Raw genomic sequence first — 54,454 nt, 5'->3', positions numbered from 1 at the left:
GGAAGTGCATTCCGGCGCCGGCGGCACCGAATCGCAGGACTGGGCCAACATGCTGCTGCGCATGTACACCCGCTGGGCGGAACGCTCGGGCTTCAAGGTCGAGCTGCTGGAAATGCACGAGGGCGAAGAGGCCGGCATCAAGTCTGCCACCATTCTCGTCAAGGGTCACAATGCCTATGGCTGGCTGAAGACCGAATCGGGCGTGCATCGCCTGGTGCGCATCTCGCCCTATGACAGCAATGCGCGCCGCCACACCTCGTTTTCGTCCATCTGGGTCTATCCGGTCGTGGATGAATCGATCCAGATCGAGATCAACGAGAGCGATTGCCGCATCGATACCTACCGCTCGTCCGGCGCCGGCGGCCAGCACGTCAACACCACCGACTCGGCCGTGCGCATCACGCATATTCCGAGCGGCATCGTGGTGGCCTGCCAGCAGGAACGCTCCCAGCACAAGAACCGCGCCAAGGCGTGGGACATGCTGCGTGCCCGCCTTTATGAAGCCGAGCTGAAGAAGCGCGAGGAAGCGGCCAATGCCGAGGCGGCCTCCAAGACCGATATCGGCTGGGGCCACCAGATCCGCTCCTATGTCCTGCAGCCCTATCAGCTGGTCAAGGACCTGCGCACCGGCGTGGAAAGCACGGCTCCGGGCGATGTGCTGGATGGCGAGCTGAACGAGTTCATGGAAGCAGCACTTGCCCACCGCATCAGCGGCAGCGGCGGCGAGGTTGCCGACATCGACTGATCGCGCCGCGATTGTCGCGTGGGTGAACCCGCGTGTGATCGGGCGGCGTGAATGAACGACAGGGGCGTGCCACCACCGGGCGGCGCGCCCTTTTTCATGTCGTGCGGCGCAGCCTGGATGTCAGTCCGAAAACTGTTCGGCGAGGATACGTTCCGACCAGGAATGATCGGGATCCGACAGGATGCGCGCGGTGCGGTGGCGCGATTGCGAGATGCGCACATGCAGCACGCTCTTCACCTCGGTATTGTCGGCCACGGCATTCACCGGCCGCTTTTCCGGTTCGAGAATGTCGATCTCGACGCTGACCCGGTTCGGCAGGAGCGCGCCGCGCCAGCGCCGCGGCCGAAAGGCGCTGACCGGCGTCATGGCCAGCAGCGGCGCATCGAGCGGCAGGATCGGCCCGTGGGCGGAGAGATTGTAGGCGGTGGAGCCGGCAGGCGTCGCGATGATCAGCCCGTCGCAGATCAGTTCTTCCAGCCGCACGTGGCCGTCCACCGTCACCCTCAGCTTGCCGGCCTGATAGGACTGGCGAAACAGGTAGACCTCGTTGATGGCGAGCGCCAGCGAGGTGGTGCCATCGACGTTGCGCGTCTTCATCTGAAGCGGGTGGAAATCGTTCTCGACCGCCTGGTCGATGCGCTCCTTTAGCCCGTCCAGCCGGTAGTCATTCATCAGGAAGCCGACGGAGCCGCAGTTCATGCCATAGATGCGCTTGCCGCTGTTGACCGTCTGGTGCAGCGTCTGCAGCATGAAACCGTCGCCACCGAGCGCGACGATGGTGTCCGCCTCCTGCTCCGAATGGTTGCCATAAAGGTCCGTCAGTTCCTGGAACGCGATCTGCGCCTCCGGCGAGGAGGATGCGAGAAAGCAAAGGCGGTGGTTCTTCAAAGACATGGGAGCCCCTATCGCTTTTGCCTTGGTACGGGAAAGCGCGAGCCCCGACAAGCCTTCCCGCCACCCGCGCCGTGTCCGCCTTCCCGCCGCGGGCGCAATCGCCCCACGGGCGGCGCAATTTTTCCTTTACACGAGGGCAGAATATGCTAACTCGCAAGCCAAGAGTGCCCTTGTAGCTCAGTTGGTAGAGCACCTGATTTGTAATCAGGGGGTCGCGGGTTCGAACCCTGCCGGGGGCACCATTTTTCTCCTTGATTTTGAAGAGTGTTTGTCTGTGACGCGTTCCTGTCGTGCTGTTGCACTCGTGATGCCGGGAACCTGAAGCGGCCGGCATGCCGGCGCGCTCCGATGTTTGCTGCATGGGTATCGGTGAAGGAGGCGGACGCCTTCAGGCAAAGACGCTCTTTACGGCAGCCTTCAATCTTTCTGCGACCGGTGCTCTTTGGACGGGTCGTCTGAAATAGTATGCAGTCTCGTTGACCTCGGGGAAGGTGGTCATTGGCGTATGCCGGCTGTCGAGGACTTCAAACTTGTTTTTGACCAGTTGATCGAGGAAGAATGCAGGCTCGCCACCGCCAGCCCGGATAAATGCGGTGTGCATTTCGACATATCCACGCTGGACAGACCAATGGGGTAGCAGCTTGGTGTCACCAAGTTCATACTCGGCTCCTTCAATATCGATTTTGAGGAACGTCGGATTGTAGCGGAGATAGTGGTCCGGGGTGCATATCTCGATATCCATCGAATAGTTCTTCCGTCCGCTGCCCGCATTGAACGTTTTTGAACCGGTGACATCGGTGGTAATGGTTCTCTGGCTGTTGCCCAGACCGACCGTGTGCGTGGTGACATTGCTGCAACCGTTGAGGATTGCCTGCGCCTTTGTCGCCGCTGTGTTCCAGGGGAACGGGTCGAAGCTGTGCACGTGGCCATTGGGGACAAGCTTGGCGAACCACGTCGTATGATATCCGCTGTTGCAGCCGAGGTCGAAAACAATGTCGTCCGGGCGGAGAAGGTCAAGCCTCTTTACGGCCGCCATGGCACCATCCGGCTTTTCGTCGCCAAACCACGCTTTGGACTCGTGGTGATATATGATGAATTTGTACGTGACGCCTGCCTGAGTGTGCTCGACGATTTCGGGCGTCATCCGCGCGTAGTTATCGATCATCTTTGTCGTGCGCTCGATCTCATCCAGATCGCGCGACAACTGGTCCAAGACCTGTCGTTCCAGTACCGTCATTTGCTGTGCCCCCCGTCTGATGCTGACAAGCTGTCGCGCATTTCGGATCAAGATAAAACCCTAAAATACGGGGGGTGGGGGACGAAAAAATCGATGTAACGCTACCTCGGTAATCATTCGCGCGCGAATCACGGCAGATCAGCAATTGCACACCATCTCTCTGAAGGCATTGACGTTGTTGCAGTCCGCATGCGGGCAGACGAGGAAAATCTTTTCTGCGCGAATTCGGGACTTGATTTCCTTCCGTTCGATTTGCCCGTATTCTCATTCCGCACCGCCCTCCGGCCCAATACAGCCGCAAGAGGCTCGGGCAATAATGCGGGCGTCAGCTGCGATGTGATGAGTTGTCGTCTCACAGGTACAAGATTCGCCGACCGCTTATGGCCAATCACCTCGCCGGAAAACACGTCTGTGTGCGGATTTCGGCGCCCGTGACGATGGGGTAACGTGATGACGACAGCTCACGTTGACTGAGGAGACTGCCTCAGGGCCAGTTGCAACACCACACAAGTGTTCAAATTTTAGAAAAGCCTGATAAAAGATGCAACTTGAAGCAAGCGATTCAGACTTGCTTAGAGACCTTGCCCTAAGTTTTTTGGCATCGGGTGATGTTGTGGCATCCACGGCGCCGATGCGGGCGGATCCGATCGATGAGCGGGCTGTGGCCGGTAAACCGCATGTCGTGGAGGCGGCGGGAGGGCGCGGCGCCGGCTCGTGTCGGCTGAGGGTCACGGCCGTTCGGCGAACGTTCCGGGTTTATGGCAATCCGGTCCCGCTTGCCCGGCCGCACCCGCTGCCGGCGGATTGCGCGGGAGGAGCGGAGTGCGCCATGAGATCGTCGAGTGTGCTTGAAATCATTGCCTTTCGTCTGGGTGCCCAGGACTTCTGCATCCGGACCACCAGTGTGCGGGAGATTCGCGGCTGGGCGCCGTCCATGCCGGTGCCGAATGCGCCTCACTACATGCTGGGTGTGATGAACCTGCGCGGCACGGTCATTCCCACCGTCGATCTTGCCCAGCGGCTCGGCATGGCGCCGGCGCAGCGCAGCGACCGAAGCGCCATCATCGTGGTGGAGGCGGGTGTGACGGTGCTGGGGCTGCTGGTGGACCATGTGACCGACATGCTCTCGGTTCCCGTGGAGGAGGTGCAGCCGGTGCCGGCGGTGTTCTCCTCCTTCGACAGCCGCTATTGCGACGGCATCATCACCCACGCCAATGGCATGATCTGTTTCATCAATGTGGAGCGTCTGTTCGAGACCGACGTCATTCCGCAGGCGGCGTGACACCACGTGCCGCCACGCCCGCCGCCTGCACCGGAGGGCCGGGCGATCCCCGAGGCCGGCGCCGCCAGGATGGCGGCAGAGATGACCCTGTTTCCCCCAAAATCCTGCCGATGAGGATCCCATGCGCATCCTGACTGTTCTTGCCCTTCTTCTGACCACGGCAACGTCCGCCTGGTCGCTCGACAAGCCGACCGGCCCGGTGGTGCTGACCGTGCGCGGTGCCCTGACCAATGCCAATGCGGGCGCCACCGCCCAGTTCGACATGGCGATGCTGGACAAGCTGGCCGGGCGCACCGGCCGCATGCAGACGCCCTGGACCGAGGGTGAAACCGAGTTCAAGGGGCCGCTGCTGCGTGCCGTGCTTGAGGCGGCCGGCGCCAAGGGCAATGTGCTTCTGGTGCGGGCGCTCAACGACTATTTCGCCACCGTGCCGATCGAGGATGCGACCGCCCACGACACGATGCTCGCCACCCGTGCCAATGGCAAGCTGCTGTCTGTGCGCGACAAGGGGCCGCTCTTCCTGATCTATCCCTTCGATCTGGAGCCGGCGCTCTATAACGAGAAGTATTTCTCGCGCTCCGTCTGGCAGATCAAGGAGATCGAGGTCCAGCCGTGAACCCAGCCACCCCCTTCAGCGGTGACGTGATTCGCAAGGCCAGCCGCATCACCGTGGTGCTGCAGGTGCTGGCCGTTGTGCTTCTGGCGATCCTGGTGTCGGTCTATATCGACATTGCCAATCGCCAGCGCGCCATGCGCGACACGGTGCGCGAAAACGCCATGTGGTCCGTCCACCAGCTGAACCGGGAGGCGCAGGACCTGCACCAGACCCTCGAACTGATGCTTGCCCGGAACGATCTGGGCGAGCAGCGTCTGCAGGATCTGTCGCTACGCTACGACATCGTCTATTCGCGCATCAACACGCTGCGCAAGGCGCAGTTCGAGGAAAGCTTCGCCGCCGATGCGGAGGTGGGACGGAGCCTGCGCACCATCCAGCAGATCACGCTGGCAAGCCAGCCGGTCTTCGATGCCATTCTCGGCGGCAATTCCGTCTCGCGCACGGACCTGGCGGCGCTCGATGGCGACCTTGCCATGCTGTCGCGCGAAAGCGGCGACCTGCTGATCTATACCAATACCTTTGTCAGCGCGGAACGGGCGCAGAGCCGCATCGAGATCGACGCGCTGCAGCGCAAGGCGATGGGGCTGATCGGCCTGCTGGTGGTGTCGGTCGCCGTGCTGATCGTCACGCTGCAGCGACAGTTGCGCAACGTGCAGGCGGCCGGCGTGAGCCTGGAGGCGATGGCCGAGCAGCTGAGCGTGTCCTACCAGGCGGCCGAGGCCGGCAACCGGGCCAAGTCACAGTTCATGGCGACCATGGGCCACGAGATCCGCACGCCGCTTAACGCCATTCTCGGCATGGTCGAACTCCTGGAGCTGACGCGGCTTTCGCCGGAGGCCGCCGCCCACGTGCGCACCATCCGCGGCTCCGGCGAGGCGCTCCTCGACATCATCAACGAGATCCTCGATTATGCCAAGATCGAACACGGCAAGCTGGAACTGGAGCGCCGGCCTGTCGACCTGCAGCAACTGGGCGAAACCAGCGTCGAGATGATGCGCGGGCGGGCCGTCGAATCGCGCAATACCATCACGCTCGACCTGCCGGAAAAATGGCGGGCGCCCTTCGTCCTCTCCGACCCCACCCGGCTGAGGCAGGTGATCCTGAACCTGATGAGCAATGCGCTGAAGTTCACCCAGGACGGCATGGTGACGCTGCGCATGCAGCAGACCCTGCGCAAGGGCGTGCTGTGGCTGCGGATCGAGGTGGAGGATACCGGCATCGGCATTGACGAAGCCGGGCGGGCCAAGCTGTTTCGTCCCTTCTCGCAGGTGGATGCCAGCATCAGCCGTCGCTATGGCGGCACCGGCCTTGGGCTTACCATCTGCAAGGAAATCATCGACCGCTTCGGCGGCGAGGTCGGCGTCGACAGTGTTCCGGGCGAGGGCAGCATCTTCTGGTTCGAGCTGCCGGTGGAAGCGACCGATGCGCCGAGTGCTGCAGCCGGCACGGGTGCCGAAACGGCGCTGGCGCAGCCGCAGCGCCTCAGAATCCTGGTCGCCGAGGACAACAAGGTGAACCAGCAGGTCATCCTTGGCTATCTGCGCCACCTGGGGCAGGATGTGGTGATGGCCGACAATGGCGCGCTGGCCGTCGAGTGCGCACGCGCCGAAGCCTTCGACCTGATACTCATGGATATGCAGATGCCGGTGATGGACGGTATCGAAGCCGCCCGGCAGATCCGTGGCAAGCCCGGCCCCTCCGCCGCCACGCCGATCGTGGCGCTGACCGCCAATGCCTCCGACGAGGATCGGCGCACCTGCCTGGAGGTCGGCATGAACGGCTTCCAGGCAAAGCCGATCAGCATTGCGGTGCTGCACCGCGTGCTCCTCGATATCGGCAGCCAGCGTCCGCAGCAGGTGGAGGCTGCGCCTTCCGCGCCCTTGTCCGTTGCGGCGCCGGCCGGTGTTGTGGTCGGCCTGCCCGGAAAGCCGGTCGCAGCGGTTGCCGTCGGCGCGCCCGCGGCTGGCGACAGCCTGCCGGAGAAGGGGGCGGCGAAGGAGCCGGCGCAGCAGCCGGCCGGTTCCCCTCTGCAATCGCTGCGGCGGCAGGAGATCATCGACGTTCTGGGTGAAGACGGTTTCCAGGAACTGCTGGACGCCTTCTTCGAGGACGCCGCCGAGATCCTGACGGGGCTTGCGGCGTGCATGCGTTCCGGCGACCGCAGCCAGCTCGATCCGCTGCTGCACGCCCTGAAGGGCTCCGCCTCCAATGTGGGGCTGATGGACATTTCCGAACTCGCGCAGGCGCTTCGCCATCGCGAGCCGGAGACCGATGAAATCGAAAGACTGACGCGGCTGGTCAAGGCCGCGCATGCTTCCCTTGCCGCCTAAGGAGTGATGACCATGAAAATTCTCGTCGTCGACGACAACAAGACGAACCTCATCCTGCTGAAGAAGCTGGCCGGCACCGTGGCCGGCTGCACCGGCATCGGGTTTTCCTCGCCGGAGGAGGTGCTGAACGCCATGCCGGAGCTGGATTTCGACATCGGCGTGATCGATTTCCAGATGCCGGTCTATAACGGCGTCGACCTGCTGGTCGAGATCCGCCGCTTCGACAAGTATCGCGACAAGCCCTTCGTCGTCGTGACCGCCGACGGCGACACGGCGACCCGAATGACCGCGCTGAATGCCGGGGCCATCGATTTTCTGACCAAGCCGGTCAATCCCGTGGAATTCCAGGCCCGTATCCGCAACCTCGTGGCGCTGATGGAGGCGCGCAACCAGCTGGCGGAAAAGGCGGAGTGGATCAGGCGCGAGGTGGCGAGGGCCGTCGAGGAATTGCGGGAACGCGAACAGGAAATCATCTATCGCCTGACACTGGCCGCCACCTACAAGGACACCGACACCGCACTGCACACGCTACGCGTCGGCGCCTATGCCGAGGCGATCGCTCGCGCTTATGGCCTGCCGGCCGAGATCTGCAGCGACATCCGGGTCGCCGCGCCGATGCATGACATCGGCAAGGTGGGCATCCCCGATGCCATGCTCCTGAAGCGCTACACCTATGTGGATGCCGAGGCGACGCAGGTGAGGAGCTATTCCTCCGTCGGGGGCCATATTCTCGGCCAGTCGCGATCCAGCCTGCTGCAGCTTGCCGCCGAGATTGCCGGCGCCCATCACGAGCGGTGGGACGGGCAGGGCTATCCGAACAGGCTGGCGGGCGAGGCGGTGCCGCTGGCCGGCCGCATCGTTGCCATTGCCGACAGCTTCGACGGCATGACGCGCGCGCGCCCCTACAAGGAGGCCTGGAGCCTGGACCGGGCCATCCAGCACATCAAGGACCGTGCCGGCAGCCAGTTCGACCCGGCCTGCGTTGCGGCCTTCGTGGCGGCGCTGCCGGACATCCGCAAGATCATGGCGGTGACACCGGCCGGCTCCGTGGGTGAAATGGCGGCGGTGGGCTGAGGTGCCCGCCGGGGAGGCGCCGGGGCGCCGGCCTGGGCGTTCGCCGGATGCCAGGAAGGGGCTTGCTCATTTTCAGCTTCAGGAACCTTTGCTGCAGGCTTGCGTTCTTGTGTTCTGCAAGGGTAGAGAGGGGCCATGCCATTCAAGATTCTGGTCGTTGAAGATCAGTTGCTCATCGCGCTGCATATCGAGGATGCCGTGATTGCGCTCGGACACGAGGTGGCGGGAATCGCCGCCAATCGTGCCGATGCCATGCGGTTTGCCGATGCCTGCGACATCGCGCTCGTGGATGTCCAGCTTCAAGATGGACCGACGGGGCCATCGATCGGCAAACATCTTGCAGCCGACGGCAAGACTGTCGTCTTCATGACCGCCAATCCGGAAGCGCTCGATGACGACATTCCGGGCGCGCTCGGCGTGATTTCCAAACCGCTGTTCGATCTGGAACTGATCGGCTCCATTCAATATGCGGCCGCCGTGCATGCCGGCAAGGATGCGCTGCCGCCGGAGCGTATGCGCCGCTTCGGCCAGCCCGGCGGCTGAGACCGGGCATTCCCTTCGCAAGAGCGGCGAGCAATCAGCCGGCCGTCTTCCCCAGATGCAGGCGCGTGGCATAGAGCGCAATGGCTGCCGCATTCGAGACGTTGAGCGACTTGATGGCGCCCGGCATGTCGAGGCGGGCAAGCGAGGTTACCGTCTCCCGCGTCTTCTGCCGAAGCCCCTTTCCCTCCGAGCCAAGGACCAGCGCGACGCGCTCGCCGGCGAAGGTGCCCTCGATCGGGGCGGGTCCTTCCGAATCGAGGCCGATCGTCTGGAAGCCGAGGCGGTGCAGTTCGCCCAGCGCTTCGGCGAGATTGGTCACCTGGATATAGGGAATGAGCTCCAGCGCACCGGAGGCGGATTTGGCCAGCACACCGGATTCGGTCGGGCTGTGGCGCTGGGTGGTGATGATGGCGCCGGCATCGAAGGCCACGGCCGAGCGCATGATCGCGCCGACATTGTGCGGGTCGGTGACCTGGTCGAGCACCAGCAGCAGGCGGCTTTCCTTCAGCGCATCCAGACGGCGCACCGGCAGCGGCCGGGTTTCCAGCATCACGCCCTGGTGGATCGCCTCCGGGCCGAGCACCCGGTCGATCTCCTGCGGCGGGACGATATCCACAGGAAAGGGCAGGGCATCGGTGTCGCCGATCTCCAGCCGGCCCAGCGCGTTCTGGGTAACGCAGAGCCGGATCAGCTTGCGTTCGGGATTGTCGATCGCAGCGCGCACTGTGTGCAGGCCATAGAGAAACACCTGTTCGGGCGCCAGTTGCGGCGGCGTCCAGTCGGCATTGCTGCGGCGCTTCTTCAGCGGCGGGGTGGGGATTTCGCCGCGCTCGCGCTTGGCGTCGCGCACCTGGCGGCGCAGCGTCGCGTAATGCGTGTCGCGGGCGGATTTGTCTTTGTTATCATTCTTGCTCATGCGCGCCTTATATAGGCTGGCGCAATTCCGGCATAGTCCCGGCCTTCTCCACAGGCTCTCCGCCGCGATTAAATTTTTCTGTCATTTTTCGTTTCGAGCCGTGTTGACAGCAGCCGAACTGGCAGTCATATACGCCGCCGTGACTGCGGCGAACGAAACTGCAGACACGGAAAGACGAGCTTGGTCTTCGGTCCAGACGGAATACTGGAGGGATGCCCGAGTGGTTAAAGGGGACGGACTGTAAATCCGTTGGCTCAGCCTACGTTGGTTCAAATCCAACTCCCTCCACCATTCCGATCTTCGACCGACAAGCCGCCCCGCGGGTATAGCTCAATGGTAGAGCAGCAGCCTTCCAAGCTGAATACGCGGGTTCGATTCCCGCTACCCGCTCCAGTTCGTCCATGGCGCTGCCGATTTTCGCGATGCCTCCCAGACTGTTTGCCGGCCGGGCTTCGTTGTCCCGGCAAGGGCCGCAATTATGTCTTGCGCATCGCACGGGAAAGCCTTAAACGGCGACACCAATCCGCACCCGCGGGTCCACCATTCTTTACGATCACAGGAAGCATCAATGGCAAAGAGCAAGTTTGAGCGTACCAAGCCGCATGTGAACATCGGCACGATTGGCCACGTTGACCATGGCAAGACGTCTCTGACGGCAGCGATCACGAAGTACTTCGGTGAATTCAAGGCGTATGACCAGATCGACGCCGCGCCGGAAGAAAAGGCCCGTGGTATCACGATCTCGACGGCTCACGTTGAGTACGAGACGGCGAACCGCCACTACGCGCACGTCGACTGCCCCGGCCACGCCGACTACGTAAAGAACATGATCACGGGTGCCGCACAGATGGACGGCGCGATCCTGGTTTGCTCGGCCGCTGACGGCCCGATGCCGCAGACGCGCGAACACATCCTGCTGGCCCGCCAGGTCGGCGTTCCGGCTCTGGTCGTGTTCCTGAACAAGGTCGACCAGGTTGACGATGCCGAGCTTCTCGAACTCGTCGAGCTGGAAGTGCGCGAACTGCTGTCGTCCTACGACTTCCCGGGCGACGATGTTCCGGTCGTCAAGGGTTCGGCTCTTGCCGCTCTTGAAGACTCCAACAAGACGATCGGCGAAGACGCTGTGCGCGAACTGATGGCCCAGGTTGACGCCTACATCCCGACGCCGGAGCGTCCGATCGACCAGCCGTTCCTGATGCCGATCGAAGACGTGTTCTCGATCTCCGGCCGTGGTACGGTCGTGACCGGCCGCGTCGAGCGCGGCATCATCAAGGTTGGCGAAGAAGTCGAGATCGTCGGTATCCGCGCCACCTCCAAGACGACCGTGACCGGCGTTGAAATGTTCCGCAAGCTGCTCGACCAGGGCCAGGCCGGCGACAACATCGGCGCGCTGATCCGCGGCGTGAACCGTGACGGCGTCGAGCGCGGCCAGATCCTGTGCAAGCCGGGCACCGTCAAGCCGCACAAGAAGTTCAAGGCCGAAGCCTACATCCTGACGAAGGAAGAAGGCGGCCGTCATACGCCGTTCTTCACGAACTACCGTCCGCAGTTCTACTTCCGCACGACGGACGTGACGGGCATCGTGACGCTGCCGGAAGGCACGGAAATGGTTATGCCGGGCGACAACGTGACCGTTGACGTCGAGCTGATCGTTCCGATCGCGATGGAAGAAAAGCTGCGCTTCGCAATCCGCGAAGGCGGCCGCACCGTCGGCGCCGGCATCGTCGCCGCCATCGTCGAGTAATTTCTCCCGCAAGGGTGGATGCGAAGGCCCTGCCGGCAACGGCGGGGCCTTTGTCGTTGCAGGTGGCTCATCGATGCCGCGGCAGGCGAGACGCGGCGCGATCAAATAACGCGGATGAAAACCGGAGACAGAATCACATTGTCGGCAATTGCTTCCTTTGTGCGCGTTACGCCGCGAATCATCATGCTGTCGTTTCTGTGGGCAGCATTCGCGCTTGTGTTGCCGCAGACGGCAGGCACTGCCCTTGCCGCCTGCCCGGAGCGACCGCCGTGCCGCGGCTGTGGCTGCAAGGGAGGTCCGGGCTATCGTGGGCCGGATGGCCGGTGTGTTGGCTACAAGGCGCTTGCCCGCGTCTGTGGCAATCCTCCCGAGGCGCGCTGCACCTTCGAGAATGCGCCGGGCGCCGGGGCCAACCGGAACTGTACGCGGGAAGGGGAAAGGGCGGGCGCATCGCGCTAAGATCTTCCACAGCCTGACGGAAATTCGTCGTCTGCTGTCGAAACCCACTTGCCAAGCCGGGATTCGCATCTTAAAGGGAGCGCCATGCTTGTGAAGGGCAACCTTCGCAGGACAGACAAAGGGGTATAGCTCAGTTGGTAGAGCGGCGGTCTCCAAAACCGCAGGTCGGGGGTTCGAGCCCCTCTGCCCCTGCCATTCCTGACTTGGTGACATGCGATTTTCATAGAACCTTGCTAGGAAGGGGGCCGGCCCTGTCACGGCAAAAATGTAGCGAATGCTGTTTTTGCTCTTGTGAAAGGCATCCACGGCGTTTATGTAGGGTTAAACAGACACGCGGTGCGTGGGGCTGAAGATGTCAGCTTTACGCGCCGTAATTGCGTGGGCAGATATGGCATCCAAAACCAATCCATTTGCGTTTCTGCAGCAGGTTCGCGCCGAGACGTCCAAGGTCACCTGGCCGTCGCGTCGCGAGACGATGATCTCCACTGCCATGGTGTTGGTAATGGTGATTTTTGCTGCGCTGTTTTTCTTCGCCGCTGACCAGCTGATCGGCTGGCTCATCAGCCTTGTGCTGAACATCAATATCTGATCCGGGTGGGGAGAGACATGGCGGCGCGCTGGTACATCGTTCACGCATATTCGAATTTCGAAAAGAAGGTCGCGGAATCGATCGAGGAGAAGGCTCGCCAGAAGGGGCTTGAGCATCTCTTCGAGAAGATCCTCGTGCCGACCGAGAAGGTGGTTGAGGTGCGTCGCGGCCGCAAGGTCGACAGCGAGCGCAAGTTCTTTCCAGGTTACGTGCTGGTGCGCGCCAACCTGACGGACGAGGCCTATCACCTGATCAAGAACACGCCGAAGGTGACTGGTTTCCTTGGGTCCGACAACAAGCCCGTTCCGATTCCGGATTACGAGGCGGAACGGATCCTGGGTCAGGTGCAGGAAGGTGTCGAGCGGCCGAAGTCCTCGATCTCCTTCGAGATCGGCGAGCAGGTTCGCGTTTCGGACGGTCCGTTCGCCTCCTTCAATGGCATCGTTCAGGATGTCGACGAGGAGCGCTCGCGCCTGAAGGTCGAGGTTTCGATCTTCGGCCGCGCAACGCCGGTCGAGCTGGAATACGGTCAGGTCGAAAAGGTCTGATCGATGAGGGGAGTGTAGATCTCCCCCGATCCGCGTGGGAGGATGTCGGCCTGAAGCCGGGCCGTTCAGACGAACCACGCAACCGCAGCCGCCGGAGAAATCCGGCATCGAGGGCCGGGCAACCGGTCTTTACAGGAAAGGCAGAGAGAAATGGCTAAGAAAGTCGCAGGCCAGCTCAAGCTGCAGGTCAAGGCAGGGTCCGCTAACCCGTCCCCGCCGATTGGCCCCGCACTTGGTCAGCGTGGCATCAACATCATGGAATTCTGCAAGGCGTTCAATGCCGCCACGCAGGAAATGGAAAAGGGTATGCCGATCCCGGTCGTCATCACCTACTACCAGGACAAGTCCTTCACCTTCGCAATGAAGCAGCCGCCGATGACCTATTGGCTGAAGAAGGAAGCGAAGATCACCTCCGGTTCCAAGACGCCGGGCAAGGGCGCCAAGGTCGGCACCATCACCAAGGCTCAGGTCCGTGCGATCGCCGAAGCCAAGATGAAGGATCTGAACGCGGCTGACGTCGAAGGCGCAATGCTGATGGTCGAGGGCTCTGCCCGCTCCATGGGCCTGGAAGTGGTGGCTTGATCATGGCAAAGCTTGCAAAGCGTATCCAGAAGACCCGCGAAGGCATCGATCCGACGAAGCTGGTTGCTCTCACCGACGCAATCTCTCTCGTCAAGGAACGCGCCACCGCGAAGTTCGACGAAACCATCGAAATCGCCATGAACCTCGGCGTTGACCCGCGTCACGCCGACCAGATGGTTCGCGGCGTTGTCAATCTGCCGAACGGCACCGGCCGTGACGTTCGCGTTGCCGTCTTCGCCCGTGGCGCCAAGGCCGACGAAGCCAAGGCTGCCGGTGCAGACATCGTCGGCGCTGAAGATCTCGTCGAGATCGTCCAGGGCGGCAAGATCGATTTCGATCGCTGCATCGCGACCCCGGACATGATGCCGCTCGTCGGTCGTCTCGGCAAGGTTCTCGGCCCGCGTGGCATGATGCCGAACCCGAAGGTCGGCACGGTTACCATGGACGTCACCGGTGCGGTGAAGGCCTCCAAGGGCGGCGCCGTCGAGTTCCGCGTCGAAAAGGCTGGTATCATCCATGCCGGTATCGGCAAGGCCTCGTTCGAAGCCAAGGCTCTGGAAGAGAACATCAAGGCATTCGCCGATGCTGTTCTCAAGGCCAAGCCGACGGGCGCCAAGGGCAACTACGTCAAGCGCGTTGCGCTGTCCTCGACCATGGGTCCGGGCGTGCGCGTCGAGCCGTCGACGGTCCTCGCTTAAGTTTTTCGCGGCAAGGCTTTCGGGCCTTGCCGCAAGCTAAGAATTTCCGGGCCTTCGGGCCCGGAAACATCCGGGGAAACCCGGATACTCCTGTCCGAGATTGCTGGTGGTTTCGACCTTAATCGTATGACCTGCATGAGACGGGTAAGACCTGGATTTTCAACAGGCGCGCGTGATGCGCCCCTGAGGGTTCCGGTTCGAACCTGATGTGCCTTGTGCCATGAGCCTTCGGGCTCAAGTGCGGGGGGACAGGATCCTCGAGCGCCGCTCGGGATCTTGATTGAGAGATCCCTTGGGGCAAAGGCAACCCGGCAGGTCCCGGTCATTCGATCGGTCCTGTCAACTGGAGACAGACAGTGGAAAGAGCGGAAAAACGCGAATTCGTCACGGAGCTGAACGAAGTCTTCAAGGCTTCCGGTTCGGTTGTCGTGGCCCACTATGCTGGTGTCACCGTCGCGCAGATGAACGACTTCCGTTCGAAGATGCGCGCTGCTGGCGGCACCGTCAAAGTCGCGAAGAACCGTCTGGCCAAGATCGCTCTTCAGGGCACGGAGTCGGAAGGGATGATCGATCTCTTCAAGGGCCAGACGCTGATCGCATACAGCGCCGACCCGATCACGGCTCCCAAGGTCGTCATGGATTTCGCCAAGACCAACGACAAGCTCGTTGTTCTGGGTGGCGCCATGGGCTCGACCACGCTTAACGCGGAAGGCGTCAAGTCGCTTGCGACCCTGCCTTCGCTGGACGAACTGCGCGCAAAGCTGCTGGGTATGATTCAGACCCCGGCAACCCGCATCGCAGGCGTCGTTCAGGCACCGGCAGCTCAGCTCGCCCGCGTTTTTGCGGCCTACGCAAAGAAGGACGAAGCCGCTTGAGGCGGTTTTTCGCTGTAACAAACCAACCAGTTCGAACCGAACATACAAGGAAATATCACAATGGCTGATCTCGCTAAGATCGTTGAAGACCTCTCCGCTCTGACCGTCCTGGAAGCTGCTGAGCTCTCCAAGATGCTCGAAGAAAAGTGGGGCGTTTCTGCAGCTGCTCCCGTAGCCGTTGCCGCTGCTGGCGGCGCTGCTGCTCCGGCTGCTGTTGAAGAAGAAAAGACCGAATTCGACGTCATCCTGACGGATGCCGGCGCCAACAAGATCAACGTCATCAAGGAAGTCCGCGCCATCACCGGTCTCGGCCTCAAGGAAGCCAAGGACCTCGTCGAAGGCGCTCCGAAGGCTGTCAAGGAAGGCGTTTCCAAGGGCGAAGCCGCTGACCTCAAGAAGAAGCTTGAGGACGCCGGCGCCAAGGTCGACGTCAAGTAATATCGGAAATACGGCGGGAGAGGGCTTTACAGCCCTCTCCCTTCGGCCATTTCCTCCGAACATGTTACCCAAGCGCCGGTGAAACGGCTCTTGGGTAATGGGTTCTTCAAGAGGATGGTTCTCCTTCGGGCAGCGCGGCAATCCGGCCGGCGGCCCGTTCGGCGGAACGAGTTTGAACCACCCATTGATCGGCGGGGTCGACTGGCCAGCGTGCCCCGTCCGTTGCAGGCCCGGATGCAATTTTTGAAGGAGCGACGATGGCTCAGACCCTTTCGTTCAACGGTCGCAGGCGCGTACGCAAGTTTTTCGGAAAGATCCCCGAAGTTACCGAGATGCCGAACCTCATCGAGGTCCAGAAGGCATCCTATGATCAGTTCCTGATGGTTGAAGAGCCGGCAGGCGGCCGCCCCGACGAGGGGCTTAACGCCGTTTTCCGTTCGGTATTCCCGATCACGGACTTTTCCGGCGCCTCCATGCTGGAATTCGTCTCCTACGAGTTCGAGCCGCCGAAGTTCGACGTGGAAGAGTGCCGTCAGCGCGACCTGACCTATGCCGCGCCGCTGAAGGTGACGCTGCGCCTCATCGTGTTCGATATTGACGAGGATACCGGTTCCAAGTCGATCAAGGACATCAAGGAGCAGTCCGTCTACATGGGCGACATGCCGCTGATGACCGACAACGGTACGTTCATCGTGAACGGCACCGAACGCGTCATCGTGTCCCAGATGCACCGCTCGCCGGGCGTCTTCTTCGACCACGACAAGGGCAAGAGCCATTCCTCGGGCAAGCTGCTGTTTGCCGCGCGCGTCATTCCCTATCGCGGTTCCTGGCTCGACATCGAGTTTGATGCCAAGGACATCGTCTATGCGCGCATCGACCGTCGCCGCAAGATTCCGGTGACCTCGCTGCTCATGGCGCTCGGCATGGATGGCGAAGAAATCCTGTCGACCTTCTACACGAAGTCCAGCTACGAGCGTGACGACAAGGGCTGGCGCGTGCCGTTCAAGCCCGACACGCTGAAGGGCGCCAAGGCTCTCTCCGACCTCATCGACGCCGATACGGGCGAAGTGGTTGTCGAGGCCGGCAAGAAGCTGACCCCGCGCCTGCTGCGCCAGCTTTCCGACAAGGGCCTGAAGGCGCTGAAGGCCACCAATGACGATCTGTTCGGCAGCTATCTGGCGGAAGACATCGTCAATATGCAGACCGGCGAGATCTATCTGGAAGCCGGCGACGAGATCGACGAAAAGTCGCTGCAGATCATTCTGGATGCGGGCTTCGACGAGATTCCGGTTCTCGGTATCGACCACATCAATGTCGGCGCCTATATCCGCAACACGCTTGCCGTCGACAAGAACCAGAACCGCCAGGACGCGCTGTTCGACATCTACCGTGTCATGCGCCCGGGTGAGCCGCCGACCATGGAATCGGCCGAAGCCATGTTCAACTCGCTGTTCTTCGATGCGGAGCGTTACGACCTCTCCGCCGTCGGCCGCGTGAAGATGAACATGCGCCTTGATCTCGACTGCCCGGATACCGTGCGCACCCTGCGCAAGGACGACATCCTGTCGGTGGTCAAGATGCTGGTTGACCTGCGCGACGGCAAGGGCGAGATCGACGACATCGACAACCTCGGCAATCGTCGTGTTCGCTCCGTCGGCGAACTGATGGAAAACCAGTACCGTCTCGGCCTGCTGCGCATGGAGCGCGCGATCAAGGAACGCATGTCCTCGATCGAGATCGACACGGTGATGCCGCAGGACCTGATCAATGCGAAGCCGGCGGCTGCCGCCGTTCGCGAATTCTTCGGGTCCTCGCAGCTGTCGCAGTTCATGGACCAGGTGAACCCGCTGTCGGAAATCACCCACAAGCGCCGTCTTTCGGCTCTTGGCCCGGGTGGTCTGACCCGCGAGCGCGCCGGCTTCGAAGTCCGCGACGTGCATCCGACCCACTACGGCCGTATCTGCCCGATTGAGACGCCGGAAGGCCCGAACATCGGTCTGATCAACTCGCTGGCCACCTTCGCCCGCGTCAACAAGTACGGCTTCATCGAAAGCCCGTACCGCAAGATTGTTGACGGCAAGGTCACCAATGACGTGATCTACCTCTCCGCCATGGAAGAGGCGAAGTATTACGTCGCCCAGGCCAATGCTGAGCTCGATGCCGAAGGCGGCTTCACCGAAGAGTTCGTCGTCTGCCGTCATGCCGGCGAAGTGATGCTCGCGCCGCGCGACACCATCAACCTGATGGACGTTTCGCCGAAGCAGCTCGTGTCGGTTGCCGCCGCGCTCATTCCGTTCCTGGAAAACGACGACGCCAACCGCGCGCTCATGGGCTCGAACATGCAGCGTCAGGCCGTGCCGCTGATCCGCGCCGAGGCGCCGTTCGTCGGTACCGGCATGGAGCCGGTCGTTGCCCGCGATTCCGGTGCGGCGATCGCTGCCCGTCGTGGCGGCGTGGTGGACCAGGTCGACGCGACGCGTATCGTTATCCGCGCCACGGAAGACCTGGATGCCGGCAAGTCCGGCGTCGATATCTACCGCCTGCAGAAGTTCCAGCGTTCGAACCAGAACACCTGCGTCAACCAGCGTCCGCTGGTCAGCGTCGGTGACATCATCTCGAAGGGTGACATCATCGCGGACGGTCCCTCGACCGACCTCGGCGATCTGGCGCTCGGCCGCAACGCGCTCGTCGCGTTCATGCCGTGGAACGGCTACAACTACGAAGACTCGATCCTGATGTCCGAGCGCATCGTCTCCGACGACGTGTTCACCTCCATCCACATCGAGGAATTCGAAGTGATGGCGCGCGACACCAAGCTCGGTCCGGAAGAAATCACGCGCGACATTCCGAACGTCTCCGAAGAGGCTCTGAAGAACCTCGACGAAGCCGGCATCGTCTATATCGGTGCGGAAGTGCAGCCGGGCGACATCCTGGTCGGCAAGATCACCCCGAAGGGCGAAAGCCCGATGACGCCGGAAGAAAAGCTGCTGCGCGCCATCTTCGGTGAAAAGGCCTCCGACGTGCGCGACACCTCGATGCGCATGCCGCCCGGCACCTTCGGCACCGTCGTCGAAGTTCGCGTCTTCAACCGCCACGGCGTGGAGAAGGACGAGCGCGCGATGGCAATCGAGCGCGAGGAAATCGAGCGTCTCGCCAAGGACCGTGACGACGAACAGGCGATCCTGGACCGCAACGTGTATGGCCGCCTGGTCGACATGCTGCGCGGCCAGATCTCGGTTGCCGGCCCGAAGGGCTTCAAGAAGGGCGTCGAACTGTCCAACGCGGTCGTTTCCGAATATCCGCGTTCGCAGTGGTGGATGTTCGCCGTCGAGGACGAAAAGGTCCAGGCGGAGATCGAAGCCCTGCGCGGCCAGTATGACGAATCCAAGTCGCGCCTTGAACAGCGCTTCATGGACAAGGTCGAGAAGGTCCAGCGCGGCGATGAAATGCCTCCGGGCGTCATGAAGATGGTCAAGGTCTTCGTCGCCGTGAAGCGCAAGATCCAGCCGGGCGACAAGATGGCCGGCCGTCACGGCAACAAGGGTGTCGTGTCGCGCATCGTGCCGGTCGAGGACATGCCGTTCCTCGAAGACGGGACCCCGGTCGACATCTGCTTGAACCCGCTCGGCGTGCCCTCACGCATGAACGTCGGTCAGATTCTCGAAACGCATCTTGCCTGGGCCTGCGCCGGCATGGGCAAGAAGATCGGCCAGATGCTTGAGGACTATCGCAAGCACCTGGACATCACCGATCTGAAGAACGAGTTGACTGAGATCTATGCGTCGGAATCGCATGACGAGGTATCGCGCTTCGATGACGAATCGCTGGTGCGTCTGGCCGAGGAAGCCAAGCGCGGCGTTTCCATCGCAACGCCGGTCTTCGACGGTGCGCATGAGAGCGACGTGTCGGCCATGCTGACGCGCGCCGGTCTCGATCCGTCGGGTCAGTCGGTTCTGTACGATGGCCGTACCGGTGAGCCCTTCGACCGCAGGGTGACCGTCGGCTACATGTACATGATCAAGCTGAACCACCTTGTCGACGACAAGATCCATGCCCGTTCGATCGGTCCTTACTCGCTCGTGACCCAGCAGCCGCTGGGTGGCAAGGCGCAGTTCGGCGGCCAGCGCTTCGGGGAAATGGAAGTCTGGGCACTGGAAGCCTACGGCGCCGCCTACACCCTGCAGGAAATGCTGACGGTGAAGTCGGACGACGTGGCCGGCCGTACCAAGGTCTACGAGGCGATCGTGCGTGGCGACGATACGTTCGAAGCCGGTATTCCGGAAAGCTTCAACGTTCTCGTCAAGGAAATGCGCTCGCTGGGCCTTTCGGTCGAGCTGGAGAATTCCAAGCTCGATCCGGCCGATGGTTCCGGCCAGCTGCCCGACGCAGCCGAGTAAACAGAAAACGTGGGCGCGCGACCCGGATCGGGACGCGCGCCATCCCCTGCGGCGAAAGCCTTCGCCGGACAGGGGAATTTCGCCGCATTTTGCGGCTACGACCGTTTTTGGCGACGACCGTCCACCCGGGTCCCTTTGAGGATGGTTCGTTCGCAAGCCGAGGGCTGACAGCCCCATAAGGAGACAGGCATGAACCAAGAGGTCATGAATCTTTTCAATCCGCAGGTGCCTGCGCAGCATTTCGACTCGATCCGCATCTCGATCGCGTCGCCTGAGAAGATTCTCTCCTGGTCCTACGGCGAAATCAAAAAGCCGGAGACCATCAACTACCGTACGTTCAAGCCGGAACGTGACGGCCTCTTCTGCGCGCGCATCTTCGGGCCGATCAAGGACTACGAGTGCCTTTGCGGCAAGTACAAGCGCATGAAGTACAAGGGCATCATCTGCGAAAAGTGCGGCGTGGAAGTGACGCTGTCGCGCGTTCGCCGCGAGCGCATGGGCCATATCGAGCTCGCTGCCCCGGTCGCCCACATCTGGTTCCTGAAGTCGCTTCCGTCGCGCATCGCAACGCTGCTCGACATGACGCTGAAGGATGTCGAGCGCGTCCTCTACTTCGAACACTACATCGTCACCGAGCCGGGCCTGACCGCGCTCAAGGAACACCAGCTGCTCACCGAAGAAGAGTACATGCTGGCGGTTGACGAGTATGGCGAAGACCAGTTCACCGCGATGATCGGTGCGGAAGCCATCTACGAGATGCTGGCGTCGATGAACCTCGACAAGCTGGCCGGCGACCTGCGTTCGGAACTGGCCGACACCACGTCGGATCTGAAGCAGAAGAAGCTGATGAAGCGGCTGAAGATCGTCGAAAACTTCATCGAGTCCGGCAACCGTCCGGAATGGATGATCATGAAGGTCGTGCCGGTCATCCCACCGGACCTGCGTCCGCTGGTTCCGCTGGATGGCGGCCGTTTTGCGACGTCGGACCTCAACGATCTCTACCGCCGCGTGATCAACCGTAACAACCGTCTGAAGCGCCTGATCGAATTGCGCGCGCCGGGCATCATCATCCGCAACGAAAAGCGCATGCTGCAGGAATCTGTGGACGCGCTGTTCGACAACGGCCGTCGTGGCCGCGTCATCACCGGTGCCAACAAGCGTCCGCTGAAGTCGCTGTCCGACATGCTGAAGGGCAAGCAGGGCCGCTTCCGCCAGAACCTGCTCGGCAAGCGCGTCGACTACTCCGGCCGTTCGGTCATCGTGACCGGTCCGGAACTGAAGCTGCACCAGTGCGGTCTGCCGAAGAAGATGGCGCTCGAACTGTTCAAGCCGTTCATCTACGCCCGCCTCGACGCCAAGGGTTACTCCTCGACCGTCAAGCAGGCCAAAAAGCTGGTTGAAAAGGAAAAGCCGGAAGTCTGGGATATCCTCGACGAGGTCATCCGCGAGCATCCGGTTCTGCTCAACCGCGCACCGACGCTGCACCGCCTGGGCATCCAGGCCTTCGAACCGATCCTGGTCGAAGGCAAGGCCATCCAGCTGCATCCGCTCGTCTGCACGGCCTTCAACGCCGACTTCGACGGCGACCAGATGGCCGTTCACGTGCCGCTGTCGCTGGAAGCCCAGCTGGAAGCCCGCGTGCTGATGATGTCGACGAACAACATCCTGCATCCGGCAAACGGCGCGCCTATCATCGTTCCGTCGCAGGACATGGTTCTCGGCCTCTACTATCTGTCGATCATGAACCAGAACGAGCCGGGTGAAGGCATGGCCTTCTCCGACATGGGCGAACTGCACCATGCGCTCGAAAACAAGGTCGTGACGCTGCATGCCAAGATCCGTGGTCGCTTCAAGTCGGTCGACGAAGAGGGCAAGCCCTATTCGAAGATCTATGAGACGACGCCCGGCCGCATGATCATCGGCGAACTCCTGCCGAAGAACGGCAAGGTGCCGTTCGACATCTGCAACCAGGAAATGACCAAGAAGAACATCTCCAAGATGATCGACACGGTCTACCGCCATTGCGGCCAGAAGGACACGGTGATCTTCTGCGACCGCATCATGCAGCTCGGCTTCACCCATGCCTGCCGCGCCGGCATCTCGTTCGGCAAGGACGACATGATCATTCCGGAAACCAAGGCCAAGATCGTCGGTGACACCGAAAGCCTGGTGAAGGAATACGAGCAGCAGTACAATGACGGCCTGATCACCCAGGGCGAAAAGTACAACAAGGTCGTTGACGCCTGGGGCAAGGCCACTGAAAAGGTCGCCGAAGACATGATGGCCCGCATCAAGGCTGTCGAGTTCGACAAGGAGACCGGTCGTCAGAAGCCGATGAACGCCATCTACATGATGTCGCACTCGGGTGCTCGTGGTTCACCGAACCAGATGCGCCAGCTGGGCGGCATGCGTGGCCTCATGGCCAAGCCGTCGGGCGAAATCATCGAGACGCCGATCATCTCGAACTTCAAGGAAGGCCTGACCGTTAACGAGTACTTCAACTCGACCCACGGTGCCCGTAAGGGTCTCGCAGACACCGCCTTGAAGACCGCGAACTCGGGTTACCTGACCCGTCGTCTCGTCGACGTGGCGCAGGACTGCATCGTCAACATGGTCGATTGCGGCACCGACAAGGGCCTGACCATGACGGCGATCGTCGATGCCGGTCAGGTGGTTGCTTCGCTCGGCGCCCGTATCCTCGGCCGCACTGCGCTCGACGACATCGACAACCCGGTCACCGGCGAAAACCTCGTCAAGGCCGGCCAGATGATCCTGGAGCCGCATGTCATCGAGATCGAAAAGGCCGGCATCCAGTCCGTCCGCATTCGCTCGGCGCTGACCTGCGAAGTCCAGACGGGTGTGTGCTCGGTCTGCTATGGCCGTGACCTGGCCCGTGGTACGCCCGTCAACATGGGCGAGGCCGTCGGTGTCATCGCCGCACAGTCGATCGGCGAGCCGGGCACGCAGCTGACCATGCGTACGTTCCACCTGGGTGGCACGGCAAACGTGGTCGACCAGTCGTTCCTGGAAGCCTCCTACGAGGGCACGATCCAGATCAAGAACCGCAACGCGCTTCGCAACTCGGAAGGCAACCTGGTTGCCATGGGCCGCAACATGGCGGTCACGATTCTGGACGAGCGCGGCGTGGAACGCTCCTCGCAGCGCGTTGCCTACGGTTCGAAGCTGTTCGTGGACGATGGTGACAAGGTCAAGCGTGGTCAGCGTCTGGCGGAGTGGGACCCCTATACACGTCCGATGCTCACCGAAGTCTCGGGTATCGTGCAGTTCGAAGACGTCGTCGACTCGATCTCGGTTCTGGAATCGACCGACGAATCCACCGGCATCACCAAGCGCCAGGTCATTGACTGGCGTTCGACGCCGCGCGGTACGGATCTGAAGCCGGCCATCGTCATCAAGGACGAGACGGGCGCGATCGTGAAGCTCGGCCGTGGTGGCGACGCCCGGTTCATGCTGTCGGTGGACGCCATTCTCTCCGTCGAGCCCGGCCAGAAGGTCAGCCAGGGTGACGTCCTTGCGCGTGTTCCGATGGAAAGCGCCAAGACCAAGGACATCACCGGCGGTCTGCCGCGCGTTGCCGAACTGTTCGAAGCGCGTCGTCCGAAGGATCACGCCATCATCGCAGAGATCGATGGTACGATCCGCCTCGGCCGCGACTACAAGAACAAGCGTCGCGTGATGATCGAGCCGGCGGAAGACGGTATCGAGCCGGTCGAGTACCTGATCCCGAAGGGCAAGCCCTTCCACCTTCAGGATGGCGACTACATCGAAAAGGGTGACTACATCCTCGACGGCAACCCGGCTCCGCACGACATTCTGGCGATCAAGGGCGTGGAGGCTCTGGCTTCCTACCTCGTGAACGAAATCCAGGAAGTCTACCGACTGCAGGGCGTGGTGATCAACGACAAGCACATCGAAGTGATCGTTCGCCAGATGCTGCAGAAGGTCGAGATCACCGACAGTGGCGACAGCCAGTACATTGTGGGCGACAATGTCGACCGCATCGAACTGGACGATGCCAACGAGCGTCTCATCGAGGAAGGCAAGAAGCCGGCCTTCGGCGAGCCGGTTCTGCTCGGCATCACCAAGGCCTCGCTGCAGACGCCGTCCTTCATCTCGGCTGCCTCCTTCCAGGAAACCACCAAGGTTCTCACGGAAGCGGCAATCGCCGGCAAGATGGATACGCTGCAGGGTCTGAAGGAAAACGTCATCGTCGGCCGTCTCATCCCGGCCGGTACCGGCGGTACCATGACGCAGATCCGCCGCATCGCCACCTCGCGCGACGAGATGATCCTCGAGGAGCGTCGCAAGGGCACGGGTGCCTCGACGGCAACCCCGATGCTGCAGGACATGGCCGGTCAGGTTCCGGCTGGCGAATAAGCGCCAGCCACCACCGTTCGACAGTGAAAAAGCCGCCCGGAGCGATCCGGGCGGCTTTTTCGATGGGGCTTGTGAAAAAGGGAATAGGGAGGGAGGTGTCCGATGCGTCTCGCCCGTCGGGCTGCGTAAAGGGCAGGGCTCGGGGCATCGGCGAGCCTCAGCCGGGATTGCCTGCCGGCTTCCCGGCGGGGCCGCCTCAGTTGAAACGTATGATGGAGACTTCGCCTTCGAGCGCGCCCTGATAGGCGGAGGCATGCGGCTCTTCGACCGGTTCCTCGGTCAGGACGCCGATCTGGTCGAGATCGGCTTCGATGAAGCCTTCTTCCGACAGCGCGTTCAACGCCTCGCGGACGGCGGTGTCGTCGTCGGGGGCAGCGAGCAGGATATGCAGTTCCACGCCCTCGGCGTCCTTGGTCTCGTAGCCCTTGCCGATGATGATGAAGATCATCGGCTGCTCGCGGCTGTTGTCGTTGTCCGGCTGGCTGATCATCTGAATTGCGCTCCTTTGACGTGCGGGGAGGGACCGACTCAGGGCAGGCCGGCGAACTCCGGCCATACTTAGCGGCTTGCCCGGCAAAACACAGTGGTTAATGATTGGTAGCCCGGGTTTTCCCCTCCGTTCGCCGGTCAGAGCCTGCCAAAAGCCCTGTGATACAGGCTGTTGCGGGAGGAAAACGGAATTCGGCCTTGACGTGGCGAGGCTAAAACAGTAAACGCCCCGCATCGGAAGCGATGTGAGGCTTGCCCGTCGGGATCGACTCGTTCCTGACTTGGCCTTAAACAAGGTTCCAAAACGCACGTTGAAGACACGTATGCCGCACGCACGACGCATGGACATGCGTCCTCTGCTTTATGTGGTCCGTCCGGAATTTCGGATCGGGCCACGTTTTGCGCATGTTGATATGTGTGCCGAGGCCGGAGACGGCGCAACACTGGCCCGATGAGGGCCTTGAGAGTAGATTTTGCAAGGGATGGGTATATGCCTACCGTAAACCAGCTGATCCGCAAGCCCCGCCAGGCACAGGTCAAGCGCAACAAGGTGCCTGCTCTGCAGGAAAACCCGCAGAAGCGCGGCGTCTGCACCCGCGTTTACACCACGACCCCGAAGAAGCCGAACTCGGCTCTGCGTAAGGTCGCAAAGATCCGCCTGACCAATGGCTTCGAAGTTATCGGTTACATTCCGGGTGAAGGTCACAACCTTCAGGAGCACTCCGTCGTCATGATCCGTGGCGGCCGCGTCAAGGACCTTCCGGGTGTCCGTTACCACATCATCCGCGGTGTTCTCGATACCCAGGGTGTCAAGAATCGCAAGCAGCGCCGCTCCAAGTACGGCGCAAAGCGTCCGAAGTAATTCACCAGTTCCGGCGCCGCGCGAGGTCCTCCGCGTGATAAGGCGCCCATACTCATTTTGAAGAGACAGAACGCATGTCCAGACGTCACAGCGCAGAAAAGCGTGAAATCAACCCGGATCCGAAGTTCGGCGACCTGGTTGTCACGAAGTTCATGAATGCCATCATGCTGCATGGCAAGAAGTCCGTCGCCGAAAGCATCGTCTACGGCGCCTTCGATGCCGTTCAGGGCAAGACCAAGCAGGAGCCGCTGCAGGTCTTCCATCAGGCACTCGACAACGTCGCTCCGCACGTCGAAGTGCGTTCGCGCCGCGTTGGTGGTGCGACCTACCAGGTTCCGGTTGATGTTCGTCCGGAGCGCCGTCAGGCTCTCGCCATTCGCTGGCTGATTGCTGCCGCTCGCAAGCGCAACGAAACCACCATGGTCGACCGCCTGTCCGGCGAGTTGATGGATGCCGCCAACAACCGCGGCAGCGCCGTCAAGAAGCGCGAAGACACCCACAAGATGGCCGACGCGAACCGCGCGTTCTCGCATTACCGTTGGTAATCTTCACCCGATCGAAGTTCGAAAGGCAGTCCTATGGCTCGCGAGTATAAAATCGAAGACTACCGTAATTTCGGTATCATGGCGCATATCGACGCCGGCAAGACGACGACCACCGAGCGTATCCTCTACTACACCGGCAAGTCGCACAAGATCGGCGAAGTCCATGACGGCGCCGCGACCATGGACTGGATGGAGCAGGAGCAGGAGCGCGGCATCACCATCACGTCCGCTGCGACCACGACCTTCTGGAAGGGTCGCGACGGCAAGATGCGCCGCTTCAACATCATCGACACTCCCGGCCACGTCGACTTCACCATCGAAGTCGAGCGTTCGCTGCGCGTTCTCGACGGTGCTGTTGCTCTCCTCGACGCCAATGCCGGCGTGGAGCCGCAGACGGAAACCGTCTGGCGTCAGGCGGACAAGTACAACGTTCCGCGCATGATCTTCTGCAACAAGATGGACAAGACCGGCGCGGACTTCTACCGCTCCGTCGAGATGGTCAAGTCCCGTCTCGGCGCGACCCCGGTCGTGTGCCAGCTGCCGATCGGCGCCGAGACCGAGTTCAAGGGCGTTGTCGACCTGATCGAGATGAACGCGCTCGTCTGGCGCGACGAGTCCCTCGGCGCTGCCTGGGACGTTGTCGAAATCCCGGCTGACCTGAAGGAAAAGGCCGAGGAATATCGCGAGAAGATGATCGAGACGATTGTCGAGATCGAGGAAGAGGCGATGGAAGCCTACCTCGAAGGCAACATGCCCGACAACGACAAGATCCGCGCCCTCATCCGCCGCGGCACGATCGACGTGAAGTTCTTCCCGATGTTCTGCGGCTCGGCCTTCAAGAACAAGGGCGTTCAGCCGCTGCTCGACGCCGTTGTCGAATTCCTGCCGTCGCCGATCGACATCCCGGCGATCAAGGGCATCGATGCCAAGACCGAAGCCGACATCGAGCGTCATGCCGATGACAACGAGCCGCTGTCGATGCTGGCGTTCAAGATCATGAACGACCCCTTCGTCGGTTCGCTGACCTTCTGCCGCATTTATTCCGGCAAGCTCGAAAAGGGCTCGTCGGTCATGAACACGGTCAAGGAAAAGCGCGAGCGCGTCGGCCGCATGCTGCAGATGCACTCCAACTCGCGTGAAGACATCGAAGAAGCCTTCGCAGGCGACATCGTTGCTCTCGCCGGCCTCAAGGAAACCACGACGGGTGACACGCTCTGCGATCCCCTGAAGCCGGTTATCCTCGAGCGCATGGAATTCCCCGAGCCGGTCATCCAGATCGCGATCGAGCCGAAGTCCAAGGGCGACCAGGAAAAGATGGGCCTCGCGCTCAACCGTCTGGCAGCCGAAGACCCGTCCTTCCGCGTCAAGACCGACCAGGAATCCGGCCAGACCATCATTGCCGGCATGGGCGAACTTCACCTCGACATCATCGTCGACCGCATGCGTCGCGAGTTCAAGGTTGAAGCCAACGTCGGTGCTCCGCAGGTTGCCTACCGCGAAACCATCACCAAGGCTTGCGAAGAAGATTACACGCACAAGAAGCAGACCGGCGGTACCGGTCAGTTCGCGCGCGTCAAGATCGTCTTCGAACCGAATCCGGATGGCGAAGATTTCGTGTTCGAATCCAAGATCGTCGGCGGCTCGGTTCCGAAGGAATACATCCCTGGCGTCCAGAAGGGTATCGAAAGCGTTCTGTCTTCGGGTCCGCTGGCTGGCTTCCCGATGCTCGGCGTCAAGGCAACCCTGATCGACGGTGCGTTCCACGACGTCGACTCGTCGGTTCTCGCCTTCGAAATCGCCTCGCGTGCCTGCTTCCGCGAAGCCTCCAAGAAGGCCGGCGCCCAGCTGCTCGAGCCGATGATGAAGGTCGAAGTTGTGACGCCGGAAGACTATGTCGGCGACGTCATCGGCGACCTGAACTCCCGCCGTGGCCAGATCCAGGGCCAGGAACAGCGTGGCATTGCGATCGTGATCAACGCTCACGTCCCGCTCGCCAACATGTTCAAGTACGTCGACAACCTGCGCTCGATGTCGCAGGGCCGCGCCCAGTATTCGATGGTCTTCGATCACTACGCGCCGGTTCCCAACAACGTCGCTCAGGAAATTCAGGCGAAGTACTCCGGTCAGAAGTGACCGGGGTAACCCTTGAGACAGAAGAACGAAGAATTGCTCCGCTTCGCGCGGGGAAACAGATGGAGAGCCTGAAATGGCAAAGAGCAAGTTTGAGCGTACCAAGCCGCATGTGAACATCGGCACGATTGGCCACGTTGACCATGGCAAGACGTCTCTGACGGCAGCGATCACGAAGTACTTCGGTGAATTCAAGGCGTATGACCAGATCGACGCCGCGCCGGAAGAAAAGGCCCGTGGTATCACGATCTCGACGGCTCACGTTGAGTACGAGACGGCGAACCGCCACTACGCGCACGTCGACTGCCCCGGCCACGCCGACTACGTAAAGAACATGATCACGGGTGCCGCACAGATGGACGGCGCGATCCTGGTTTGCTCGGCCGCTGACGGCCCGATGCCGCAGACGCGCGAACACATCCTGCTGGCCCGCCAGGTCGGCGTTCCGGCTCTGGTCGTGTTCCTGAACAAGGTCGACCAGGTTGACGATGCCGAGCTTCTCGAACTCGTCGAGCTGGAAGTGCGCGAACTGCTGTCGTCCTACGACTTCCCGGGCGACGATGTTCCGGTCGTCAAGGGTTCGGCTCTTGCCGCTCTTGAAGACTCCAACAAGACGATCGGCGAAGACGCTGTGCGCGAACTGATGGCCCAGGTTGACGCCTACATCCCGACGCCGGAGCGTCCGATCGACCAGCCGTTCCTGATGCCGATCGAAGACGTGTTCTCGATCTCCGGCCGTGGTACGGTCGTGACCGGCCGCGTCGAGCGCGGCATCATCAAGGTTGGCGAAGAAGTCGAGATCGTCGGTATCCGCGCCACCTCCAAGACGACCGTGACCGGCGTTGAAATGTTCCGCAAGCTGCTCGACCAGGGCCAGGCCGGCGACAACATCGGCGCGCTGATCCGCGGCGTGAACCGTGACGGCGTCGAGCGCGGCCAGATCCTGTGCAAGCCGGGCACCGTCAAGCCGCACAAGAAGTTCAAGGCCGAAGCCTACATCCTGACGAAGGAAGAAGGCGGCCGTCATACGCCGTTCTTCACGAACTACCGTCCGCAGTTCTACTTCCGCACGACGGACGTGACGGGCATCGTGACGCTGCCGGAAGGCACGGAAATGGTTATGCCGGGCGACAACGTGACCGTTGACGTCGAGCTGATCGTTCCGATCGCGATGGAAGAAAAGCTGCGCTTCGCAATCCGCGAAGGCGGCCGCACCGTCGGCGCCGGCATCGTCGCCGCCATCGTCGAGTAATTCGGGCGAAGGGGCGGGGGGCAACCTCCGTCCCTTGGCTTCATTGCAGACCAAAAAAGTTCACTGCTTCAGCCTTCGGGCTCTTGCTTGTGACACAAAAATGTAGCAAATGGCGCGCGAGCGCGATTTGCCGCCTGCTTCGCGTTTGAGGCAGGCAGACCAATCCAAAAGGTGGGCTTCAGGCCCGAAGAGTGGATGGGGATAGCGACCAGCGGAGCTGGCCGTGCTGTCCCCCTCGATCTTTGAAACCGGTGGTCCGCCTTTAGAGAGAAAACGCCCCGTGCCGTGCTGTTGGCATCGGGGAAAAACAGAACAAGGATAACGTCGAATGAACGGCCAAAATATCCGCATTCGCCTGAAGGCGTTCGATCATCGGATCCTCGATGCTTCCACGCGCGAGATCGTGTCGACGGCGAAGCGCACCGGTGCTAGCGTCCGGGGCCCCGTTCCGCTTCCGACCCGCATCGAGAAGTTTACGGTAAACCGGTCCCCTCACATCGATAAGAAGAGCCGCGAGCAGTTCGAAATGCGCACGCACAAGCGTCTGCTCGACATCGTGGATCCCACCCCGCAGACGGTTGACGCGCTGATGAAGCTCGATCTCGCCGCCGGCGTTGATGTGGAAATCAAGCTCTGAGGCGCCTGCTTCGGGCTGAGTGAGAAGGATTGAACCGATGCGTTCAGGTGTAATTGCACAGAAGGTCGGCATGACCCGCGTCTACAACGACGCTGGCGAGCATGTGCCGGTAACGGTTCTGCGCGTTGACAACTGCCAGGTTGTTGCGCAGCGCACCGTCGAAAAGAACGGCTACACCGCCGTTCAGCTTGGCGCAGGCCAGGCAAAGGTCAAGAATACGAGCAAGGCACTGCGAGGCCACTTCGCCGTTGCCCAGGTCGAGCCGAAGCAGAAGCTCGTCGAGTTTCGCGTCGATGCCGACAACCTCATGGATGTCGGCTCCGCGCTGACGCCGAGCCACTTCACGGCTGGCCAGCTGGTCGACGTGACCGGCACCACGATCGGTAAGGGCTTTGCCGGTGCCATGAAGCGCCACAACTTCGGTGGTCTTCGTGCGACGCACGGTGTGTCCGTTTCGCACCGCTCGCATGGTTCGACCGGTAACAACCAGGATCCGGGTAAGGTCTGGAAGGGCAAGCGCATGGCTGGTCACATGGGCCAGACGCGCGTCACCACCCAGAACCTGGAAGTGGTTTCCACCGATGAAGACCGCGGTCTGATCCTCGTCAAGGGTGCCGTTCCCGGTTCGAAGGGCTCCTGGATCATCGTCCGCGACGCCGTCAAGTCGGCCGCGAAGTAAGGGAGCCTTAGGAACATGGAATTCAACGTCACGACCCTCGAGGGCAAAGACGCCGGTAAGGTCTCCCTGTCTGACGAGATCTTCGGCCTCGATCCCCGCCAGGATATCCTGGCTCGCATGGTACGCTGGCAGCTTGCCAAGAAGCAGCAGGGTACCCACAAGTCCAAGGGCCGCTCCGAGGTCGCTCGCACCGGCTCCAAGATGTACAAGCAGAAGGGTACGGGCCGCGCTCGTCACCATTCGGCTCGTGCTCCGCAGTTCCGCGGTGGTGGTAAGGCTCATGGCCCGGTTGTCCGCAGCCACGAGCATGACCTGCCGAAGAAGGTACGCGCTCTTGCGCTCCGTCACGCCCTGTCTGCCAAGCTGAAGGCTGAAGAGCTGATCATCGTCGATCAGGTTGCTGCTGCCGAAGCCAAGACCAAGGCTGTTGCCGGCACGCTCGCAACGCTCGGCCTGACCAACGCACTCTTCGTTGGCGGTTCGGAACTCGACAACAATTTCAAGCTCGCTGCCGCAAACATCCCGAACATCGATGTTCTGCCGGTTCAGGGCATCAATGTGTACGACATCCTGCGTCGCGGCAAGCTCGTGCTTTCCAAGGCAGCGGTTGAGGCTCTGGAGGAGCGGTTCAAATGACGGATCTTCGCCACTATGATGTGATCGTCTCGCCGGCGATCACCGAAAAGTCGACGCTGGTCTCGGAATACAACCAGGTCGTCTTCAACGTCGCCAAGGGTGCCAGCAAGCCGGAAATCAAGGCGGCTGTCGAAGCTCTGTTCGGCGTCAAGGTCACGGCCGTCAACACGCTCGTCCGCAAGGGCAAGACCAAGCGTTTCCGCGGCTTCATCGGCAAGCAGAAGGACGTCAAGAAGGCTGTCGTGACGCTCGCCGAAGGTCAGTCCATCGACGTGTCGACGGGCGTCTGAGGTAGGGAAGAAGAACAATGGCATTGAAAAGCTTTAACCCGACGACTCCGAGCCAGCGCCAGCTGGTCATTGTCGACCGTTCCGGTCTGTACAAGGGCAAGCCGGTCAAGTCGCTGACCGAGGGTCTGACCTCGAAGGGCGGCCGCAACAACCTGGGTCGCATCACCGTGCGCTTCCGGGGCGGCGGTCACAAGCGTACCTACCGCCTGATCGACTTCAAGCGTCGCAAGTTCGACATCGAAGGCACGGTCGAGCGTCTGGAATACGACCCGAACCGCACCGCCTTCATCGCTCTCGTCAGCTATGCCGACGGCGAACAGGCCTATATCCTGGCTCCGCAGCGCCTTGCTGTCGGCGACAAGGTCATCGCGTCCGACAAGGCCGTTGACGTGAAGCCCGGCAATGCGATGCCGCTTCAGTACATCCCGGTAGGCTCCATCATCCACAACGTGGAAATGAAGCCGGGCAAGGGTGGCCAGATCGCCCGTTCGGCTGGCGCCTATGCTCAGCTGGTCGGTCGTGACCAGGGCATGGCGATCCTGCGCCTGAACTCGGGCGAGCAGCGCCTGGTGCATGGCACGTGCCTCGCCTCGATTGGTGCCGTTTCCAACCCGGAACACACCAACATCAACGATGGCAAGGCCGGTCGTTCGCGCTGGCGCGGCAAGCGTCCGCATGTTCGCGGCGTCGTCATGAACCCGGTTGACCACCCGCACGGCGGTGGTGAAGGCCGCACCTCCGGTGGCCGCCACCCGGTTACCCCCTGGGGCAAGCCGACGAAGGGCAAGCGTACCCGTTCGAACAAGTCGACCGACAAGTTCATCATGCGCTCGCGCCATCAGCTGAAGAAGTAAGAGAAGGAAGTCAGATATGGCTCGTTCAGTTTGGAAAGGCCCGTTCGTCGACGGCTATCTTCTCAAGAAGGCTGAGAAGGTGCGCGAAGGCGGCCGCAATGAAGTCATCAAGATCTGGAGCCGCCGCTCCACGATCCTGCCGCAGTTCGTCGGCCTCACCTTCGGGGTCTACAACGGCAGCAAGCACGTTCCGGTCAGCGTCAACGAAGACATGGTCGGCCACAAGTTCGGTGAATTCTCTCCGACCCGGACCTATTACGGTCACGGTGCGGACAAGAAGGCAAAGAGGAAGTAATCATGGCGAAGGCAAAGACCGAACGCCGGCTGAAGGACAACGAGGCACAGGCAGTTGCCCGTACGCTTCGCGTCAGCCCGCAGAAGCTGAACCTGGTTGCCGCCATGATCCGCGGCAAGAAGGTTGAACGCGCTCTCGCTGAGCTCGAATTCTCCCGCAAGCGCATTGCCGGCCAGGTGAAGAAGACCCTCGAGTCGGCTATCGCCAACGCCGAGAACAACCACGACCTCGACGTCGACGCCCTGATCGTGTCGGAAGCCTATGTCGGCAAGTCGATCACGATGAAGCGTTTCCACGCTCGTGGCCGTGGTCGCGCTTCCCGCATTGAAAAGCCCTTCGCGCACCTGACCATCGTGGTTCGTGAAGTCGAGGAAAAAGGGGAGGCCGCATAATGGGCCAGAAAATCAATCCGATCGGTTTCCGCCTCGGCATCAACCGCACCTGGGATAGCCGCTGGTTTGCAGACAATGCCGAATACGGCCAGCTTCTGCACGAAGACCTGAAGATGCGCGCCTTCCTGATGTCGGAACTGAAGCAGGCCGGCATCGCCAAGGTGGTCATCGAGCGTCCGCACAAGAAGTGCCGCGTCACGATCCATTCGGCTCGTCCGGGCCTGATCATCGGCAAGAAGGGCGCCGACATCGAGAAGCTTCGCAAGAAGCTTTCCGAGATGACCTCTTCTGAAACGCACCTCAACATTGTTGAAGTGCGCAAGCCGGAAGTCGACGCAACGCTCGTTGCCCAGTCGATCGCCCAGCAGCTGGAACGCCGCGTGGCCTTCCGTCGCGCCATGAAGCGCGCCGTGCAGTCCGCGATGCGTCTTGGCGCCGAAGGCATCAAGATCACCTGCGCCGGCCGTCTCGGCGGCGCGGAAATCGCTCGTACGGAATGGTACCGCGAAGGTCGCGTTCCGCTTCACACGCTGCGCGCGGACATCGATTACGGTACGGCGGAAGCCGAAACCGCATTCGGCATCTGCGGCATCAAGGTCTGGATCTTCAAGGGCGAAATCCTTGAGCACGATCCGATGGCTTCCGAACGTCGCGCTCTCGAAGGCGATGCTCAGGGTCCGGCAAGCCGTGACCGTGATCGTCGTCGCGAAAACGCTTGATAGGCGCTGGCGAAAGATAAGCTCGGAGAAGTAAGAAAATGTTGCAGCCAAAGCGTACCAAGTACCGCAAGCAGTTCAAGGGCCGCATCAAGGGTGTGGCCAAGGGTGGCTTCGACCTGGCATTCGGTGAATTCGGCCTCAAGGCTCTCGAACCGAACCGTGTCAACGCTCGTGAGATCGAAGCAGCTCGTCGTGCGATCACCCGCTACATGAAGCGCGCCGGTCGCGTTTGGATCCGCGTCTTCCCGGACGTTCCGGTCACGGCAAAGCCGACCGAAGTTCGTATGGGTAAGGGCAAGGGTTCGGTGGAATACTGGGCATGCAAGGTCAAGCCCGGTCGCATGATGTTCGAGATTGACGGTGTTTCGGAAGAAATCGCCCGCGAGGCGCTTCGTCTGGGCTCCGCCAAGCTCTCGGTCAAGACGCGCTTCGTTCAGCGCATCGCAGAGTAAGGGGTCAGGCACATGAAAGCCGAAGAAGTACGCGGCCTCACGGCCGACCAGCTCAAGGACAAGCTTGCGGAGCTCAAGAAGGAGCAGTTCAACCTGCGCTTCCAGAAGGCCACCGGTCAGCTTGAGAAGTCCTCGCGCATCACTGAGGTTCGCAAGGACATCGCTCGCGTGAAAACCATTGCCCGCCAGAAGGCGGCAGAAGCAAAGGCCTAAGGGAAGAACAATATGCCGAAGCGCATTCTGCAGGGCGTCGTGGTCAGCGACAAGAACGACAAGACGGTAGTTGTCCGGGTCGAGCGTCGATTCGCTCACCCGCTGCTCCAGAAGACCGTCCGTCGTTCCAAGAAGTACAAGGCACACGACGAAAACAACCAGTTCAAGATCGGTGATGTCGTCTCCATCCAGGAGTGCGCACCGATTTCCAAGGATAAGTGCTGGACGGTCATCTCCGCCCACGCTTAATTTGCAGAGATCCGTGCCTGGGCCTTGTGTTCGGCGCGGAAATCTGTATTAAGCAGCGCATTGGCGCAGAACGCCCGGTCACGGGCGTTCTTTTGCTTTGCAGCGCAGGGAAGGTCCCGTCGTGGAAACCACCTTGGCAAGACCCAATCCCGCGCAACAAAATAAATATGTCCATGAGCCGGAAAAGGGGGCTTCGGCCCAACCGTTCCGGTCATTACAAGAAGGCGACCTGACATGATTCAGATGCAAACAAACCTCGACGTTGCCGATAATTCCGGCGCGCGTCGTGTCATGTGCATCAAGGTGCTGGGCGGCTCCAAGCGCAAGTACGCTTCGATCGGCGACATCATCGTCGTTTCGATCAAGGAAGCGATCCCGCGCGGCCGCGTCAAGAAGGGCGACGTGATGAAGGCTGTCGTCGTTCGCACCGCCAAGGACATCCGCCGCCCCGACGGCAGCGTCATCCGCTTCGATAACAACGCAGCGGTCCTCATCGACAACAAGAAAGAGCCGATCGGCACCCGTATCTTCGGACCGGTTCCGCGCGAACTTCGCGCCAAGAACCATATGAAGATCATCTCGCTGGCTCCGGAAGTACTCTAAGGGAGCGGATAGCCATGCAGAAGATTCGCAAGGGCGACAACGTCGTCGTACTCACCGGCAAGGACAAGGGCCGCACCGGTGAAGTCATTCAAGTGATGCCGAAGGAAGATCATGCCATCGTTCGTGGCGTGAACATGGTCAAGCGCCACCAGCGCCAGACCCAGACCCAGGAAGCGGGCATCATCAACAAGGAAGCTCCGATCCATCTGTCGAACATCGCGATCGTCGCGAAGGACGGCAAGCCGACCCGCGTTGGCTTCTCCGTCGTGGATGGCAAGAAGGTCCGTGTAGCCAAGCGTACGGGAGATGTGATCGATGGCTGAGGCAAAGTACGAACCGCGTCTCAAGACGGAATACGTATCCCGCATTCGCGCTGCGATGCAGGAGAAGTTTTCCTACGCCAACGAGATGCAGATCCCGAAGCTGGAAAAGATCGTCATCAACATGGGCGTCGGCGAAGCGACCGCTGACTCGAAGAAGCCCACCGTTGCTGCTGCCGATCTTGCAGCCATCGCCGGCCAGAAGCCGGTGATCACCCGCGCCCGCAACTCCATCGCCGGCTTCAAGGTCCGCGAAGGCATGCCGATCGGTGCCAAGGTGACGCTTCGCGGCGCGCGCATGTATGAATTCCTGGACCGCCTGGTCAACATCGCGCTGCCGCGCGTTCGCGACTTCCGCGGCCTGAATCCGAAGAGCTTTGACGGCCGTGGCAACTTCGCCATGGGCATCAAGGAGCACATCGTGTTCCCGGAGATCAACTACGACAAGGTTGATCAGATGTGGGGCATGGACATCATCGTTTGCACGACGGCAAGCACGGACGACGAAGCGCGGGCTCTTCTGAAAGAGTTCAACTTCCCGTTCCGTACGTAACCGTAACGACGAGCGTAGAAAAGGAACTCGATATGGCGAAGACAAGCGCAATCGAAAAGAACAAGCGCCGCCGCAAGACGGTTGCCGACCATGCTGCCAAGCGTGCAGCACTGAAGGCAATCATCATGAACCAGGACCTGCCGATCGAAGATCGCTTCAAGGCCACCTTGAAGCTGGCTTCGCTGCCGCGCAACGGTTCCAAGACCCGCATCCGCAACCGTTGCGAAGTGACTGGCCGCCCGCGCGCCTTCTATCGCAAGCTCAAGATGTCCCGTATCGCGCTGCGCGAGCTGGGCAACCTGGGCAAGGTTCCCGGTATCGTGAAGTCCAGCTGGTAAGGAGACGGTTCACATGACCATGACTGATCCTCTGGGCGATATGCTCACCCGCATCCGCAACGGTGCAGCCCGCCGCAAGACCTCCGTGACGACGCCGGCTTCCAAGCTGCGCGCCCGCGTTCTGGACGTTCTGCAGGCCGAAGGTTACATCCGCGGCTATTCCCAGGTCGATTACGGCAACGGCAAGTCCGAGTTCGAAATCGAACTGAAGTACTACGAAGGCGCTTCGGTCATCCGCGAGATCGGCCGCGTGTCCAAGCCGGGCCGCCGGGTCTATGTCTCGGTGAAGTCCATTCCGCAGGTCGCGAACGGCCTTGGCATCACCATCCTTTCGACTCCGAAGGGCGTGATGGCCGATCATCAGGCGCGCGAACAGAACGTTGGTGGTGAGGTTCTCTGCTCGGTCTTCTAAGACCGGTCAGGACCTCCGTAACGAACAGACAGGATTGAAACATGTCTCGTATCGGTAAAAAGCCCGTTCAGGTTCCGGCAGGTGTCACGGCCGCTGTCGAAGGACAGAAGGTGACTGCCAAGGGCCCGAAGGGCGAACTCGTCTTCGTCGCCAATGACGAAGTGAAGGTTTCCTTCGACAACAACGCGGTTTCGGTGGTTCCGGCCAACGATTCCAAGGATGCTCGCGCAAAGTGGGGCATGTCCCGCACGATGATCGAGAACCTGTTCAAGGGCGTCAAGGACGGCTTCGAGCGCAAGCTCGAAATCAACGGCGTTGGTTATCGCGCCGCCATGCAGGGCAAGAACCTGCAGCTGTCCCTCGGCTTCAGCCATGACGTCGTGTATGAGCCTCCGCAGGGCATCACCATTGCCGTGCCGAAGCCGACGGAAATCGTCGTCACCGGCATTAACAAGCAGCAGGTCGGTCAGGTAGCCGCGGAAATCCGCGAATACCGCGGTCCGGAGCCCTACAAGGGCAAGGGCGTCAAGTACGCCGAAGAACGGATCGTCCGCAAGGAAGGCAAGAAGAAGTAAGGTTGACGCGATATGGCTAGCAGGAAAGAAGCACTTGCAAAGCGCGCGAGCCGTGTACGCCGCCAGATCAAGGCGGTTGCCAATGGCCGCCCGCGTCTGTCGGTTCATCGCTCGTCGAAGAACATCTATGCCCAGATCATCGATGATGTGGCCGGCCGTACGCTGGCTGCAGCATCGACCCTCGACGCAGGTCTGCGTTCCACCCTGAAGACGGGTGCGGACAAGGACGCTGCGGCTGCCGTCGGCAAGCTCGTTGCAGAGCGCGCCACCGCAGCAGGCGTTTCCGAAGTGGTCTTTGACCGCGGCGCCTTCGTCTATCACGGCCGCATCAAGGCGCTTGCCGATGCTGCCCGCGAAGGCGGTCTGAGCTTCTAAAAAATTGAGGTCCGGTCTTTCGGGACCGGACCTTTTGGCGTATTACGCCACCACGCCGGCCGGTCGGCCTTCTTTTCCTGCGGGAGGGGAGGGCGCCGGCTTTTCGAAGTCCGCCGTTTGCACCCGGAAAAGAAAAAGGAACAGGACAATGGCACAGGAAAAGAGAGGCTCGCGCGAGGATCGCTCGAGCCGTGAAGAGCGCGACAGCGAATTCGTCGACAAGCTTGTCGCGATCAACCGCGTCGCCAAGGTCGTCAAGGGCGGCCGTCGCTTCGGTTTTGCAGCTCTCGTCGTCGTCGGCGACCAGAAGGGCCGCGTCGGCTTCGGCCATGGCAAGGCACGCGAAGTGCCGGAAGCCATCCGCAAGGCAACGGAAGCTGCCAAGCGTGACCTGATCTTCGTCCCGCTGCGCGATGGCCGCACGCTGCATCACGATGTCAACGGCCGTCACGGCGCCGGCAAGGTTCTGCTGCGCTCCGCCAAGGCCGGTACCGGTATCATCGCCGGCGGTCCGATGCGCGCCGTTTTCGAAACGCTCGGCGTTCATGACGTCGTTGCGAAGTCGACCGGTTCGTCGAACCCCTACAACATGGTTCGCGCCACGTTCGACGCCCTGAAGCACCAGGTGCATCCGAAGGACATCGCAGCACAGCGCGGCCTGAAATACGCCACGCTGCAGGCTCGCCGTGCCGCTTCCGGCAATGCAGCGGAAGAATAAGGAGCTCTCTGATGGCCACTGAAACCAAGAAGACGGTCACGGTCGAACAGATCGGTAGCCCCATTCGCCGGCCTGCTGTTCAGCGTCAGACGCTGATCGGTCTCGGCCTCAACAAGATGCACCGGGTTCGCACGCTGGAAGATACCCCTTCCGTTCGTGGCATGATCCGGGCTGTCCAGCATCTCGTTCGCGTCGTCGACGAGAAGTGAGACGGGAGTAGAGATCATGAAACTCAACGAAATCAGAGATAACGAAGGCGCCACCAAGGACCGCATCCGCGTTGGTCGCGGTATCGGCTCCGGCAAGGGCAAGACCGGCGGACGCGGCGTGAAGGGCCAGAAGGCTCGTTCCGGCGTTGCGATCAACGGCTTCGAAGGCGGCCAGATGCCGATCTATCGTCGCCTGCCGAAGCGCGGCTTCAACAACATCTTCAAGTCGGACTTCGTCACGGTGTCGCTCGGCCGCATCCAGGCTGCCATCGACGCCAACAAGCTCGACGCTTCGGCCACGATCGATGCGGCAGCGCTCAAGGCTGCCGGCGTGATCCGTCGCCCGAAGGATGGCGTTCGCGTTCTCGCCGACGGCGAGCTGACGGCAAAGGTTTCGATCGAAGTCGCCGGCGCTTCCAAGGCTGCCGTCGAGAAGATCGAAAAGGCCGGCGGTTCGATCAAGCTGCCGGAAGTGGCAGCAGCCGAATAATCTGGTAAGGAATCGCCCGGAGTGCTTCACTTCGGGCGATTTTGCTCCCATATGTGAGCCTCACGAGCCTGGGCCGCATCGGCGGGGACCCCGGGCGATCGCGGAAAATGGGGTGGGGCATCGGGTTGCGTCGCAGCCTCCGTCTCCCGGTTTTCTGAACCTGAATGTGGACTGCTTTCCGGGCCAGGCCGTATGCACAGTGCCGCCGGAATTGGTCAGGCGGAGAAATGCATGGCTTCTGCAGCTGAACAACTGGCCTCCAATCTTAACTTTTCGACTTTTTCCAAGGCAACCGACCTGAAGAAGCGCCTGTGGTTCACGCTGGCAGCACTTCTCGTCTACCGTCTCGGCACGCATATTCCGCTTCCGGGCCTCAACCCCGAAGCCTATGCGCAGGCCTTCCGCGGCCAGGCCGGCGGTATCCTCGGCCTTTTCAACATGTTTGCCGGCGGCGCCGTGCAGCGCATGGCGATCTTCGCGCTCGGCATCATGCCCTATATCTCCGCGTCGATCATCGTGCAGCTGATGACCTCGGTCATTCCCTCGCTCGAAAACCTGAAGAAGGAAGGCGAGGCGGGCCGCAAGATCATCAACCAGTACACCCGCTACGGCACGGTGCTGCTCGGCACCTTCCAGGCCTATGCGATTGCCGTCGGCCTCGAGAGCGGCAACGGCATCGTGCTTGATCCGGGCTGGTTCTTCCGCATTTCCACCGTCGTCACGCTGCTCGGCGGCACGATGTTCCTGATGTGGCTCGGCGAGCAGATCACCTCGCGCGGTATCGGCAACGGCATCTCGCTGATCATCTTCGCCGGCATCGCCGCCGGCCTGCCGACGGCACTTGCCGGTACGCTGGAACTCGGCCGCACCGGCGCTCTGTCCACGGCACTGATTCTGACGGTCGTCGTCATCGCGATCCTGGTGATCGCTCTGATCGTGTTTGTCGAGCGCGCCCAGCGTCGTCTTCTGATCCAGTATCCGAAGCGTCAGGTCGGCAACCGGATGTTCCAGGGCGATACGTCGCACCTGCCTCTGAAGCTGAACACGGCTGGCGTCATTCCGGCGATCTTTGCCTCGTCGCTGCTGCTGCTGCCGGCAACGGCCGCCGGTTTTGCCGGCAACCAGAACCTGCCGACGTGGGCAACGACGATCATTGCCTCGCTGCAGCACGGCCAGCCGCTGTTCATGGTGTTCTACGGCGCGCTGATTGCCTTCTTTGCCTTCTTCTACACGGCCATCGTCTTCAATCCGAAGGACACTGCCGACAACCTGAAGAAGCATGGCGGCTTCATTCCGGGCATCCGCCCGGGCGAGCGCACCGCTGAATACATCGATTACGTGCTGACCCGAATCACGGTGATCGGCGCCATCTATCTCGTCTTCGTCTGCATTCTTCCGGAAACGCTCATTGCGCGCACTGGTATCCCATTAGCCCTTGGTGGTACTTCGCTTTTGATCGTTGTCAGTGTTACCCTCGATACGGTAGCACAGATCCAGGGGCATCTCATCGCTCAGCAGTATGAGGGCCTGATCAAGAAGTCCAAGCTGCGTGGAGGAAAGAGGGGACGATGAGACTGATTTTTTTGGGGCCGCCGGGCGCGGGTAAGGGGACCCAGGCGAAGCGCTTGACGGAAAAGTTCGAGATCCCGCAGCTCTCCACCGGCGACATGCTGCGGGCGGCCGTGAGTGCGGGAACGGAAATCGGCAAGCGCGCCAAGGCCGTGATGGATGCGGGTGGGCTGGTGTCTGACGACATCGTCAACCAGATCGTTTCCGAGCGTATCGCCTCGGCCGACTGTGCCAAGGGTTTCATTCTCGACGGCTATCCGCGCACTGTGCCGCAGGCAAAGGCACTGGCGGAGAACATGGCGGCGATGAATCTTCAGCTTGATGCGGTCATCGAACTGAAGGTCGACGAGGAGGCGCTCATCCGTCGAATCGAATCGCGCGTTGCCGAAACGCTGGCAGCCGGCGGGACCGTGCGGTCGGACGACAATCCGGAGTCCTTCCGCAAGCGGCTTGCCGAATATCGCGAGAAGACGGCGCCGCTGTCGGCTTACTACAGCGAGCAGGGCCAGCTGGTCGTGCTGGATGGCATGGCCGATGTCGATGCGGTGACCCGCTCGATAGAGGCGACGCTGGAGAAGGCCTCCGCCTGAGGGCGAAGCCTTGGCGTTCAAAGAATCTTGGCGGGGCCGGTTGCTTTTCGGGGCCGATTCCGCTAAACACCGCGCCAACTCGCGACATTGACCAGCGATCGGCGCGGCTCATCCGCAAGGATGTCCGGTTCCGGTCGCTTTTGACTTGTCTCGGACCATATTGAACTGGCGGCCGCATGAGGCTGCTCTCATGGAAGAAGTACCACTTGCCGGATGGCAACTGGAACGCAAGGAGAATAGGCGTGGCACGTATTGCTGGCGTCAACATCCCGACTGCGAAGCGCGTTGTTATTGCGCTGACCTACATTCACGGGATCGGCCCCAAATTCGCTCAGGAAATCATCGAGAAGGTCGGTATCCCGGCTGATCGTCGCGTTCATCAGCTGACCGACGCGGAAATCCTCTCGATTCGCGAAACCATCGACCGCGACTATCAGGTCGAGGGCGATCTGCGTCGTGAAACCGCGATGAACATCAAGCGTCTGATGGACCTCGGCTGCTATCGCGGCCTGCGTCATCGTCGCGGTCTGCCGGTTCGCGGCCAGCGCACGCACACCAACGCACGCACCCGCAAGGGTCCGGCGAAGGCGATTGCAGGCAAGAAGAAGTAATTTTCGGGCATTAGCCAACAGGCGGTAGGCGGTAGCAAAGAGTGCTGCTGGCTGCTGCCTGGTTCTATTGCCTGAAAAGGTGGAGCCGCTGGTGTTACGGCGGTGACGATATCAACGAAAGGAAGACCATGGCCAAGGAAGCCACACGCGTCCGCCGTCGCGAACGCAAGAACATCACGTCGGGCGTTGCCCACGTCAATTCGACGTTCAACAACACCATGATCACCATCACCGACGCGCAGGGCAATGCGATTGCCTGGTCGTCTGCTGGTGCCAAGGGTTTCAAGGGTTCGCGCAAGTCGACCCCGTTCGCTGCCCAGATCGCTGCTGAAGACTGCGCCAAGAAGGCCCAGGAACATGGCATGAAGTCTCTTGAAGTCGAAGTTTGCGGTCCGGGTTCCGGCCGTGAGTCGGCTCTGCGCGCCCTCCAGGCTGCCGGCTTCATGATCACTTCCATTCGCGACGTGACGCCGATCCCGCACAACGGTTGCCGTCCGCGCAAGAAGCGCCGCGTCTGATGCGTCTTCGGCGGCGGCGTGGTTTTTTCCATGCTGCCCCGGTTCGAATTCCGGTAACGCCGCCTTATCTCGATTTTCGAGGTATGGCGGCTTTGCCGTAACGCCAAGGCAGGCTTATCTCCCTGGCGCTTCTCATGCTCGGTTGTCACGATTGGATAGTGGCAGCGAACGGAAGGTTTGAAACACATGATCCAGAAGAACTGGCAGGAACTGATCAAGCCGAACAAGGTGGAGTTCACCTCGTCGGGTCGCACGAAGGCCACGCTCGTCGCCGAGCCGCTGGAACGCGGCTTCGGTCTGACGCTGGGCAACGCGCTTCGCCGCGTTCTCCTGTCGTCGCTGCGCGGCGCCGCGGTCACTGCGGTCCAGATCGACGGCGTTCTGCATGAATTCTCCTCCATCCCCGGCGTACGCGAGGATGTGACGGACATCGTGCTGAACATCAAGGAAATCGCCATCAAGATGGATGGCGACGATGCAAAGCGCATGGTCGTGCGCAAGCAGGGCCCCGGCTCGGTAACCGCTGGCGACATCCAGACGGTTGGCGATATCGAGATCCTCAATCCCGACCACGTGATCTGCACGCTCGACGAGGGTGCGGAAATTCGCATGGAGTTTACGGTCAACAACGGCAAGGGCTATGTCCCGGCCGAGCGTAACCGTGCAGAGGATGCCCCGATCGGTCTCATCCCGGTCGACAGCCTCTATTCTCCGGTCAAGAAGGTGTCCTACAAGGTGGAAAACACCCGCGAAGGACAGGTTCTCGACTATGACAAGCTGACCATGACCATCGAAACCGATGGCTCGGTCACGGGCGAGGACGCCGTGGCGTTTGCCGCTCGCATTCTTCAGGACCAGCTGTCGGTCTTCGTCAACTTCGACGAGCCGCAGAAGGAAGCCGAGGAAGAGTCGGTCACCGAACTTGCGTTCAACCCGGCGCTTCTCAAGAAGGTCGACGAACTGGAGCTTTCCGTCCGTTCGGCCAACTGCCTGAAGAACGACAACATCGTCTATATCGGCGACCTCATCCAGAAGACCGAGGCGGAAATGCTGCGCACGCCGAACTTCGGTCGCAAGTCGCTGAACGAGATCAAGGAAGTTCTCGCTTCCATGGGCCTGCACCTGGGCATGGAAGTCCCGGCCTGGCCGCCCGAGAACATCGAAGACCTCGCCAAGCGCTACGAAGACCAGTACTAACCATTAAACTGCAGGCGAATGCCTGCAAGTAAAGGAGACCCGAGATGCGCCACCAGAATTCCGGCCGCAAGCTCAACCGCACCGCCAGCCACCGCAAGGCAATGTTCGCCAACATGGCTGCTTCGCTCATCACGCATGAGCAGATCGTCACGACCCTGCCGAAGGCGAAGGACCTGCGTCCGATCGTCGAGAAGCTGGTCACCCTCGGCAAGCGCGGTGACCTGCACGCTCGCCGTCAGGCCATTTCGCAGATCAAGGATATCGACGCCGTTCGCAAGCTGTTCGACGCCATTGCCACCCGTTACGCCAGCCGTAACGGCGGTTACCTGCGCATCATGAAGGCTGGCTTCCGCCAGGGCGACAATGCCCCGCTCGCCGTCATCGAATTCGTCGAGCGCGACGTCAACGCCAAGGGCGCTGCCGACAAGGCTCGCGTTGCCGCTGAAGCCGAAGCTGCCGAAGCCGCGTAAGTCATTCCCGCAAGGGATGTCGTGATTGGAAGGCCGGGCGAGATATCGCCCGGCCTTTTCTGTTTTCTGCGGCTCTCCACCGAGGTCCGGCTGCGGTCAATTCGGGATGTGGATCGTCCGGCGGATATGCTTGAGCGAGGCGACGATGGTGAAGGTCATGATCACCAGCAGCGTCCACGAACTCCATTTGCCGAGATGCACGGTGGACCAGGCGCCGAGCTGGTTCGGATAGTGCCAGACGGCGAAGAAGGTCGAGATATTCTCCGCCAGCCAGATGAAGAAGCCGATCAGGACGAAGGCCAGCAGCATCGGCATGCGTCGATCCCGGTCGTAAGGGCGGAAGATCACGGTGGCGCGCGCATAAAGACCAATGGCAAGAGCTGCCAGATACCACCGGTAGTCGCCGATATAGTGGTGGGTGAAGAAGTTGAGATAAATGGCGAGCGCGACCAGCGTCGCCATCCAGTAGGGCGGATGATGCTCGATACGTACGTCCAGGATGCGCCACGCCTGAATGATGTAGCTGCCGACAGCAGCATACATGAAGCCGGAAAACAGGGGGACGCCAAGCAGCTTGGTATAGGCGAAATCCGGATAGGACCAGGACTGGATGGCGCCCGACGTCTTGAAGGCTTCCAGCACGAAACCGACCACATGGAAAAGGCAGATGGCCTTCAGTTCATCCAGGGTCTCGAGCTTCGTCCAGATCATCCAGGCCTGGATCGAGACGGCGATGATCAGCAGGAGATCGTAGCGCGGGATGCCCAGCAGACCGGCGCGTGGCATGAGGAAGATCGACACGAAGAACAGCCCGGCAAACAGGCAGGCCCTTGCCTCCTTGATGCCGAACAGCAGGAATTCGACGGCAAAACGGCGGATGCCCGCCAGCGACGGATCCGCGCGCCTGCGCATCAGCATCGCATCGAATGTCTGCAGGAGGCCGCTCTGTTCCGGGATCGCTGTCTGCATCATTGCCCGCCATTCTTGTTTTTCCGTCGATCCCCATTACAGAGGAGGCATGGACAAATTCAAGGCAGGCTACATTCCGATTGCACGCCGGGCGTCGCTCACCCTTCTGGTCATCGTCTGCGGGCTTGTGCTGCGTCTGACCGGTTATGAGCTGGGCCTGCCGTATTTTCTGGTCAAATATGGCGGTTCGCTGCTGTGGGGCATGATGGTTTTCTGGCTGGTCGGCGCTCTGCTGTTTCGCCGGCCGATTGCCATGCTGGTGGTCTTCGCCGCCGCTATTGCCGTGCTGACGGAGTTCAGCCGGCTTTTCCACACGCCATGGCTGGATGCGTTCCGACTGACGCTGGCCGGCGCCCTCATCCTCGGACGCATCTTTTCCTGGGCGAATATCCTTGCCTATCTGCTCGGTATCGTTCTGGCGGCGGCCATCGAGCGGCGCCTGCTGTCAGCGGGCAAGTGAGCGCCGCCCTCGCTTCCAGTCCACCACCTTCGGGCGCACCAGCCGGTATCCGAGAAGCAGCGTGACGATGGCGATGTAGCTTGCCGGCTCCAGCGTGATCGCCTTCAGCGACAGCACATAATGCAGCACGGCGGCGAGAAGGATCGGATAGGCAAGCTTGTGCAACTGATTCCAGCGCGGTCCCAACCTGCGGATCGACCAGCGGTTGGAGGTGAGCGCCAGGGGAATCAGCATCAGCAGCCCCGCCATGCCAAGCATGATATAGGGGCGCTTCAGGATGTCGCCGAGGATCGACGAAAGGATCAGGCCACGGTCGAGTGTCAGGTAGACGGCGAAATGCGCCAGCACGTAATAGAAGGCGAGGAGCCCGAGCGCCCGGCGATAGGCGATCAGGTTGACGCCGAAGAGATCGCGCAGCGGCGTCACGGTCAGGCCGAGACAGAGAAAGCGCAGCGCCCAGAGACCCAGCCTGTGCTCGAACTCGCGCACAGGATCGGCGCCGAGGCCGCCATAGATTCCCAGATAGAAGGCATAGAGGCCCGGCATGAGCCCCAGCGCATAGAGCGCCCAGACCGAGGCTGCGCGGTAGCGCGGCGGAATGGCCAGTGTCGCCATGGTCAGTAGAACTTCCTGAGATCCATGCCGGCATAGAGGCTTGCCACCTCGTCGCCGTAGCCGTTGAAGGGCAGGGTGTTCATCCGCGCTCCGCCGAACAGGCCGCTTGCCTCGCCGATGCGCCGCTCGGTCGCCTGGCTCCAGCGCGGATGGTCGACGGCCGGATTGACGTTGGCATAGAAGCCGTATTCCTGCGGCGCCATCTTGTTCCAGGTGCTTGGCGGCTCCTTTTCCGTCAGCGTGATCCTGACGATGGACTTGATGCCCTTGAAGCCATATTTCCAGGGTGTGACAAGGCGTATCGGCGCGCCGTTCTGGTTGGGCAGGGTTTCGCCGTAAAGGCCCGTGGCGAGGAGCGTCAGGGGATGGCGTGCCTCATCGAGACGCAGACCCTCGACATAGGGCCAGTCCAGCGGCTGGAAGAAGCCGCTCTGGCCGGGCATTTCCTTGGGCCTGACGACGGTTTCGAAAGCCACATATTTCGCGCTTCCGAGCGGTTCGACACGGTCGAGCAGGGCAGAGAGGGGAAACCCGATCCAGGGGATCACCATCGACCAGGCTTCCACGCAGCGCATGCGGTAGATGCGCTCTTCCATCGGGAAATCCTTGAGGATCGTCTCCATGTCGATGGTCTGCGGCTTGTTGACGAGGCCGCCGACCGTGATCGTCCAGGGCAGGGGTTTAAAGGCCGCGGAATTCTGCGCCGGATCGGCCTTGCCCGTGCCGAACTCGTAGAAATTGTTGTAGGTCGTTGCGTCCTGCTTCGAGGTGACCTTCTCGTCCACCCGGTAGGCGCTCGGCTTGGCGGAAAGCGGGCTCGCCCATGCGCTTTCGGTCGCGGTCAGGGCAATCGCTGCGGCCGCGCCCCCCAGCAGATGGCGTCGGGAAAGATAGAGATCCTTCGGGGTGATTTCGGTAGCGGCGATGCGGGGCGGGCGGTAGAGCGGCATGGTTCTGTCTCCTGCGCCAGGGGGGCGAGTGGCATGATGGCGGATACAGGTATAGTACGAACCCGTCGGCCGATTAGTTTCACCCCCTGCGGTCAAAAACAAACCCACGTTCACGTGATCGGCACGTGTCTGCAACCGTACCGCTTTGGCCTGTCGTGATAGTGACACTTCGGGGGGATTGCGGTAGGAAAATCGAAAAAATCAGGGCGTTCTGCGCATCATGGCGGCGGCGCCCGACCATCATCGATCCGAGGATAACACCATGCCTGCTTACCGTTCCAGAACGACGACCCACGGCCGCAACATGGCGGGCGCGCGTGGTCTGTGGCGTGCCACGGGCATGAAGGACAGCGATTTCGGCAAGCCGATCATTGCCGTGGTCAATTCCTTCACGCAGTTCGTGCCCGGCCACGTCCACCTGAAGGATCTCGGCCAGCTCGTGGCCCGCGAGATCGAGGCCGCCGGCGGCGTGGCAAAGGAGTTCAACACGATTGCCGTGGACGACGGTATCGCCATGGGCCATGACGGCATGCTCTATTCGCTGCCCTCGCGCGAAATCATCGCGGATTCCGTCGAATACATGGTCAATGCGCATTGCGCCGATGCGATGGTCTGCATTTCCAACTGCGACAAGATCACGCCCGGCATGCTGAATGCCGCCATGCGCCTCAACATTCCCGCCGTCTTCGTGTCCGGCGGCCCGATGGAAGCCGGCAAGGTGGTGCTGCACGGCAAGACCGTGGCGCTCGACCTCGTCGATGCCATGGTGGCGGCCGCCGACGACAAGGTGACCGACGAGGATGTGCAGGTCATCGAACGCTCGGCCTGTCCGACCTGCGGTTCCTGCTCCGGCATGTTCACCGCCAATTCGATGAACTGTCTGACGGAAGCGCTCGGCCTGTCTCTGCCCGGCAATGGCTCGACGCTTGCCACGCATTCGGACCGCAAGCGCCTCTTCGTCGAGGCCGGTCACCTGATCGTCGATCTCGCCCGCCGTTATTATGAACAGAATGACGAGAGCGTGCTGCCGCGCTCGATCGCCACCAAGCAGGCCTTCGAGAATGCCATGGCACTCGATATCGCCATGGGCGGCTCCACCAATACGGTCCTGCACATCCTGGCCGCGGCCTATGAAGGCGGCGTCGATTTCACCATGGACGATATCGACCGCCTGTCGCGCAAGGTTCCGTGCCTGTCGAAGGTCGCGCCCGCCAAGCAGGACGTGCACATGGAAGACGTGCACCGCGCCGGCGGCATCATGCGTATCCTGGGTGAATTGGAGCGTGGCGGTCTGCTCAACACCGATTGCAAGACCGTGCACGAGGCAACGCTGGGCGACGCGATCAACCGCTGGGATATCACCCGCACCAATTCCGAAACCGTCCGCACCTTCTTCAAGGCAGCCCCCGGCGGCGTGCCGACCCAGGTGGCCTTTTCGCAGTCCTCGCGCTGGGACGAACTGGATACCGACGCCGAGAAGGGCGTCATCCGCTCCGTCGAAAAGCCTTTCTCGAAGGATGGCGGTCTGGCCGTGCTTTACGGCAACATCGCGCTCGATGGCTGCATCGTGAAGACGGCGGGCGTCGACGAATCGATCCTGAAGTTCACCGGCCCGGCCAAGGTCTATGAAAGCCAGGACGCGGCGGTGAAGGCGATCCTCGGCAACGAAGTGGTGGCCGGCGATGTCGTCGTCATCCGCTACGAAGGCCCGAAGGGCGGCCCCGGCATGCAGGAAATGCTCTATCCGACCAGCTATCTGAAGTCGAAGGGGCTCGGAAAGGCCTGCGCGCTGATCACTGACGGCCGTTTCTCCGGCGGCACGTCCGGCCTTTCCATCGGCCATGCCTCGCCGGAAGCGGCAAATGGCGGCGCGATCGGCCTCGTCCAGAATGGCGATCTGATCGAAATCGATATTCCGAACCGCACGATCAATCTGAAGATCACCGAGCAGGAACTGGCCGCCCGTCGCGCCGAGCAGGACAAGCTCGGCTGGAAGCCGGCTGCACCCCGCAGGCGCAATGTCACGACCGCTCTGAAGGCCTATGCCGCCTTCGCCTCCAGCGCCGACAAGGGCGCGGTGCGCATCCTGCCGGAGTAAGACATTTTCCGTCGTCACGGCCCCCGCGGTTCATCGCCGCGGGGGTTTTTCATCGCCCTCGCTTTGTATCCGTCGCGATTACAGCGGCTTGATCAGGGTTCGGTAGGCCTCGTCCAGCTCCTTCAGCCGCGTCTCATAGCTCCGGCGGATGCAGGCTTCGTCCGCGCCGCAGGCCTGCCTGGCCTTCAGCCAGGTTGCCTGGCCCTCCCGCAGGATGTCGCGATTGCCCATCGGGACCAGACCGACCAGCAGGTCGAAGGTCGTTACCATCTTCACGTCGAGATCGTTGAGGCTGCGCTCGGCGCAGATAACCGCCTCGTCGGCGGCAAGATCCATCCGCGTGCAGTCGAAACTCGCCGCGGATGCGTCCTTCGGCATAGTCAGGGGAAAGGCCGCGAGCAGGCTGGCGGCAAGCGGCAGGAAAAGGGCGGTGCGTCTCATGCGTCATCTCTCCGTATCGGGAGGGGATTACGGCGCAGCGGCGAAATGGTTCCGGCAGGCAGGTTCCATCCACACAGGTCGGGGACGGCGGCATGTACTTGCCAGACTGCCGTCGATCTGGTGGAACAGGCGCCGGGCCTTCTCCATTTTCGGCCATCTTTCCTTTCTAGCCTGCCGCGCTACAAGTCCTTGATCTCGGAACTCCAAGAGGAATCACATGCTCAGCATGCCGAAACGTGCCTCCGCCTGTCTTCTGGCGCTCTCCCTGCTGCTGCCGCTTCCGGCGCTTGCCCAGGACAAGACGGTGCCGGCCAGCCGCACGGAAATGCAGCTTTCCTTTGCGCCGCTCGTCAAGCGCACCGCCGGCGCCGTCGTCAATGTCTATGCCGAGCGCGTGGTGCAGCGGAGCAATCCCTTTGCCGGCGACCCCTTCTTCGAGCAGTTCTTCGGCCAGCGCATGCCAAACCGTTCGGAAAAGCAGTCGTCGCTCGGCTCCGGCGTCATCGTTTCGCATGACGGCCTGGTGGTGACGAACAACCATGTCATCGAAGGCGCCGACGACATCAAGATCGCGCTCGCCGATGGCCGGGAATTTCCCTGCGAGGTGCTGCTGAAGGATGACAGCGTCGACCTTGCGGTGCTGAAGATCAAGGCGCGCGAGGACTTTCCCGTTCTTGCCATCGGCAATTCGGATTCCGTCGAGGTGGGCGATCTGGTGCTGGCCATCGGCAACCCCTTCGGCGTCGGCCAGACGGTGACGAGCGGTATCGTGTCGGCGCTTGCCCGCACGCAGGTGACGGATGGCGACGTCGGCTTCTTCATCCAGACAGACGCCTCGATCAACCCCGGCAATTCCGGCGGCGCGCTGATGAACATGAACGGCGACCTGATCGGCATCAACACGGCGATCTTTTCGCGCGGCGGCGGTTCGAACGGCATCGGCTTTGCCATTCCGGCCAATCTCGTAAAGGTGTTCCTTGCCGCGGCAGAGGACGGCAAGAAGAGTTTCGAACGGCCCTATGTCGGCGCAACCTTCCAGGCGGTGACCTCCGAGGTGGCGGAAGCGCTGGGGCTGAAGGCGGCGCGCGGCGCACTTGTGGTGGCCGTGACGCGCGGCAGCCCAGCGGATGTCGCCGGTCTGAAGCCCGGTGAGGTCGTGACCGCGGTCAATTCCATTCCCGTCGAGCATCCGGATGCGCTGGCCTATCGCCTGACGACCGTCGGTCTTGGCCGGACCGCCGAACTGACGGTCGAGGACAGCGGCCGTGCCAAGCGGCTTGACATGGTGCTCGGCACGGCGCCGGAAACCGTGCCGCGTGACGAGCGGCTGCTGGACGGTCGCAATCCCTTTGCCGGGAGCCGCATCGCCAATCTGTCGCCGAAGGTTGCCACCGAACTGCACATGCCCGCCGACAAGACCGGCGTCGTCATCTTGGACGTGGCGCGCGGTTCGCCCGCCGCCCGTCTCGGTTTCCAGCCGGGCGACATTCTGGTCGCCGTCAATGGCGATGCAGTTACCTCCACCCGGGCGATGGAGGGCATGATCAGGGATAATCCCGGCGTCTGGCGCGTCGAGATCGAGCGCGGCGGGCAACGCATCCGCCAGTTCTTCCGATGAGCAGCGACCTGTTCTCGCCCCGCATTCCCGAGGCGGTCGCCAGCCGGCGGCCGCTTGCCGACCGTCTGCGCCCGACCTCGCTTGCCGAGGTGACCGGCCAGCCGCATCTGACGGGCGAGGACGGCATCCTGCGGCGGATGATTGCCGCCGGTTCGCTGGGCTCGATGATCTTCTGGGGACCGCCCGGTACCGGCAAGACGACGGTGGCCCGCCTGCTGTCGGGCGAGGCGGGGCTGGCCTTCGAGCAGATTTCGGCGATCTTTTCCGGCGTCGCGGATCTGAAGAAGGTGTTCGAGGCGGCCCGCCTGCGCCGCATGGACGGACGCCAGACGCTGCTCTTCGTCGACGAGATCCATCGCTTCAATCGGGCGCAGCAGGACAGCTTTCTGCCGGTGATGGAGGATGGCACGGTCATTCTGGTCGGGGCCACCACCGAAAACCCCAGCTTCGAGCTGAATGCCGCTCTTTTGTCGCGGGCGCGGGTGCTCACCTTCCGCTCGCATGACGAGGAGAGCCTGGAGGAGCTGCTGACCCGCGCCGAGCTGGTGGAGCAGAAGCCGCTGCCGCTGACGGTGGAGGCGCGGGCCAGCCTGATCCGCATGGCCGATGGCGATGGACGTGCGGTGCTGACGCTTGCCGAGGAGGTGTGGCGCGCGGCGCGGGAAGGGGAGGTGTTCGACACCGAAGGCCTGACCCGCATCGTGCAGCGCCGCGCACCTGTCTATGACAAGGCGCAGGACGGTCATTACAATCTGATTTCCGCACTCCACAAGTCGGTGCGCGGCTCGGATCCGGACGCCGCCCTCTACTATCTCGCCCGCATGTTCGATGCCGGGGAGGACCCGCTCTATATCGGCCGACGGCTGGTGCGCATGGCGGTGGAGGATATCGGCCTTGCCGATCCGCAGGCGCTGGTCATCTGCAACGCCGCAAAGGACGCCTATGATTATCTGGGCTCCCCGGAAGGCGAACTGGCGCTGGCTGAGGCCTGCGTCTATCTGGCGACGGCGCCGAAATCGAACGGCGTCTATACCGCTTTCAAGGCGGCGATGCGGGCGGCGAAGGAGCACGGCTCGCTGCTGCCGCCGAAGCACATCCTGAACGCGCCGACCAAGCTGATGAAGGGCGAGGGGTATGGCGACGGCTATCTCTACGACCACGACCAGCCGGATGCCTTTTCAGGCCAGGACTATTTTCCCGAAAAGCTGGGCCGGCAGACCTTTTACGATCCGCCGGAGCGCGGCTTCGAGCGGGAAATCCGCAAGCGGCTGGACTGGTGGGCGAAGCTGCGCCGCGAGCGCAGCGGCGGCTGACCCTCAGGAGGCCTTCTGCTGACGTGGTGCCGGAGTGCTGGCGGCCGGCGGCGCCACCACCTTGACGGCGGAATCGGCGAGCCCGTGATGCCCCTCGCAATCGACCACCAGATGCCAGTGGCCACCTTCCGGAATGGCCAGCCGGATCGGGGACTTCTTGGCGACACCTCCGACATATTTGAAATCCAGCCGCTCGGTCAAGCGCTGGAAGTTCACCGCCGTCATCAGCCGCACATTGGCAACCGCCGACAGCGTGACCTCGATGGCGGTTCCCGCGCGCTGTTCCTTCAGATCATAATGGGTGAAGCGGAAAGCCGGGCCGGCCATTCTCTCCTCCTTGAAAATTTGCCAGCGACGGAGATTAGGCGGCAGGTGTTAACGTTCGGTGGAACCAAGCGGCACATCGCCTCGTTGTCAGAGCGAGACGGAAGGGTTCCCCTGCCTCTTCCGCGACAAAAGGCGGTGACACCCCTGCAGCCGCCGATAACAACAACAGATCTCCAGTCGACGCTTTCAGCCCCATCCGTTTCCCTTGCCGGATGGGGCTTTTTCCTGGCCGCCGGACGGCGATTGCGATTCCGCATCAAGGGCTTGTCGCGCAAGGTTGATTCAGAATGCCAGCCGCTTGAATCACTTTGTGAAGGCGTGCCGATGCGGCTCTGCTATGAGACTGGCGATGGCGCGACCGGCAAAGGGGGGCAAGATGTACGGGGAGATCAAGGAGATCGTGCGCAGCGCAACGGGCATCGGTCCGGAAGGCCTGCACGTCATTCTGGCGAGCCTTGCCTTCCTGGTCCTTTTCGCCCTTTTTCGTCGGCCACTGGTGGCGCTCGGCGTGGTCGCCTTGCTGCAGGTCGTCAACGAGGTGCTGGACGGGCTGGACGATCGAGCCGCGGGCCTGCCGACGGATGGGGCCGGTATGCTGTCCGATACGCTGTGGTCGCTGATCGTGCCGGTGCCGCTGGCGCTCGCCATGCACCTTTACCAGCAGCACCGGCGCAAGATGCGACGGCGGCGGCACTATCGGCGCTGGTGACGGCGGCGAAAGATCGTGCCGCGTCGAATGGTCGCCCGGGGCTGTCTGGCGCTGCCGGATCGGCTAGAAGGGGACATGCCACAGATCAGTCTTCGCCTGCCGTCTCTTCTCTGCCTCGCTGTTCCTGCTCTCGCGGGCCTCGGCATATCGCCGCTTGCCGCCGCCGATCCTGCCAAGGGGCGGGCGACGTTCCGTTCGGCCTGTTCCTCCTGCCATGTGGTGGAGAGCGACAGCAACGTGTTCGGCCCGCATCTCAACGGCGTGGTAGGCCGCCCGGCCGCCAGCCTGCCCGACTACAACTATTCCCCGGCCATGCGCGAGGCGGGCGCCAGGGGGCTGGTCTGGGA

At 61.7% G+C, this 54,454-nt stretch carries 61 protein-coding genes and 4 tRNA genes (2 of these 65 cut by a window edge); 56 read left to right on the top strand and 9 right to left on the bottom strand.

The features are described 5' to 3' along the window. Positions 1-745 (top strand): peptide chain release factor 2 gene (gene prfB, locus KLP42_RS11260; RefSeq protein WP_502941293.1) (it extends 384 nt beyond the left edge of the window). Within the gene, positions 1-745 belong to an annotated coding region that runs on past the window's edge; the region does not span the whole gene. 120 nt (positions 746-865) lie between these two features. Here the strand turns inward: prfB and KLP42_RS11255 are convergent. Next, positions 866-1,639, bottom strand: a complete 774-nt coding sequence (locus KLP42_RS11255) for an NAD kinase (RefSeq protein WP_215566696.1) — start codon at positions 1,637-1,639, stop codon at positions 866-868. A 166-nt stretch (positions 1,640-1,805) separates the two neighbouring features. On the opposite strand from KLP42_RS11255, the gene KLP42_RS11250 reads away from it, so the two are divergent. Further along, a tRNA-Thr gene (locus KLP42_RS11250) sits at positions 1,806-1,881 on the top strand. A gap of 146 nt (positions 1,882-2,027) precedes the next feature. Here the strand turns inward: KLP42_RS11250 and KLP42_RS11245 are convergent. Beyond that, entirely contained in the window at positions 2,028-2,876 is an 849-nt protein-coding gene (locus tag KLP42_RS11245; RefSeq protein ID WP_215566694.1) for an FkbM family methyltransferase, read from the bottom strand. Between the two features lie 829 nt (positions 2,877-3,705). Between KLP42_RS11245 and KLP42_RS11240 the strand changes: the two genes are divergently transcribed. The 5 genes from KLP42_RS11240 (at position 3,706) to KLP42_RS11220 (ending at position 8,721) form a co-directional block, all read left to right on the top strand. Next, on the top strand, positions 3,706-4,158 hold the full coding sequence (locus KLP42_RS11240) for a chemotaxis protein CheW (protein ID WP_215566692.1): 453 nt from the start codon (positions 3,706-3,708) through the stop codon (positions 4,156-4,158). A gap of 121 nt (positions 4,159-4,279) precedes the next feature. Beyond that, positions 4,280-4,774: a putative pterin-binding protein gene (locus KLP42_RS11235; RefSeq protein WP_215566690.1), complete on the top strand. Its 495-nt coding sequence runs from the start codon at positions 4,280-4,282 to the stop codon at positions 4,772-4,774. Further along, positions 4,771-7,104 (top strand): ATP-binding protein, encoded by a 2,334-nt coding sequence (locus tag KLP42_RS11230; protein WP_353844863.1) that lies wholly within the window; start codon positions 4,771-4,773, stop codon positions 7,102-7,104. The genes KLP42_RS11235 and KLP42_RS11230 overlap by 4 nt, the downstream gene beginning before the upstream one ends. A gap of 12 nt (positions 7,105-7,116) precedes the next feature. Further along, positions 7,117-8,178: a response regulator gene (locus KLP42_RS11225; RefSeq protein ID WP_215566688.1), complete on the top strand. Its 1,062-nt coding sequence runs from the start codon at positions 7,117-7,119 to the stop codon at positions 8,176-8,178. A gap of 135 nt (positions 8,179-8,313) precedes the next feature. Beyond that, positions 8,314-8,721, top strand: a complete 408-nt coding sequence (locus tag KLP42_RS11220) for a response regulator (RefSeq protein WP_215566686.1) — start codon at positions 8,314-8,316, stop codon at positions 8,719-8,721. Between the two features lie 34 nt (positions 8,722-8,755). Here the strand turns inward: KLP42_RS11220 and KLP42_RS11215 are convergent, their stop codons facing one another. Then, a complete protein-coding gene (locus tag KLP42_RS11215) occupies positions 8,756-9,637 on the bottom strand; it encodes a TrmH family RNA methyltransferase (protein ID WP_215566684.1) in 882 nt (293 codons plus the stop codon). A gap of 206 nt (positions 9,638-9,843) precedes the next feature. Between KLP42_RS11215 and KLP42_RS11210 the strand changes: the two genes are divergently transcribed. The 12 genes from KLP42_RS11210 to rpoC all read left to right on the top strand — a co-directional run bounded on the left by KLP42_RS11210 (position 9,844) and on the right by rpoC (position 24,365). Further along, positions 9,844-9,928, top strand: a tRNA-Tyr gene (locus tag KLP42_RS11210). 28 nt (positions 9,929-9,956) lie between these two features. Next, positions 9,957-10,030 (top strand) — tRNA-Gly (locus KLP42_RS11205). Between the two features lie 175 nt (positions 10,031-10,205). Next, positions 10,206-11,381 (top strand): elongation factor Tu, encoded by a 1,176-nt coding sequence (gene tuf, locus KLP42_RS11200; RefSeq protein ID WP_143128073.1) that lies wholly within the window; start codon positions 10,206-10,208, stop codon positions 11,379-11,381. Positions 11,382-11,959: 578 nt separating this feature from the next. Next, positions 11,960-12,035 (top strand) — tRNA-Trp (locus KLP42_RS11195). A 193-nt stretch (positions 12,036-12,228) separates the two neighbouring features. Continuing rightward, on the top strand, positions 12,229-12,429 hold the full coding sequence (gene secE, locus KLP42_RS11190; RefSeq protein ID WP_215566682.1) for a preprotein translocase subunit SecE: 201 nt from the start codon (positions 12,229-12,231) through the stop codon (positions 12,427-12,429). 17 nt (positions 12,430-12,446) lie between these two features. Next, positions 12,447-12,977 carry a transcription termination/antitermination protein NusG gene (nusG, locus tag KLP42_RS11185; protein ID WP_143128063.1) on the top strand — a complete coding sequence of 177 codons (531 nt, stop codon included), beginning with the start codon at positions 12,447-12,449 and terminating at the stop codon, positions 12,975-12,977. 150 nt (positions 12,978-13,127) lie between these two features. After that, positions 13,128-13,559 carry a 50S ribosomal protein L11 gene (gene rplK / locus KLP42_RS11180; RefSeq protein WP_215566680.1) on the top strand — a complete coding sequence of 144 codons (432 nt, stop codon included), beginning with the start codon at positions 13,128-13,130 and terminating at the stop codon, positions 13,557-13,559. 2 nt (positions 13,560-13,561) lie between these two features. Then, positions 13,562-14,257, top strand: coding sequence for a 50S ribosomal protein L1 (rplA, locus tag KLP42_RS11175; RefSeq protein ID WP_215566678.1), 696 nt, complete (start codon positions 13,562-13,564; stop codon positions 14,255-14,257). A 356-nt stretch (positions 14,258-14,613) separates the two neighbouring features. After that, entirely contained in the window at positions 14,614-15,132 is a 519-nt protein-coding gene (rplJ, locus tag KLP42_RS11170; RefSeq protein ID WP_143128065.1) for a 50S ribosomal protein L10, read from the top strand. Positions 15,133-15,192: 60 nt separating this feature from the next. Continuing rightward, positions 15,193-15,570, top strand: coding sequence for a 50S ribosomal protein L7/L12 (rplL, locus tag KLP42_RS11165; RefSeq protein WP_215566677.1), 378 nt, complete (start codon positions 15,193-15,195; stop codon positions 15,568-15,570). 257 nt (positions 15,571-15,827) lie between these two features. After that, positions 15,828-19,967: a DNA-directed RNA polymerase subunit beta gene (gene rpoB / locus KLP42_RS11160; protein ID WP_215566675.1), complete on the top strand. Its 4,140-nt coding sequence runs from the start codon at positions 15,828-15,830 to the stop codon at positions 19,965-19,967. A 189-nt stretch (positions 19,968-20,156) separates the two neighbouring features. Further along, entirely contained in the window at positions 20,157-24,365 is a 4,209-nt protein-coding gene (rpoC, locus tag KLP42_RS11155; protein WP_215566673.1) for a DNA-directed RNA polymerase subunit beta', read from the top strand. 196 nt (positions 24,366-24,561) lie between these two features. Here the strand turns inward: rpoC and KLP42_RS11150 are convergent, their stop codons facing one another. Beyond that, complete coding sequence (locus tag KLP42_RS11150; RefSeq protein WP_215566671.1) at positions 24,562-24,855, bottom strand: transcriptional regulator; 294 nt, start codon at positions 24,853-24,855, stop codon at positions 24,562-24,564. Between the two features lie 489 nt (positions 24,856-25,344). Here KLP42_RS11150 and rpsL point away from each other — a divergent pair, with 489 nt between their 5' ends. From rpsL to rplQ, 31 genes are all read left to right on the top strand, one after another. Continuing rightward, entirely contained in the window at positions 25,345-25,716 is a 372-nt protein-coding gene (gene rpsL, locus KLP42_RS11145) for a 30S ribosomal protein S12 (protein ID WP_003507760.1), read from the top strand. Between the two features lie 74 nt (positions 25,717-25,790). Then, entirely contained in the window at positions 25,791-26,261 is a 471-nt protein-coding gene (rpsG, locus tag KLP42_RS11140; protein WP_215566669.1) for a 30S ribosomal protein S7, read from the top strand. A 33-nt stretch (positions 26,262-26,294) separates the two neighbouring features. Beyond that, positions 26,295-28,394: an elongation factor G gene (fusA, locus tag KLP42_RS11135; RefSeq protein ID WP_215566667.1), complete on the top strand. Its 2,100-nt coding sequence runs from the start codon at positions 26,295-26,297 to the stop codon at positions 28,392-28,394. A gap of 73 nt (positions 28,395-28,467) precedes the next feature. Beyond that, positions 28,468-29,643: an elongation factor Tu gene (gene tuf / locus KLP42_RS11130; protein ID WP_143128073.1), complete on the top strand. Its 1,176-nt coding sequence runs from the start codon at positions 28,468-28,470 to the stop codon at positions 29,641-29,643. 328 nt (positions 29,644-29,971) lie between these two features. Next, the gene (gene rpsJ, locus KLP42_RS11125; RefSeq protein WP_003547547.1) at positions 29,972-30,280 is read left to right on the top strand and encodes a 30S ribosomal protein S10; all 309 of its coding nucleotides are present in this window, start codon (positions 29,972-29,974) and stop codon (positions 30,278-30,280) included. A 37-nt stretch (positions 30,281-30,317) separates the two neighbouring features. Then, positions 30,318-30,959, top strand: coding sequence for a 50S ribosomal protein L3 (gene rplC / locus KLP42_RS11120; RefSeq protein ID WP_215566665.1), 642 nt, complete (start codon positions 30,318-30,320; stop codon positions 30,957-30,959). Between the two features lie 15 nt (positions 30,960-30,974). After that, a complete protein-coding gene (gene rplD / locus KLP42_RS11115) occupies positions 30,975-31,595 on the top strand; it encodes a 50S ribosomal protein L4 (RefSeq protein WP_215566663.1) in 621 nt (206 codons plus the stop codon). Beyond that, a complete protein-coding gene (locus KLP42_RS11110) occupies positions 31,592-31,885 on the top strand; it encodes a 50S ribosomal protein L23 (protein WP_143128041.1) in 294 nt (97 codons plus the stop codon). Before rplD ends, KLP42_RS11110 begins: the two co-directional genes overlap by 4 nt. Positions 31,886-31,902: 17 nt before the next feature. Then, positions 31,903-32,739, top strand: coding sequence for a 50S ribosomal protein L2 (gene rplB, locus KLP42_RS11105; protein WP_215566662.1), 837 nt, complete (start codon positions 31,903-31,905; stop codon positions 32,737-32,739). A gap of 16 nt (positions 32,740-32,755) precedes the next feature. Further along, entirely contained in the window at positions 32,756-33,034 is a 279-nt protein-coding gene (gene rpsS, locus KLP42_RS11100) for a 30S ribosomal protein S19 (protein WP_075627127.1), read from the top strand. Between the two features lie 2 nt (positions 33,035-33,036). Continuing rightward, complete coding sequence (gene rplV / locus KLP42_RS11095; RefSeq protein ID WP_143128039.1) at positions 33,037-33,426, top strand: 50S ribosomal protein L22; 390 nt, start codon at positions 33,037-33,039, stop codon at positions 33,424-33,426. Then, positions 33,426-34,145 (top strand): 30S ribosomal protein S3, encoded by a 720-nt coding sequence (gene rpsC, locus KLP42_RS11090; RefSeq protein WP_143128038.1) that lies wholly within the window; start codon positions 33,426-33,428, stop codon positions 34,143-34,145. Before rplV ends, rpsC begins: the two co-directional genes overlap by 1 nt. Positions 34,146-34,183: 38 nt before the next feature. Further along, the gene (rplP, locus tag KLP42_RS11085; protein WP_015915745.1) at positions 34,184-34,597 is read left to right on the top strand and encodes a 50S ribosomal protein L16; all 414 of its coding nucleotides are present in this window, start codon (positions 34,184-34,186) and stop codon (positions 34,595-34,597) included. Between the two features lie 12 nt (positions 34,598-34,609). Beyond that, a complete protein-coding gene (gene rpmC, locus KLP42_RS11080) occupies positions 34,610-34,810 on the top strand; it encodes a 50S ribosomal protein L29 (protein WP_143128037.1) in 201 nt (66 codons plus the stop codon). A 12-nt stretch (positions 34,811-34,822) separates the two neighbouring features. After that, positions 34,823-35,059 carry a 30S ribosomal protein S17 gene (rpsQ, locus tag KLP42_RS11075; protein WP_215566659.1) on the top strand — a complete coding sequence of 79 codons (237 nt, stop codon included), beginning with the start codon at positions 34,823-34,825 and terminating at the stop codon, positions 35,057-35,059. A 234-nt stretch (positions 35,060-35,293) separates the two neighbouring features. Further along, positions 35,294-35,662, top strand: coding sequence for a 50S ribosomal protein L14 (gene rplN, locus KLP42_RS11070; protein WP_007770138.1), 369 nt, complete (start codon positions 35,294-35,296; stop codon positions 35,660-35,662). A gap of 14 nt (positions 35,663-35,676) precedes the next feature. Beyond that, positions 35,677-35,985 carry a 50S ribosomal protein L24 gene (gene rplX / locus KLP42_RS11065; protein ID WP_215566657.1) on the top strand — a complete coding sequence of 103 codons (309 nt, stop codon included), beginning with the start codon at positions 35,677-35,679 and terminating at the stop codon, positions 35,983-35,985. Continuing rightward, positions 35,978-36,535 (top strand): 50S ribosomal protein L5, encoded by a 558-nt coding sequence (gene rplE, locus KLP42_RS11060; protein ID WP_215566655.1) that lies wholly within the window; start codon positions 35,978-35,980, stop codon positions 36,533-36,535. The genes rplX and rplE overlap by 8 nt, the downstream gene beginning before the upstream one ends. Before the next feature lie 32 nt (positions 36,536-36,567). Next, positions 36,568-36,873: a 30S ribosomal protein S14 gene (gene rpsN / locus KLP42_RS11055; protein WP_143128033.1), complete on the top strand. Its 306-nt coding sequence runs from the start codon at positions 36,568-36,570 to the stop codon at positions 36,871-36,873. A gap of 13 nt (positions 36,874-36,886) precedes the next feature. Further along, positions 36,887-37,285, top strand: a complete 399-nt coding sequence (gene rpsH / locus KLP42_RS11050; RefSeq protein WP_215566653.1) for a 30S ribosomal protein S8 — start codon at positions 36,887-36,889, stop codon at positions 37,283-37,285. A 41-nt stretch (positions 37,286-37,326) separates the two neighbouring features. Continuing rightward, the gene (gene rplF, locus KLP42_RS11045) at positions 37,327-37,860 is read left to right on the top strand and encodes a 50S ribosomal protein L6 (protein ID WP_215566651.1); all 534 of its coding nucleotides are present in this window, start codon (positions 37,327-37,329) and stop codon (positions 37,858-37,860) included. Positions 37,861-37,872: 12 nt separating this feature from the next. Then, positions 37,873-38,235 carry a 50S ribosomal protein L18 gene (gene rplR / locus KLP42_RS11040; RefSeq protein WP_215566649.1) on the top strand — a complete coding sequence of 121 codons (363 nt, stop codon included), beginning with the start codon at positions 37,873-37,875 and terminating at the stop codon, positions 38,233-38,235. 148 nt (positions 38,236-38,383) lie between these two features. Then, on the top strand, positions 38,384-38,953 hold the full coding sequence (rpsE, locus tag KLP42_RS11035) for a 30S ribosomal protein S5 (RefSeq protein WP_215566647.1): 570 nt from the start codon (positions 38,384-38,386) through the stop codon (positions 38,951-38,953). A gap of 11 nt (positions 38,954-38,964) precedes the next feature. Continuing rightward, positions 38,965-39,162, top strand: coding sequence for a 50S ribosomal protein L30 (gene rpmD / locus KLP42_RS11030; RefSeq protein ID WP_215566645.1), 198 nt, complete (start codon positions 38,965-38,967; stop codon positions 39,160-39,162). 16 nt (positions 39,163-39,178) lie between these two features. Next, the gene (gene rplO, locus KLP42_RS11025) at positions 39,179-39,652 is read left to right on the top strand and encodes a 50S ribosomal protein L15 (RefSeq protein ID WP_215566643.1); all 474 of its coding nucleotides are present in this window, start codon (positions 39,179-39,181) and stop codon (positions 39,650-39,652) included. A gap of 231 nt (positions 39,653-39,883) precedes the next feature. Then, positions 39,884-41,224, top strand: coding sequence for a preprotein translocase subunit SecY (secY, locus tag KLP42_RS11020; protein ID WP_215566641.1), 1,341 nt, complete (start codon positions 39,884-39,886; stop codon positions 41,222-41,224). Then, the gene (locus KLP42_RS11015) at positions 41,221-41,811 is read left to right on the top strand and encodes an adenylate kinase (protein WP_215566639.1); all 591 of its coding nucleotides are present in this window, start codon (positions 41,221-41,223) and stop codon (positions 41,809-41,811) included. Before secY ends, KLP42_RS11015 begins: the two co-directional genes overlap by 4 nt. A gap of 242 nt (positions 41,812-42,053) precedes the next feature. Beyond that, positions 42,054-42,422, top strand: coding sequence for a 30S ribosomal protein S13 (gene rpsM / locus KLP42_RS11010; protein WP_143128024.1), 369 nt, complete (start codon positions 42,054-42,056; stop codon positions 42,420-42,422). Positions 42,423-42,550: 128 nt separating this feature from the next. Next, positions 42,551-42,940, top strand: a complete 390-nt coding sequence (rpsK, locus tag KLP42_RS11005; RefSeq protein WP_007766864.1) for a 30S ribosomal protein S11 — start codon at positions 42,551-42,553, stop codon at positions 42,938-42,940. Between the two features lie 186 nt (positions 42,941-43,126). Next, complete coding sequence (locus KLP42_RS11000) at positions 43,127-44,137, top strand: DNA-directed RNA polymerase subunit alpha (RefSeq protein WP_143128023.1); 1,011 nt, start codon at positions 43,127-43,129, stop codon at positions 44,135-44,137. A gap of 44 nt (positions 44,138-44,181) precedes the next feature. Beyond that, positions 44,182-44,607, top strand: a complete 426-nt coding sequence (gene rplQ / locus KLP42_RS10995) for a 50S ribosomal protein L17 (RefSeq protein ID WP_215566637.1) — start codon at positions 44,182-44,184, stop codon at positions 44,605-44,607. Positions 44,608-44,703: 96 nt separating this feature from the next. Here the strand turns inward: rplQ and KLP42_RS10990 are convergent, their stop codons facing one another. Continuing rightward, positions 44,704-45,525 (bottom strand): DUF817 domain-containing protein, encoded by an 822-nt coding sequence (locus KLP42_RS10990; protein WP_252192936.1) that lies wholly within the window; start codon positions 45,523-45,525, stop codon positions 44,704-44,706. 100 nt (positions 45,526-45,625) lie between these two features. Here KLP42_RS10990 and KLP42_RS10985 point away from each other — a divergent pair, with 100 nt between their 5' ends. Then, positions 45,626-46,036 (top strand): ribosomal maturation YjgA family protein, encoded by a 411-nt coding sequence (locus KLP42_RS10985; protein ID WP_215566634.1) that lies wholly within the window; start codon positions 45,626-45,628, stop codon positions 46,034-46,036. Here KLP42_RS10985 and msrQ read toward each other — a convergent pair. Beyond that, on the bottom strand, positions 46,022-46,651 hold the full coding sequence (msrQ, locus tag KLP42_RS10980; protein ID WP_215566632.1) for a protein-methionine-sulfoxide reductase heme-binding subunit MsrQ: 630 nt from the start codon (positions 46,649-46,651) through the stop codon (positions 46,022-46,024). The genes KLP42_RS10985 and msrQ overlap by 15 nt on opposite strands. Positions 46,652-46,653: 2 nt before the next feature. Beyond that, the gene (gene msrP / locus KLP42_RS10975; RefSeq protein ID WP_215566630.1) at positions 46,654-47,601 is read right to left on the bottom strand and encodes a protein-methionine-sulfoxide reductase catalytic subunit MsrP; all 948 of its coding nucleotides are present in this window, start codon (positions 47,599-47,601) and stop codon (positions 46,654-46,656) included. Between the two features lie 262 nt (positions 47,602-47,863). Between msrP and ilvD the strand changes: the two genes are divergently transcribed. Then, positions 47,864-49,699 (top strand): dihydroxy-acid dehydratase, encoded by a 1,836-nt coding sequence (gene ilvD / locus KLP42_RS10970; protein ID WP_215566629.1) that lies wholly within the window; start codon positions 47,864-47,866, stop codon positions 49,697-49,699. Positions 49,700-49,777: 78 nt separating this feature from the next. Here ilvD and KLP42_RS10965 read toward each other — a convergent pair whose 3' ends face one another. Further along, positions 49,778-50,140 (bottom strand): lysozyme inhibitor LprI family protein, encoded by a 363-nt coding sequence (locus KLP42_RS10965; RefSeq protein ID WP_502941292.1) that lies wholly within the window; start codon positions 50,138-50,140, stop codon positions 49,778-49,780. Between the two features lie 217 nt (positions 50,141-50,357). On the opposite strand from KLP42_RS10965, the gene KLP42_RS10960 reads away from it, so the two are divergent. Next, on the top strand, positions 50,358-51,758 hold the full coding sequence (locus tag KLP42_RS10960; protein WP_215566627.1) for a DegQ family serine endoprotease: 1,401 nt from the start codon (positions 50,358-50,360) through the stop codon (positions 51,756-51,758). Beyond that, the gene (locus KLP42_RS10955; RefSeq protein WP_215566625.1) at positions 51,755-53,071 is read left to right on the top strand and encodes a replication-associated recombination protein A; all 1,317 of its coding nucleotides are present in this window, start codon (positions 51,755-51,757) and stop codon (positions 53,069-53,071) included. The genes KLP42_RS10960 and KLP42_RS10955 overlap by 4 nt, the downstream gene beginning before the upstream one ends. Before the next feature lie 3 nt (positions 53,072-53,074). Here the strand turns inward: KLP42_RS10955 and KLP42_RS10950 are convergent, their stop codons facing one another. Continuing rightward, positions 53,075-53,398, bottom strand: a complete 324-nt coding sequence (locus KLP42_RS10950; RefSeq protein WP_215566623.1) for a DUF1883 domain-containing protein — start codon at positions 53,396-53,398, stop codon at positions 53,075-53,077. A 349-nt stretch (positions 53,399-53,747) separates the two neighbouring features. Between KLP42_RS10950 and KLP42_RS10945 the strand changes: the two genes are divergently transcribed. Continuing rightward, the gene (locus KLP42_RS10945) at positions 53,748-54,107 is read left to right on the top strand and encodes a hypothetical protein (RefSeq protein WP_215566621.1); all 360 of its coding nucleotides are present in this window, start codon (positions 53,748-53,750) and stop codon (positions 54,105-54,107) included. Positions 54,108-54,182: 75 nt separating this feature from the next. Continuing rightward, positions 54,183-54,454 carry the 5' portion of a c-type cytochrome gene (locus KLP42_RS10940; RefSeq protein ID WP_252192905.1) on the top strand. Its footprint extends 130 nt past the window's final position, so 272 of the gene's 402 nt are visible here — the first part of the coding sequence; it begins with the start codon at positions 54,183-54,185; the stop codon falls past the right edge of the window.

This window comes from Rhizobium sp. CSW-27 (assembly GCF_018760785.1).
Classification (GTDB): Bacteria; Pseudomonadota; Alphaproteobacteria; order Rhizobiales; family Rhizobiaceae; genus Neorhizobium.
The sequence above is the reverse complement of the archived record's forward strand: the minus strand, read 5'-3'. Positions and strand labels throughout refer to the sequence as shown.

Bases quoted from the DNA above. Each gene is read 5' to 3' on its own strand.
- KLP42_RS11255 (WP_215566696.1), bottom strand. From the start codon at position 1,639: ATGTCTTTGAAGAACCACCGCCTTTGCTTTCTCGCATCCTCCTCGCCG.
- KLP42_RS11245 (WP_215566694.1), bottom strand. From the start codon at position 2,876: ATGACGGTACTGGAACGACAGGTCTTGGACCAGTTGTCGCGCGATCTG.
- KLP42_RS11240 (WP_215566692.1), top strand. From the start codon at position 3,706: ATGAGATCGTCGAGTGTGCTTGAAATCATTGCCTTTCGTCTGGGTGCC.
- KLP42_RS11235 (WP_215566690.1), top strand. From the start codon at position 4,280: ATGCGCATCCTGACTGTTCTTGCCCTTCTTCTGACCACGGCAACGTCC.
- KLP42_RS11225 (WP_215566688.1), top strand. From the start codon at position 7,117: ATGAAAATTCTCGTCGTCGACGACAACAAGACGAACCTCATCCTGCTG.
- KLP42_RS11220 (WP_215566686.1), top strand. From the start codon at position 8,314: ATGCCATTCAAGATTCTGGTCGTTGAAGATCAGTTGCTCATCGCGCTG.
- KLP42_RS11215 (WP_215566684.1), bottom strand. From the start codon at position 9,637: ATGAGCAAGAATGATAACAAAGACAAATCCGCCCGCGACACGCATTAC.
- tuf (WP_143128073.1), top strand. From the start codon at position 10,206: ATGGCAAAGAGCAAGTTTGAGCGTACCAAGCCGCATGTGAACATCGGC.
- secE (WP_215566682.1), top strand. From the start codon at position 12,229: ATGGCATCCAAAACCAATCCATTTGCGTTTCTGCAGCAGGTTCGCGCC.
- nusG (WP_143128063.1), top strand. From the start codon at position 12,447: ATGGCGGCGCGCTGGTACATCGTTCACGCATATTCGAATTTCGAAAAG.
- rplK (WP_215566680.1), top strand. From the start codon at position 13,128: ATGGCTAAGAAAGTCGCAGGCCAGCTCAAGCTGCAGGTCAAGGCAGGG.
- rplA (WP_215566678.1), top strand. From the start codon at position 13,562: ATGGCAAAGCTTGCAAAGCGTATCCAGAAGACCCGCGAAGGCATCGAT.
- rplL (WP_215566677.1), top strand. From the start codon at position 15,193: ATGGCTGATCTCGCTAAGATCGTTGAAGACCTCTCCGCTCTGACCGTC.
- rpoB (WP_215566675.1), top strand. From the start codon at position 15,828: ATGGCTCAGACCCTTTCGTTCAACGGTCGCAGGCGCGTACGCAAGTTT.
- rpoC (WP_215566673.1), top strand. From the start codon at position 20,157: ATGAACCAAGAGGTCATGAATCTTTTCAATCCGCAGGTGCCTGCGCAG.
- KLP42_RS11150 (WP_215566671.1), bottom strand. From the start codon at position 24,855: ATGATCAGCCAGCCGGACAACGACAACAGCCGCGAGCAGCCGATGATC.
- rpsL (WP_003507760.1), top strand. From the start codon at position 25,345: ATGCCTACCGTAAACCAGCTGATCCGCAAGCCCCGCCAGGCACAGGTC.
- rpsG (WP_215566669.1), top strand. From the start codon at position 25,791: ATGTCCAGACGTCACAGCGCAGAAAAGCGTGAAATCAACCCGGATCCG.
- fusA (WP_215566667.1), top strand. From the start codon at position 26,295: ATGGCTCGCGAGTATAAAATCGAAGACTACCGTAATTTCGGTATCATG.
- tuf (WP_143128073.1), top strand. From the start codon at position 28,468: ATGGCAAAGAGCAAGTTTGAGCGTACCAAGCCGCATGTGAACATCGGC.
- rpsJ (WP_003547547.1), top strand. From the start codon at position 29,972: ATGAACGGCCAAAATATCCGCATTCGCCTGAAGGCGTTCGATCATCGG.
- rplC (WP_215566665.1), top strand. From the start codon at position 30,318: ATGCGTTCAGGTGTAATTGCACAGAAGGTCGGCATGACCCGCGTCTAC.
- rplD (WP_215566663.1), top strand. From the start codon at position 30,975: ATGGAATTCAACGTCACGACCCTCGAGGGCAAAGACGCCGGTAAGGTC.
- KLP42_RS11110 (WP_143128041.1), top strand. From the start codon at position 31,592: ATGACGGATCTTCGCCACTATGATGTGATCGTCTCGCCGGCGATCACC.
- rplB (WP_215566662.1), top strand. From the start codon at position 31,903: ATGGCATTGAAAAGCTTTAACCCGACGACTCCGAGCCAGCGCCAGCTG.
- rpsS (WP_075627127.1), top strand. From the start codon at position 32,756: ATGGCTCGTTCAGTTTGGAAAGGCCCGTTCGTCGACGGCTATCTTCTC.
- rplV (WP_143128039.1), top strand. From the start codon at position 33,037: ATGGCGAAGGCAAAGACCGAACGCCGGCTGAAGGACAACGAGGCACAG.
- rpsC (WP_143128038.1), top strand. From the start codon at position 33,426: ATGGGCCAGAAAATCAATCCGATCGGTTTCCGCCTCGGCATCAACCGC.
- rplP (WP_015915745.1), top strand. From the start codon at position 34,184: ATGTTGCAGCCAAAGCGTACCAAGTACCGCAAGCAGTTCAAGGGCCGC.
- rpmC (WP_143128037.1), top strand. From the start codon at position 34,610: ATGAAAGCCGAAGAAGTACGCGGCCTCACGGCCGACCAGCTCAAGGAC.
- rpsQ (WP_215566659.1), top strand. From the start codon at position 34,823: ATGCCGAAGCGCATTCTGCAGGGCGTCGTGGTCAGCGACAAGAACGAC.
- rplN (WP_007770138.1), top strand. From the start codon at position 35,294: ATGATTCAGATGCAAACAAACCTCGACGTTGCCGATAATTCCGGCGCG.
- rplX (WP_215566657.1), top strand. From the start codon at position 35,677: ATGCAGAAGATTCGCAAGGGCGACAACGTCGTCGTACTCACCGGCAAG.
- rplE (WP_215566655.1), top strand. From the start codon at position 35,978: ATGGCTGAGGCAAAGTACGAACCGCGTCTCAAGACGGAATACGTATCC.
- rpsN (WP_143128033.1), top strand. From the start codon at position 36,568: ATGGCGAAGACAAGCGCAATCGAAAAGAACAAGCGCCGCCGCAAGACG.
- rpsH (WP_215566653.1), top strand. From the start codon at position 36,887: ATGACCATGACTGATCCTCTGGGCGATATGCTCACCCGCATCCGCAAC.
- rplF (WP_215566651.1), top strand. From the start codon at position 37,327: ATGTCTCGTATCGGTAAAAAGCCCGTTCAGGTTCCGGCAGGTGTCACG.
- rplR (WP_215566649.1), top strand. From the start codon at position 37,873: ATGGCTAGCAGGAAAGAAGCACTTGCAAAGCGCGCGAGCCGTGTACGC.
- rpsE (WP_215566647.1), top strand. From the start codon at position 38,384: ATGGCACAGGAAAAGAGAGGCTCGCGCGAGGATCGCTCGAGCCGTGAA.
- rpmD (WP_215566645.1), top strand. From the start codon at position 38,965: ATGGCCACTGAAACCAAGAAGACGGTCACGGTCGAACAGATCGGTAGC.
- rplO (WP_215566643.1), top strand. From the start codon at position 39,179: ATGAAACTCAACGAAATCAGAGATAACGAAGGCGCCACCAAGGACCGC.
- secY (WP_215566641.1), top strand. From the start codon at position 39,884: ATGGCTTCTGCAGCTGAACAACTGGCCTCCAATCTTAACTTTTCGACT.
- KLP42_RS11015 (WP_215566639.1), top strand. From the start codon at position 41,221: ATGAGACTGATTTTTTTGGGGCCGCCGGGCGCGGGTAAGGGGACCCAG.
- rpsK (WP_007766864.1), top strand. From the start codon at position 42,551: ATGGCCAAGGAAGCCACACGCGTCCGCCGTCGCGAACGCAAGAACATC.
- KLP42_RS11000 (WP_143128023.1), top strand. From the start codon at position 43,127: ATGATCCAGAAGAACTGGCAGGAACTGATCAAGCCGAACAAGGTGGAG.
- rplQ (WP_215566637.1), top strand. From the start codon at position 44,182: ATGCGCCACCAGAATTCCGGCCGCAAGCTCAACCGCACCGCCAGCCAC.
- KLP42_RS10990 (WP_252192936.1), bottom strand. From the start codon at position 45,525: ATGCTGATGCGCAGGCGCGCGGATCCGTCGCTGGCGGGCATCCGCCGT.
- KLP42_RS10985 (WP_215566634.1), top strand. From the start codon at position 45,626: ATGGACAAATTCAAGGCAGGCTACATTCCGATTGCACGCCGGGCGTCG.
- msrQ (WP_215566632.1), bottom strand. From the start codon at position 46,651: ATGGCGACACTGGCCATTCCGCCGCGCTACCGCGCAGCCTCGGTCTGG.
- msrP (WP_215566630.1), bottom strand. From the start codon at position 47,601: ATGCCGCTCTACCGCCCGCCCCGCATCGCCGCTACCGAAATCACCCCG.
- ilvD (WP_215566629.1), top strand. From the start codon at position 47,864: ATGCCTGCTTACCGTTCCAGAACGACGACCCACGGCCGCAACATGGCG.
- KLP42_RS10965 (WP_502941292.1), bottom strand. From the start codon at position 50,140: ATGAGACGCACCGCCCTTTTCCTGCCGCTTGCCGCCAGCCTGCTCGCG.
- KLP42_RS10960 (WP_215566627.1), top strand. From the start codon at position 50,358: ATGCTCAGCATGCCGAAACGTGCCTCCGCCTGTCTTCTGGCGCTCTCC.
- KLP42_RS10955 (WP_215566625.1), top strand. From the start codon at position 51,755: ATGAGCAGCGACCTGTTCTCGCCCCGCATTCCCGAGGCGGTCGCCAGC.
- KLP42_RS10950 (WP_215566623.1), bottom strand. From the start codon at position 53,398: ATGGCCGGCCCGGCTTTCCGCTTCACCCATTATGATCTGAAGGAACAG.
- KLP42_RS10945 (WP_215566621.1), top strand. From the start codon at position 53,748: ATGGCGCGACCGGCAAAGGGGGGCAAGATGTACGGGGAGATCAAGGAG.